The sequence below is a fragment of the Helicobacter muridarum genome, from assembly GCF_000765805.2.
GTDB lineage: Bacteria > Campylobacterota > Campylobacteria > Campylobacterales > Helicobacteraceae > Helicobacter_A > Helicobacter_A muridarum.
Genome location: NZ_JRPD02000009.1, coordinates 1 through 57,671 on the forward strand (window position 1 = coordinate 1; position 57,671 = coordinate 57,671).

The 57,671-nt window shown below is 32.7% G+C and carries 49 protein-coding genes, 1 tRNA gene and 3 pseudogenes (1 of these 53 running past the window's edge); 25 read left to right on the forward strand and 28 right to left on the reverse strand.

From position 1 onward, the window contains the following. Positions 1–433: 433 nt before the first annotated feature. The 3 genes from LS73_RS05115 to LS73_RS05125 form a co-directional block, all read right to left on the reverse strand. Entirely contained in the window at positions 434–1,306 is an 873-nt protein-coding gene (locus LS73_RS05115) for a hypothetical protein (RefSeq protein ID WP_034557650.1), read from the reverse strand. A gap of 40 nt (positions 1,307–1,346) precedes the next feature. Further along, positions 1,347–1,970 (reverse strand): NUDIX hydrolase, encoded by a 624-nt coding sequence (locus tag LS73_RS05120; protein WP_052089556.1) that lies wholly within the window; start codon positions 1,968–1,970, stop codon positions 1,347–1,349. A gap of 125 nt (positions 1,971–2,095) precedes the next feature. Beyond that, positions 2,096–3,025, reverse strand: a complete 930-nt coding sequence (locus tag LS73_RS05125; protein ID WP_034557648.1) for a methylenetetrahydrofolate reductase — start codon at positions 3,023–3,025, stop codon at positions 2,096–2,098. A 114-nt stretch (positions 3,026–3,139) separates the two neighbouring features. Between LS73_RS05125 and LS73_RS05130 the strand changes: the two genes are divergently transcribed. From LS73_RS05130 to LS73_RS10525, 11 genes and pseudogenes are all read left to right on the forward strand, one after another. Continuing rightward, the gene (locus LS73_RS05130; protein ID WP_138069993.1) at positions 3,140–6,172 is read left to right on the forward strand and encodes a valine--tRNA ligase; all 3,033 of its coding nucleotides are present in this window, start codon (positions 3,140–3,142) and stop codon (positions 6,170–6,172) included. Positions 6,173–6,191: 19 nt separating this feature from the next. After that, positions 6,192–7,133, forward strand: a complete 942-nt coding sequence (gene era, locus LS73_RS05135; RefSeq protein WP_034558102.1) for a GTPase Era — start codon at positions 6,192–6,194, stop codon at positions 7,131–7,133. Positions 7,134–7,178: 45 nt separating this feature from the next. Further along, positions 7,179–8,582: a D-glycero-beta-D-manno-heptose-7-phosphate kinase gene (gene rfaE1 / locus LS73_RS05140; protein WP_034557644.1), complete on the forward strand. Its 1,404-nt coding sequence runs from the start codon at positions 7,179–7,181 to the stop codon at positions 8,580–8,582. Between the two features lie 81 nt (positions 8,583–8,663). Beyond that, a complete protein-coding gene (locus tag LS73_RS05145) occupies positions 8,664–9,425 on the forward strand; it encodes a MotE family protein (protein ID WP_052089555.1) in 762 nt (253 codons plus the stop codon). Between the two features lie 30 nt (positions 9,426–9,455). Further along, a complete protein-coding gene (locus LS73_RS05150; protein WP_034557643.1) occupies positions 9,456–10,304 on the forward strand; it encodes a 4-hydroxy-3-methylbut-2-enyl diphosphate reductase in 849 nt (282 codons plus the stop codon). A 370-nt stretch (positions 10,305–10,674) separates the two neighbouring features. Next, complete coding sequence (locus tag LS73_RS05155) at positions 10,675–10,857, forward strand: hypothetical protein (protein WP_034557642.1); 183 nt, start codon at positions 10,675–10,677, stop codon at positions 10,855–10,857. Positions 10,858–10,867: 10 nt separating this feature from the next. Then, a pseudogene (locus LS73_RS10610) lies at positions 10,868–11,110 on the forward strand (TonB-dependent receptor plug domain-containing protein); the annotation flags it as partial. A gap of 162 nt (positions 11,111–11,272) precedes the next feature. After that, positions 11,273–12,466 carry a TonB-dependent receptor domain-containing protein gene (locus LS73_RS05160; RefSeq protein ID WP_407918749.1) on the forward strand — a complete coding sequence of 398 codons (1,194 nt, stop codon included), beginning with the start codon at positions 11,273–11,275 and terminating at the stop codon, positions 12,464–12,466. Further along, positions 12,444–12,626: a hypothetical protein gene (locus LS73_RS05165; RefSeq protein WP_034557640.1), complete on the forward strand. Its 183-nt coding sequence runs from the start codon at positions 12,444–12,446 to the stop codon at positions 12,624–12,626. Before LS73_RS05160 ends, LS73_RS05165 begins: the two co-directional genes overlap by 23 nt. A gap of 31 nt (positions 12,627–12,657) precedes the next feature. Next, positions 12,658–12,795, forward strand: a pseudogene (locus LS73_RS10615) (hypothetical protein); the annotation flags it as partial. A 42-nt stretch (positions 12,796–12,837) separates the two neighbouring features. Next, positions 12,838–12,981: a hypothetical protein gene (locus LS73_RS10525; protein WP_324736952.1), complete on the forward strand. Its 144-nt coding sequence runs from the start codon at positions 12,838–12,840 to the stop codon at positions 12,979–12,981. 161 nt (positions 12,982–13,142) lie between these two features. On the opposite strand, the gene LS73_RS05175 is transcribed toward LS73_RS10525, so the two are convergent. The 3 genes from LS73_RS05175 to LS73_RS05185 all read right to left on the reverse strand — a co-directional run bounded on the left by LS73_RS05175 (position 13,143) and on the right by LS73_RS05185 (position 20,590). Beyond that, on the reverse strand, positions 13,143–15,038 hold the full coding sequence (locus tag LS73_RS05175) for a TRAP transporter permease (RefSeq protein ID WP_052089554.1): 1,896 nt from the start codon (positions 15,036–15,038) through the stop codon (positions 13,143–13,145). Positions 15,039–15,057: 19 nt separating this feature from the next. Beyond that, entirely contained in the window at positions 15,058–16,035 is a 978-nt protein-coding gene (locus tag LS73_RS05180) for a TAXI family TRAP transporter solute-binding subunit (RefSeq protein WP_034557639.1), read from the reverse strand. A gap of 475 nt (positions 16,036–16,510) precedes the next feature. Next, complete coding sequence (locus LS73_RS05185; protein WP_052089553.1) at positions 16,511–20,590, reverse strand: DNA translocase FtsK; 4,080 nt, start codon at positions 20,588–20,590, stop codon at positions 16,511–16,513. An 84-nt stretch (positions 20,591–20,674) separates the two neighbouring features. Between LS73_RS05185 and LS73_RS05190 the strand changes: the two genes are divergently transcribed. Further along, a complete protein-coding gene (locus LS73_RS05190) occupies positions 20,675–22,144 on the forward strand; it encodes a hypothetical protein (RefSeq protein WP_034557636.1) in 1,470 nt (489 codons plus the stop codon). Positions 22,145–22,185: 41 nt separating this feature from the next. Here LS73_RS05190 and LS73_RS05195 read toward each other — a convergent pair whose 3' ends face one another. After that, positions 22,186–23,346 carry a UDP-N-acetylglucosamine--N-acetylmuramyl-(pentapeptide) pyrophosphoryl-undecaprenol N-acetylglucosamine transferase gene (locus LS73_RS05195; RefSeq protein ID WP_034557635.1) on the reverse strand — a complete coding sequence of 387 codons (1,161 nt, stop codon included), beginning with the start codon at positions 23,344–23,346 and terminating at the stop codon, positions 22,186–22,188. A gap of 176 nt (positions 23,347–23,522) precedes the next feature. On the opposite strand from LS73_RS05195, the gene LS73_RS05200 reads away from it, so the two are divergent. From LS73_RS05200 to LS73_RS05225, 6 genes are all read left to right on the forward strand, one after another. Then, positions 23,523–25,220 (forward strand): S1 RNA-binding domain-containing protein, encoded by a 1,698-nt coding sequence (locus LS73_RS05200; protein WP_034557634.1) that lies wholly within the window; start codon positions 23,523–23,525, stop codon positions 25,218–25,220. A 22-nt stretch (positions 25,221–25,242) separates the two neighbouring features. Beyond that, on the forward strand, positions 25,243–25,743 hold the full coding sequence (locus LS73_RS05205; RefSeq protein WP_034557632.1) for a hypothetical protein: 501 nt from the start codon (positions 25,243–25,245) through the stop codon (positions 25,741–25,743). A gap of 59 nt (positions 25,744–25,802) precedes the next feature. Then, positions 25,803–26,237, forward strand: a complete 435-nt coding sequence (locus LS73_RS05210) for a CoA-binding protein (RefSeq protein WP_034557630.1) — start codon at positions 25,803–25,805, stop codon at positions 26,235–26,237. Between the two features lie 542 nt (positions 26,238–26,779). Further along, the gene (locus LS73_RS05215; RefSeq protein WP_138069994.1) at positions 26,780–27,223 is read left to right on the forward strand and encodes a TonB-dependent receptor plug domain-containing protein; all 444 of its coding nucleotides are present in this window, start codon (positions 26,780–26,782) and stop codon (positions 27,221–27,223) included. Then, positions 27,168–27,827 (forward strand): TonB-dependent receptor, encoded by a 660-nt coding sequence (locus tag LS73_RS05220; protein ID WP_138069995.1) that lies wholly within the window; start codon positions 27,168–27,170, stop codon positions 27,825–27,827. Before LS73_RS05215 ends, LS73_RS05220 begins: the two co-directional genes overlap by 56 nt. Next, positions 27,805–28,854, forward strand: a complete 1,050-nt coding sequence (locus tag LS73_RS05225) for a TonB-dependent receptor domain-containing protein (RefSeq protein ID WP_034557629.1) — start codon at positions 27,805–27,807, stop codon at positions 28,852–28,854. Before LS73_RS05220 ends, LS73_RS05225 begins: the two co-directional genes overlap by 23 nt. A 348-nt stretch (positions 28,855–29,202) precedes the next feature. On the opposite strand, the gene LS73_RS05230 is transcribed toward LS73_RS05225, so the two are convergent. The 10 genes and pseudogenes from LS73_RS05230 to LS73_RS05275 form a co-directional block, all read right to left on the reverse strand. Further along, positions 29,203–29,682: an outer membrane beta-barrel protein gene (locus tag LS73_RS05230; protein ID WP_158654941.1), complete on the reverse strand. Its 480-nt coding sequence runs from the start codon at positions 29,680–29,682 to the stop codon at positions 29,203–29,205. A 311-nt stretch (positions 29,683–29,993) separates the two neighbouring features. After that, a pseudogene (locus LS73_RS05235) lies at positions 29,994–31,182 on the reverse strand (multidrug effflux MFS transporter). Between the two features lie 406 nt (positions 31,183–31,588). Next, positions 31,589–31,665 (reverse strand) — tRNA-Pro (locus LS73_RS05240). 97 nt (positions 31,666–31,762) lie between these two features. Next, the gene (locus LS73_RS09925; RefSeq protein WP_034557624.1) at positions 31,763–31,972 is read right to left on the reverse strand and encodes a hypothetical protein; all 210 of its coding nucleotides are present in this window, start codon (positions 31,970–31,972) and stop codon (positions 31,763–31,765) included. A 12-nt stretch (positions 31,973–31,984) separates the two neighbouring features. Further along, on the reverse strand, positions 31,985–32,851 hold the full coding sequence (gene lgt, locus LS73_RS05250) for a prolipoprotein diacylglyceryl transferase (protein WP_034557622.1): 867 nt from the start codon (positions 32,849–32,851) through the stop codon (positions 31,985–31,987). Between the two features lie 109 nt (positions 32,852–32,960). Continuing rightward, the gene (locus LS73_RS05255) at positions 32,961–34,016 is read right to left on the reverse strand and encodes an AI-2E family transporter (protein ID WP_034557619.1); all 1,056 of its coding nucleotides are present in this window, start codon (positions 34,014–34,016) and stop codon (positions 32,961–32,963) included. 362 nt (positions 34,017–34,378) lie between these two features. After that, complete coding sequence (gene ftsH / locus LS73_RS05260) at positions 34,379–36,280, reverse strand: ATP-dependent zinc metalloprotease FtsH (protein WP_034557617.1); 1,902 nt, start codon at positions 36,278–36,280, stop codon at positions 34,379–34,381. Positions 36,281–36,319: 39 nt separating this feature from the next. Continuing rightward, positions 36,320–37,534, reverse strand: coding sequence for a 50S ribosomal protein L11 methyltransferase (locus LS73_RS05265; RefSeq protein ID WP_052089550.1), 1,215 nt, complete (start codon positions 37,532–37,534; stop codon positions 36,320–36,322). Between the two features lie 9 nt (positions 37,535–37,543). Beyond that, entirely contained in the window at positions 37,544–38,065 is a 522-nt protein-coding gene (locus LS73_RS05270; protein ID WP_034557615.1) for a type II secretion system protein, read from the reverse strand. Between the two features lie 4 nt (positions 38,066–38,069). Next, positions 38,070–38,978, reverse strand: coding sequence for a hypothetical protein (locus LS73_RS05275; RefSeq protein WP_052089549.1), 909 nt, complete (start codon positions 38,976–38,978; stop codon positions 38,070–38,072). 67 nt (positions 38,979–39,045) lie between these two features. Here LS73_RS05275 and LS73_RS05280 point away from each other — a divergent pair, with 67 nt between their 5' ends. Continuing rightward, a complete protein-coding gene (locus LS73_RS05280) occupies positions 39,046–39,978 on the forward strand; it encodes a thiamine-phosphate kinase (RefSeq protein WP_034557613.1) in 933 nt (310 codons plus the stop codon). A 32-nt stretch (positions 39,979–40,010) separates the two neighbouring features. After that, positions 40,011–41,522 (forward strand): peptidase U32 family protein, encoded by a 1,512-nt coding sequence (locus LS73_RS05285; protein WP_034557610.1) that lies wholly within the window; start codon positions 40,011–40,013, stop codon positions 41,520–41,522. A gap of 136 nt (positions 41,523–41,658) precedes the next feature. On the opposite strand, the gene LS73_RS05290 is transcribed toward LS73_RS05285, so the two are convergent. From LS73_RS05290 to LS73_RS05315, 6 genes are all read right to left on the reverse strand, one after another. Beyond that, on the reverse strand, positions 41,659–42,072 hold the full coding sequence (locus LS73_RS05290) for an RrF2 family transcriptional regulator (protein WP_034557607.1): 414 nt from the start codon (positions 42,070–42,072) through the stop codon (positions 41,659–41,661). Between the two features lie 12 nt (positions 42,073–42,084). Further along, positions 42,085–42,720, reverse strand: a complete 636-nt coding sequence (locus LS73_RS05295; RefSeq protein WP_034557605.1) for an NYN domain-containing protein — start codon at positions 42,718–42,720, stop codon at positions 42,085–42,087. An 8-nt stretch (positions 42,721–42,728) separates the two neighbouring features. After that, a complete protein-coding gene (locus LS73_RS05300) occupies positions 42,729–43,544 on the reverse strand; it encodes an outer membrane beta-barrel protein (protein ID WP_052089548.1) in 816 nt (271 codons plus the stop codon). Continuing rightward, on the reverse strand, positions 43,541–45,154 hold the full coding sequence (locus tag LS73_RS05305) for a GspE/PulE family protein (protein ID WP_034557604.1): 1,614 nt from the start codon (positions 45,152–45,154) through the stop codon (positions 43,541–43,543). The genes LS73_RS05300 and LS73_RS05305 overlap by 4 nt, the downstream gene beginning before the upstream one ends. Positions 45,155–45,345: 191 nt before the next feature. Next, entirely contained in the window at positions 45,346–46,323 is a 978-nt protein-coding gene (locus LS73_RS05310; RefSeq protein WP_034557602.1) for a hypothetical protein, read from the reverse strand. After that, entirely contained in the window at positions 46,320–46,919 is a 600-nt protein-coding gene (locus tag LS73_RS05315) for a hypothetical protein (protein WP_104692207.1), read from the reverse strand. Before LS73_RS05315 ends, LS73_RS05310 begins: the two co-directional genes overlap by 4 nt. 136 nt (positions 46,920–47,055) lie before the next feature. Here LS73_RS05315 and dapB point away from each other — a divergent pair, with 136 nt between their 5' ends. The 5 genes from dapB (at position 47,056) to LS73_RS05340 (ending at position 53,409) form a co-directional block, all read left to right on the forward strand. After that, entirely contained in the window at positions 47,056–47,835 is a 780-nt protein-coding gene (gene dapB / locus LS73_RS05320; RefSeq protein WP_034558000.1) for a 4-hydroxy-tetrahydrodipicolinate reductase, read from the forward strand. A 22-nt stretch (positions 47,836–47,857) separates the two neighbouring features. Beyond that, a complete protein-coding gene (locus LS73_RS05325; RefSeq protein WP_034558001.1) occupies positions 47,858–48,337 on the forward strand; it encodes a hypothetical protein in 480 nt (159 codons plus the stop codon). 5 nt (positions 48,338–48,342) lie between these two features. Beyond that, on the forward strand, positions 48,343–51,579 hold the full coding sequence (locus LS73_RS05330) for an efflux RND transporter permease subunit (protein WP_104692206.1): 3,237 nt from the start codon (positions 48,343–48,345) through the stop codon (positions 51,577–51,579). Between the two features lie 144 nt (positions 51,580–51,723). Further along, positions 51,724–52,497 (forward strand): ABC transporter permease, encoded by a 774-nt coding sequence (locus tag LS73_RS05335; RefSeq protein WP_104692205.1) that lies wholly within the window; start codon positions 51,724–51,726, stop codon positions 52,495–52,497. Positions 52,498–52,506: 9 nt separating this feature from the next. Beyond that, positions 52,507–53,409, forward strand: a complete 903-nt coding sequence (locus tag LS73_RS05340; RefSeq protein WP_052089590.1) for an ABC transporter ATP-binding protein — start codon at positions 52,507–52,509, stop codon at positions 53,407–53,409. Positions 53,410–53,431: 22 nt separating this feature from the next. On the opposite strand, the gene LS73_RS05345 is transcribed toward LS73_RS05340, so the two are convergent. From LS73_RS05345 to LS73_RS05365, 5 genes are all read right to left on the reverse strand, one after another. Next, positions 53,432–54,145 carry a carbonic anhydrase family protein gene (locus tag LS73_RS05345; protein ID WP_034558166.1) on the reverse strand — a complete coding sequence of 238 codons (714 nt, stop codon included), beginning with the start codon at positions 54,143–54,145 and terminating at the stop codon, positions 53,432–53,434. 103 nt (positions 54,146–54,248) lie between these two features. Beyond that, entirely contained in the window at positions 54,249–55,229 is a 981-nt protein-coding gene (locus LS73_RS05350) for an NAD(P)H-dependent glycerol-3-phosphate dehydrogenase (RefSeq protein WP_034557886.1), read from the reverse strand. A 1-nt stretch (position 55,230) separates the two neighbouring features. Next, positions 55,231–55,659: a hypothetical protein gene (locus tag LS73_RS05355; protein WP_052089589.1), complete on the reverse strand. Its 429-nt coding sequence runs from the start codon at positions 55,657–55,659 to the stop codon at positions 55,231–55,233. A 508-nt stretch (positions 55,660–56,167) separates the two neighbouring features. Next, positions 56,168–56,608, reverse strand: a complete 441-nt coding sequence (locus tag LS73_RS05360) for a Dps family protein (RefSeq protein ID WP_034557885.1) — start codon at positions 56,606–56,608, stop codon at positions 56,168–56,170. A gap of 34 nt (positions 56,609–56,642) precedes the next feature. Continuing rightward, a protein-coding gene (locus tag LS73_RS05365) for a 1-deoxy-D-xylulose-5-phosphate reductoisomerase (RefSeq protein WP_034557883.1) crosses the window boundary here: on the reverse strand, positions 56,643–57,671 show its 3' portion. It continues 204 nt past the right edge of the window; only the last 1,029 of its 1,233 coding nucleotides appear in the window; its start codon lies beyond the right edge, outside the window — the gene reads right to left on this strand; the stop codon is at positions 56,643–56,645.

A 57,671-nucleotide genomic window follows, 5' to 3' on the forward strand; every position in this document is an offset into this window, starting at 1 on the left:
AAATTTCTTTGTAAAACATTATAACCCTCTTGGACCAAAACCAACTATCCTAATCCTTAGCATTATCTTCCTTTTATTTTGTGATACAACCTAGTCTATACACTGCCTATCTTAATGTTATTTTCTTGCACTTTAATAAATATTATATATCAAATTAAATTTTGTTCTATTGGCGTAATATTATTTACTATGACTTTTAACCAATGTGAAAATAATGTTTAAATGTGTTGAAATAAAACAGCTTCGTTTGGTAATTTGGTAGTTTTGTGTTATTGCGAGGCTGTTGAAATTTAAGTGTTTTTGCCTTTTTTCATACCATTGCTTTTTACTAAGGTTATTATCTTGTGAATTTTTACATGATTATCATAGCTTACGTATAATATAGCACTTTTATGATTCTTAAAATTCAATGAATTTTATTGTTAGATTCTAGTCATTTTAAATAGGCTTCCATTTTTTCTACTGTATCTTGTAGATAGTCATTAATATAGTTTTCTTGCTGTAAGTTTGATTTTGATCGTATAGCAGATAGCTTTATACATAAATTTTCTCCTATATCTTTAGTATTATGAATTGTTTGCAATAGCTCGCTAGAGCGAGATAGAATTTCTTCTTTAGCCCCAATATTTAGATTATCAAATATTTCCAAGAATGGTGTTAAAAATTCATGTAAAGATTCTGTATTGCGGTTTATGGAATCCTCTATATTCTTGATTAATGATTTAGTCATATTGTATGATAGCTCATCTGGCTTAAAGCATGCTGCCATCATTTCTTTACACTGCTTAGTAAGTTTATTAGATTCTGCATTTAGGACATTTGCCTTTTGCATGATATCTACAATTTGCTTTGATTTCATATTTATATTTGTGTAACTTTTTTCATACATATTGCTTTTTGTGTAAAAAGTATCATTTGTATTTTGATATGTGGTAGATTTTGTATTAGATTCTATTTTGTTTCTAGCATATATATTTGGCTCTTGGTTAGATTTCACTCTTTTTATTTTTTCCTGTGTAGAATCTTGTGTCAAATTACCCAAGTCTTTTGCTAGATTTGGCTTATATGTTCTCTTATATTCATTCTTGCGTTGTTGTGTGTTGTTATATTCTTGGGCGGGTTTTAATATAATGCTTTTTTGCAAGAAACTTATGCCATTTTTTCGCATAATGCGGTGTGCTTGGGCAGATATTGGAATGCTGTTTAGGTGATTATAAAATGCACTGCGAATTACTTCTTTTTCATAATTACTAGTTTTTAATGAATCTATCTTTGCTAGGTTCATATCTATTTTTTTGGAATTCATACGCATTCCTTACTTTAAGATAGTAAAAATTATAGCAAAACTAAAACTTTTTGCCCTTACTCCAAAGTATCCCATAACAAAGAGATGGCGTCTTTGGGCAATTTAGATCATCTATGAATTCATCAATTAATGCTCGCGGCACAAAAATTAATTCTATATTCTCAAGTTCGCTAGCTACTCCACCTCCTGCTGATTTTTTATCTTTTGATTTTATCTCGGCATAGAATAAGTATTGTTTAGCCCCGCTCATACCTACGTTGCCATAGAGTTGTGTGATAAGCTCTATCCTATCTTTTGATATGAAATATCCACATTCTTCTTGAATCTCTTCGATTGCGATTTGTGTTGTATCGATATTTTTGTCATATAGTCCGGCACATAGCTCATACATATAGCCATGTTTATTATTTTGTAGGAATACTCCCACTCTAAATTGACGCACAAAAATAAAGCCATCTCTCTCCCTATGATATAGCACAATTGCTACACTATCATGTGATTTGGTTATATCCCAAGTTTTGTTAATCCCTTGCTCGTTAAATGTAACCCTTTGTAGGGATAGATATTTTGATTCTTCAATAGGGCTTATGTCTATTATGGTTGGCGGATTTGGAGTTGGCATAGTGATATGCCTACCTTGATAAATTATCATATTTTCTTCCATGTATGCTTCCTTTAAGCTTCTAAATAATACCTCTGAATTATTTATGCAATTATCATTTAATCAATCTGTATTATAAATTAAAGTTTGAGATATTTAAAGTTTAATGTTAAGTTGATAAACAAAGCTTATCTCACATGCTCTAATATGCGTTTGGCACTATTTGGTGCATTATGATTCATAAAGTGGATTTTAGGACTATATTCATATAGCCTGCTAAATAGCTCACTACTCATCTCTAGTCCTTTTTGTTTCTCATAATCTACACCCCTCAAAGATGCTTTTTGCATTGTTTCAAGCCATAATTCTGGTATAAATACGCCGGGCAACTTTTCATATAGAAATAATGCACGCCTAAAGCTTGTAATAGGAAAGAACCCTTGCATAATTACACATTGTTTATTGTGCCTAGCGTTTAGCTCCTCTAGCCACTCATGTAATATTTTTGATACTTCTATGTCGTAGATTGGTTGAGTAAAAAGGGCTAGGGCGTTAGAGCAGATTTTTGATTCCATCTTGTTTTTTAGAATGTTCACTTTCTTTGAGTATGAATTTAGCACGCTAAAGCCATATATTTGTTTTGGATATGATTTTAAGGCATTATTAACCAAATCTAGCCCAGAGTTTAGCTTCTCAATTAGTTCTAAAATTCTATGGCTATTTCCTTCAAATACCGCTTTTGCCTGTGGCTGGTCTCCTAACTTTAGTGGGTCTCCGCTTAGTGCTAGGAAGATTCTAATATCAAACTCGTTAAGTCCTAATAGCTCAGCACTTAAGGCTAAAGAGTTACGATCTCTCATACTAATTGTACAAATCACAGGTTTTTGTAATTCTTGTTGAATCTTTATGCTAGCCATTCCGCTATGCATTTTTAGCTTAGCAAGTGGCGAATCTGTGCAAACAAAGCCATCTATTATATCCTCGTGTAGTTTAGCTAGTTTTATCTTGGAAATGATTGGCATAATTGATGGAGATTTATCTGGGCAGATCTCATAAGTAAGGCATTTTTTATTTCGAATTTTATTAATAAAATCTTCTACTAAATGATGATTTTCCATAATTATCTCCAAGATAGTATTGAGTTTTTATGTGGTAATTAATATTATTACGAGATTCACAAACATGTTATAATACTAGCTTTTTAAGCTTTTTATCAAGGATTTATGCAAAATATGGGCAACAAGTTATTATTTACTCAAGATTGGGAATCTCTTATCTACAATGAATGTGAAAAACGGGGTTACTTTGAAATAGACGGCAATGCAAAATTACAAAAGCAAAGAGCAAGTCAAGTCAAAATGAACCAAAACAAGCATTTAAAGACAAAGATTTTAGATACTGCTTCCAAAGAAACTAAATCTGATATGTCGGATTCCAAAACAAGGTCGTTACTTAATTATAAATATCAAGATTCCGATTTTTGCCTAATGATGCCACCGCCAAATGTAACAGGCGTTTTGCATATAGGGCATGCACTAACTTTTACATTGCAAGACATAATAACGCGTTACAAAAGAATGCAAGGCTTTTGCACGCTTTGGCAGCCAGGGCTTGATCACGCAGGTATTGCTACACAAAATGTGGTAGAAAAACAGCTTTTAGCACAAGGCATAAAGAAAGAGGACATAGGTAGAGAGGCTTTTGTAAAAAAAGTATGGGAGTGGAAGGAGCAAAGTGGGGGTAAGATTCTAGAGCAAATGCGCATTATGGGCTTTTCGCCGGCATTTAAAAGGACTCGCTTTACTATGGATAAGGGGCTTGCAAATGCCGTTAAAGAAAGCTTTAAATCATGGTATGAAAAAGGCTACATTTATCGCGGAGAGCGCATGATAAATTGGTGCACTCATGATGGCGCACTAAGTGATATTGAAGTGGATTATCATGAAAATGAGGGCAAGCTTTATTACTTGCGATACTATCTAAGTGATAATTTAAAATCATGCAAACAAGCACCAAATATAGAATCTTTTGCTAGCAATTTAACGCTAGATTCTAAAGTAAATCCTAATTTGCAAAATGATAACCCTAATGCGACATCAAATATAGAATCTACTATGCAATCGCCTCAAAAAAATGACATAGATTCTAACGAAAGCACACAAAATGCAGAATTAGTCCCACATGATAAGCCCTACATTATAGTGGCTACAACGCGCCCTGAGACATTCTTTGGCGATAGCGCACTTATGGTAAATCCAAATGATTTAAGATATAAGCATTTGATAGGTAAAACTATCACTTTGCCATTAATTGGCAGGGTTATTCCAATAATTGCAGATTCTATTGTAGATACTGAGTTTGGAAGTGGCGCAGTTAAGGTAACGCCTGCGCATGATATTAATGACTATGAAGTAGGCATTAGGCATAATTTAGATCGCATTGTAATCTTTAATGAAGCTGGAATCCTAAATGAGCATTGCGATAGTTTTAGCGGATTAGAAAGGCTAGAGGCTAGAGAAAAAATAGTAGAGGCTTTGCAAAAGGCAGGATTTGTTGAGAAAATAGAGCCTTATAAAAATAAGGTTGGCAAGTGCTATCGTTGTGGCAATGTCATAGAGCCTTATATCTCAAAGCAGTGGTTTGTAAAAGCAGACATTGCAAGGGGAGCGATTGAGCGCGTAGCAAACAATGAGGCTAGATTCTATCCATCTCAATGGAGGAATAACTATGATGCGTGGATGAGGGATTTACGCGATTGGTGCATTAGTCGTCAATTATGGTGGGGACATAGAATCCCTGTGTTTTATTGTGATTGTGGACATGAGTTTGTAAGTAAAGAGGATAATCCTTTATGTCCAAAATGTGGCAATCAAACTAAGCAAGATAGCGATGTGCTTGATACTTGGTTTAGCTCTGGATTATGGACGCATAGCGCGCTTGGCTTTGGAAATGGTGATTTTGGTAAAGGTGAGCTATGGAATGAGGGAGATTTAGAGAGATTCCACCCAAATTCATTATTAATCACTGGATTTGATATTTTATTTTTTTGGGTAGCTAGAATGCTCCTTAGCTCTGATATTAACTGCAATGAGATAGCTTTTAAAGATATTTATTTGCATGCCTTAGTGCTTGATGAGAAAGGGCAGAAAATGAGCAAATCAAAGGGCAATGTAATAGATCCGCTTGAGTTATGTAACAAATATAGCCCTGATATTGTGAGATTTAGCCTTGCATATTTGTGCATACAAGGGAGAGATATAAGATTATCTACAAAGCAGTTAGAAATCACTAGAAATTTCACTAATAAAATTGCAAATGCTATGAAATTTTTACAACTATATGCCAGTCAACTAGATCCTAATTATTCATTTGAGTGTCTTGATTCTATAAATAGCTATAAAACGCCACTTGGAATATATATGAAATCAAGACTAAATCTAGCCATATTAGAATCTAGAAATGCGCTAGATTCCTATCGCTTTGATTTATATGCTAGCACTATATATCGCTTTTTGTGGAATGAATTTTGTGATATTGGAATAGAATATGCAAAGGCAGATAAGCAAAGCGTATTTGAGCTTGCTAGCGTGTTTATAGAATCTATGAAATTACTTCACCCATTAATGCCATTCTTAAGTGAATATGTGTTTCAGAGTCTATTAGGACGAGATATTGAGAGCGGATTAGGAAAGCATGATTCTATAATGATAGAATCTTTTCCAAGCGATATTTCAAGGAAGATAGGTTATGAGGAAGCTTTTGAGATGATTGGAGATTGCATTATTACTATTAGACGTATGCGTGCAACATTTGGAATTGCTAATCAAGAAATAGGATATGCTTTTATTCAACCACATAATCCAGACTTTGCAGCACTTAATAAATCACTTGGCAAGGGTTTGCTTGCTGATGAAATCTCATTACAAGAGTTAGGCTTGCGTTTTATTACTAAGATTGGTAGGATTAAAAGGTTATTTTTGGTTAATTCTAAGCCTGATAAATGCGTAGGAGATATTGGAAACTATGCGCAGATATTTATTGGTTCTAAAAATCTAGATATTGATGGAATTTTATCTAGGCTAACTAATCAAGAAGCTAAGCTAAAAAAAGAAATGACAAAACTGCAAGGTATGTTAAATAATCCAAACTTTCTAAGCCATGCCCCAAAAGATATTATAGATAACAATCAAAAGGCATTGCAAGATCTAGAGCAAAAGCTAAATGCTACTTCACAAGAGAAAGATTTCCTATTACAACAAATATAATAGGGTTTTAAGAAAAATTATGAATGGATTAGAACTAAGACAGACAAGCGGATTTGTATCAGTCATTGGCAAGCCAAATGCAGGAAAATCAACATTGCTTAATACTCTCTCACACTCTACTCTAGCACTTGTTTCACGTAAAGCAAATGCTACTAGAAAACGTATGAATTTCATTGTGCCTTTTTGTGAGGAAGGACTAGACTCTCAAATCGTATTCACAGATACCCCAGGAATATCAAGAATAGATGTAATTAATGACTTAAATACAGAATCTAAGCTTAATATGTATATGATGAATGAGGCATTTGGAGCTATTGGTGATTGTGATATTTGTTTATTTGTTGTTGCTGCAAATGCCAATGATATTGGATTTTATAAACAGTTTTTAGAGAGATGCAAAAAGCCACATGTAATTGTGCTAAATAAGATTGATAGGCTAAGTCAGAACTCATTACTAGCATGCTTAAAAAGCTATCAAGATTTTCAAAAACACTACTTAGCTCTAATACCACTTAGCGCGCAAAGCCTACAAGATAGACAAAGATTTAATTTATTGTCTACTATAGCGCGCTATTTGCCAAATTCTCCACATTTGTATGATAATTCCATAGCTAGCACGACTCTTATGCGTGATATATTTAAGGAGGCAATACGAGAGTCAATATTTGAGCGGATGAGCGATGAAATACCTTATCAAAGTGATGTAAGAATTCTAAAAGTAATAGAGAAGATAGATATTATTCATATAATAGCAGAAATTATTACTAATAGAGATTCTCAAAAGTCTATGTTAATTGGAAAAAAAGGAAAAACCATAAAATCATTGGGTACATTAGCTAGGCTAAAGTGTGAATGTATTGCAGAAAAAAAGGTCTTTTTATCTTTGCAAGTAAAGACTGTGCGAGGTTGGAGCAATGATTCTAATATGCTAGTCAAAATGGGCTATAAGGATATTGGCTAGACTAAGATTATAAAGCTTACTTCAAATCAAGAATAAGGAGAATGTATGTTGCCACAAAAACAAATAAGAGTGTTGGTAATAGGGGACTTAATGCTAGATAAATATATTTGGGGTAGTTCTAATCGGCTTTCTCCTGAAGCTCCTGTGGCTGTTGTAAGTGTTGATAAAGAGAGTTTTACACTTGGTGGTGCTTGCAATGTGGCAAATAATCTTATTGCTATGAATGCAAAAGTAACAATATATGGCGCAATAGGGCATGATGCAGAGGGTGATTTATTGCAAGATTTTCTAATAAACAAAGGCATACAAGCTAATTGCTATAAATCTAATAGACCTACTACAACAAAAACTCGTGTAATGGCTAGCAAACATCAAATGCTTCGTATAGATAGGGAGAATTCTAGCAATTTAGAAACATCATTATATGATGAGATGTATGAAGACTTGCGGCGACATATTTCACAATATGATTGTATGATTCTTAGTGATTATCAAAAAGGAGTTTTAAGCCATGAATTCGCACAAAAACTAATAGCTCTAGCAAATAGCGTAAAGATTCCTGTATTGTGCGATCCAAAAGGAGATGATTATAGCAAGTATAGGCATGCTACACTTATCACACCAAATAAAAAGGAAGCCCAGATTGCTACAAAGATTACAATTCATAATGACGCTTCTTTAAAAGATGCTCTATTAAAATTACAAGATATAAGCCAAGTAACCTATCCTCTAATAACATTAAGCGAAGATGGTATAGGATTTTTGGAGAACGGATTTTTACACAAAAAGCCAACAATAGCTAGAGAGGTATATGATGTAAGTGGAGCGGGTGATACTGTAATAGCAGCCCTAGCTATTGCCTTAGCTCATAATCTAAGTTTGGATTATGCAACAACATTTGCAAATGCAGCCGCCGCCGTTGTAATTGCAAAACTAGGTAGCGCGGTAGCTAGTCTAGCCGAAATTAAGGATTTTTTAGCACCGCGCAGAATAATTAAACCAGCTGAATCTAAAATCATCACTGATATAGATAATTTAAAAAATGATCTGAAGAATAAAAAGATAGTATTTACTAATGGTTGCTTTGATATATTGCACGCTGGGCATGTGTCATATTTGCAGAAAGCACGTAAACTAGGCGATGTTCTTATTGTTGGATTAAATAGCGATGATTCTGTTAGAAAGCTAAAGGGAAAAGATAGGCCTATTAATCCACAAGAAGATAGAGCATTGCTTTTGGCTAGCCTTGCTTGTGTTAGTTATGTAATTATATTCAATGAGGATACTCCACTAAATCTAATAGCCCAAATTATGCCAGATGTTCTAGTCAAAGGTGCGGACTATGAGAATAAGGAAATAGTTGGCTCAAATTATGCCAAGGAAGTTAAGCTTATAGATTTTTTGCAGAATCGCAGCACAACTAATATTATCAATAAAATTAAGCATTAGCGCATTTTAATAGTATCGCCGTAATATAAAATATTTATTGTAAAATTGCGTATTGACCACACAAGTAAATAAAGGAGTTTCATGAAGCAACTCTTATATGTAGCTATCATAGCATGCAGCACACTTTATAGTTTAGCCGCGGATTCAAATCAAAGCCATTCTACAAAAGAACCATTAAATAGTGGCAAGATAAACTATGATCCAGAAGCAGCCCAAGCTCTAGCAAAACAATGCACTGCTATTTTTGAAGCAAGAAAAGATGAAATTGCCTTTCATCTATCAAAGCTTCAGCAACAGCAAAGCACATTGCAGATTTTAACAGAGGAAAATACCAAATTACTTAAAGAAAAGGAGGAGCAAATCAAGCTAAAGGAGCAGGCTTTGCAACAAATGTATGGCGATATGAAGAAAGAGCAATCCCAAAAACAATCTGAAAGTGATGCAAAGCTTGCAGAGGCAAAAGCCTTGCTTGCCAAGAATGAAGAGATTCTAAAGCAAATTAATGGAATCAAAGAGAATAAGCTAGCTGAAAGCTATGCAAAAATGAAGGATAATAAGGCTGCTCCAATCATTGCTGCTATGCCAAATGAAGATGCCATTTTGATATTGCTAAGCTTAAAGCCAAATCAAATGGGAAGTATTTTAGCTCAAATGCAGCCAGATAAGGCAGCAGAGCTAAGCAAGTTGATACGTCTATATCCGGGTATAGATCAAAATGCAAGCAATCAGATTCAACCTGAAGCACCAACGCAAGCTCAAGGAGTAAATGTAGATAATATTGCTCCAAATGCCAATATAACTCAACAACCAAGTAGTTACACTCGTGGCACTACAATTTACTAATTACTGCTCAAGCTAATATTAAGGAATAATATGCAAGTTCTTTTAGCAGATAAATATGGCTTTTGCTTTGGTGTTAAACGTGCAATAAGAATTACAGAGAAAATAGCCAAATACAATCCACATACATTAACTATAGGACCTCTTATTCATAATCCATTAGAGATACAAAGGTTGCAAAAAGACTTTGATGTTCATGTGCAAGAGGACATTAATAATCTAGGGCAGAGCAAAAGTGTGGTTATCCGCACGCATGGAATTACAAAACAAAATCTTATAGAGTTGCAAAAAAAGGGTGTAGAGATAACAGATGCTACATGTCCATTTGTTACAAAGCCTCAGAAAATCGTTGAGGAAATGAGCAAAGAAGGATATAAGATTGTGATTTTTGGTGACTCTAGCCACCCTGAAGTTCGTAGTGTTATGAGCTATAGCACGGATATACCAATAGTTGTTGGGAATTTAGATGAAGTCAAGGCTATTAAGAGGATTCCAAAAAAGATAGCTATTATCTCGCAAACGACTAAACAGATTGAAAAATTCCTAGAAATTGTGCAGTATTTAATTGCTAATTCTTTGGAGGTACGTGTTTTTAATACGATTTGTAATGCTACTTTTGAGAATCAAGAGGCAACTAGAAACCTAAGTCAGAAAGCAGATATTATGATTATTGTAGGTGGGAAAACATCATCAAATACTAAGCAACTTTTCTTAATTGCAAAGGCTCATTGTGAAGATAGTTACCTAGTTGAAGATGAAAAAGACATTCAAAATGATTGGTTTATTGGAAAGAAAATATGTGGAATCACAGCTGGGGCTAGCACTCCGAATTGGGTAATAAAAAATGTAGAAAAAGCTATTGAAGCATTAAATATTGATTAAAAGTCAAGTATAAAAATTATGAGCAACTTAATAAAGATTAATTTAATCAAATGTAAGTCTGCAACGTTGCCAATCTTTAACAAATATAAAAAATAATGATATACAAAATATATTAGATAATTATTAATAATAACTATTACTTAAAAATCAATTGTAAGCTAGAGTTTCTAAATCTTAGATAATTTCTAGTTATGGCTTCTTCCTATAGCTAAAATAATGAGCAAATCAAAGCAAATAAGCCTAAAAATATAAATATAAAACCTTTGTATTTCGTAAATTTATTTATAAGGAATAATTATGAATAATATTAGATGTCTTACTTCTAAATTTTTATGCTTAAGTATTTTTACATTGTTGGCTATATATGGAGATGAAACAAGTAGCACATATTAACACTAATCCCCAAGATATAAGCGATACTAATAGCATTAAACTAGAAAAAATTGTAACTACAGCTAGTGGTTTTGATCAAGTTTTAAGCATCGCTCCAGCTTCTATTAGCGTTGTTTCACCACAAGAAATTTTAACCCGTCCTACGCGTGATTTAGGCTAAAGCACTCCAAAATGTCCCGGGTGTTAGCATTGATACAGGCGTTACAAAGACTGGTGGATATGGAATCTCAATTAGAGGTATGGGGACATCTTATACACTTATCCTTATTGATGGCAAGAGGATTAATGCAGATAATAGTGTTTTTCCAAATAGTTTTGGCGATTCTGTAACCTCATTCATGCCACCCCTTTCAGCAATAGAACGGATAGAAGTAATAAGGGGTCCAGCCTCTACGCTTTATGGAAGTGATGCTATAGGCGGTGTGATAAATATCATCACAAAGAAAAATTTTCAAGAATTGGGGACAAATATCAGCTATGATTATACCTTTCAAGAATCTAAGCCTTTTGGAAATTCACAAAGCCTTAGCGTCTTTACTGCTGGTCCTCTAAATAGTGCCAAGAATATGGGCTTAATGCTTAGAGGTAGAATATATACTAGAGATGGAGTATCTAATTCTGATTTAGCAGTAGCACCAAATCATACGGGAACTATTCCAAATAATGGCTCTAATCTTTCTAATACAAGTCTTACATCAGGACAAGTAGTAGGTTCTGCACCTGGTAGAATCTCTACCTTAGGCGGTAGGTTTATATGGAATAGTATAGATACAATAGGAGCTAAGAATCTACCAATTAATAGCATTTATTTTGATGTAGACTATGGAGAACAAAGATATGATAACTCTATGCGTTTGGTGTTAAGCAATAGGAGAACTTGCAATGTTTCAGCTAGTGATCTCGATTTTCAAAAATTAAGTGGTTATTCTAAGAAATACAATATTTATCGAGGTAATGTAGTTCTATCACATACTGGCAATTATATCTCTAATATAGATTCTATATTTTCATCTCTAAGGACTGATACTTCGCTAACATATAATATTACTAGCAATGCAGGACGTAATGTTACAACTACTGCAGCAAGTGGACTTAGTAACGGTGCAGTAAATGGTGTGAATGCGGGTGATAATAGAGAGCTTATCAATCAAGATTTAATTTTGGACCATAAGAGCATTATGTTCTTTCAGCTTGCTAGCTTTTTTGGAATGAATGTAAGCGTGGGAGCTAGGTATTGGTATAATAATTTTAATGATAAACTTTTACAAGTTTCTACATCTAGCTCTAATAAAGATCAGCATATTGATTCTCTTTTTGGTGAGATTGAGTTTAGCTTATGGGATAGTCTTTTTATAACTACAGGTGTAAGAGGGAATTTTAATTCCATCTTTGGTGCAAATGCTAGTCCTAGAATCTATGTCGCATATAATGTTTTTGATGAATGGCTAACCATCAAGGGAGGAATCTCTACTGGATACAAGAGTCCAGCTCTAAATCAGCTAATCCTTGATATTGTTAGCTTCTCTGGTTCTGGCACTAATCCCACTTATGGCAATCCCAATCTAAAGCCAGAATCTAGTATAAACTATGAGTTATCAATCTTAAGTGATAATAACTATTTCTCTGCCTCTTTAACTGGATTTTTTATACAGTTTAAGGATAAAATCAATCAAACGGGCGGCTTAGCTGGAAGTATATCTAACGGACAGATTATCCCTGGTTTAGGTGTTACCTGTGTAGCTACTAGTGGCAATTGTTCCTTTTTATAGCAATGTAGGTGAGGCTATAAGTTATGGCTTAGAGCTTTTTGGCACGCTTAAACCTATTGATATAGGTTATGGTTCTATAAGTCTTACTTCTGCATATACATATAATTATACAGAGATTACAAAGAGCAATACTGCTGTGATATATAGGTACACCGTTTAATAATGTCCCATTACATAGCTTCAATGTTTCTATAAATTATGATTTTGGTAAGTTTGGCGGTTATATTAGAGAGGAGATAAAAGCTGGTATTTATCGCGGTAATCCAAATGTCCCAAATTCTGCTACTAAAGCTAGAGGCGAGCTCTATGATCCTTATTATCTTACGCATATAGGTGGCTACTATCAAGTCAATGATAATTTGCGGCTAAATATGGCAGTGTATAACTTGTTTAATTTTAACTTTATAGACTTTATGCCTTATACAGGTAGCAATAATATGACTGCTTATGCTAATGTATTTAATTATATTAGAGAAAGTAGGAGATATTACTTGTCTGTAGTAATGGATTTTTAGTTCTGTATATTTATAGCATTGTAGTTTTTTATTATATTTTGTATAGTTTTGCTTAAGTCAAAACAAGCCAGATTATTTAAACAGAACTTAAAGTTTTTATATATCTAAAAATTTTTGCAAATATTGCTTTATGCTAATAGCAATCTAAATATAAAGCATAGTCAATGTTGTAACTTGTTCTTAAATATAAATTGCAAGGTAAAAACAAGCCCTACTGCATTAGCACCTAATATATCTGAATATAGCCCTGGTATTAAAAAGCAAAATCCACCAAAGCCTAGTAAGATTCTTTGCCAAATTGCCAAGTCTCCAAATAAATAAGCCTCTATAGCACCACAAAGGGCTAAAACGCCTATAATTGAGGTCAAACTCACCATTAGTATAGTTTGCAAATTGGCAAAGCTATCTGAATTGGCACTAAAATCAAGCATTAATAATTCTGGGTTGTAAATAAAAATAAAAGGTATGACAAATCCTACTAAAGAAAGCCTTAAGGCATAAAAACTTGTTTTCATAGGATCGCTTTTAGCTATACCGGCAGCTGCGAAAGAAGCTAGAGCCACAGGAGGAGTTATATTAGCAAAAATTCCAAAGTAAAATACGAAAATATGCGCCAATATAGCGGGTATATTAAAACTAGCTAGAGCTGGAGCTGCCATTGTAGCTGTGATTATGTAAGCTGGTATTGAAGGCAATCCCATGCCCAAAATTATAGAGGCTAGCATGGTTAGAATCAAAGATAAAAACAAATAGCCTTGTCCTAGTGAGACTATAGAGGAGCTAACGACATTGCCAAAGCTAGTAAGGCTTGTAACTCCTATGATAATGCCTACCACTCCACAAGCAATTACTACAGATAAAGAATTCTTAGCACCGTCTTCTAATGCACCCATTATATCCTTTAAATTCATACGAGTTTCTTTTCTAACCTGTGAGATAATAACAGTAAAAAATATAGTATAAATAGCTGCATAAGCCACAGCCATAGAGTTAGCCAAAAGCACTATTAATAAAATCATTGGTAAAAGCATGTGCCCTTTTTGCTTAAGGACTATTTTTAATGATGGTATGGAATCTTTGCTCATACCTTTGAGATTATGCTTTTTTGCATAAAAATGCACTCCTGCTAAAACACTTAAAAAATATAATAAGGCTGGAAGTGTTGCTGCTATGGCTATGGTAGAGTAGGTAGTGCCCAATGTTTCAGCCATAATAAATGCAGAAGCCCCCATAATTGGGGGAAGTATTTGTCCTCCTATGGAAGCACTAGCCTCCACAGCGGCGGCAAAATTTTTATCATAGCCTATTTTTTTCATTAATGGTATGGTAAAGCTTCCTGTGCTAACGACATTTGCCACAGCAGCACCATTAATGCTACCCATAAGGCCGCTTGAAATTACTGCTACCTTAGCTGGACCTCCTTGTCCCATGCCAGCTAGAGCTAGAGATAAATCATTAAAGAGCGAACTCATACCAGAGCGGGATAGAAAAGCCCCAAATAGAATAAATAAAAAAATAAAATTTGAACTAGCACCTATAGCAGAGGAAAAAAGCCCTTCAGTTTTAAGATATAGCTGTCCAAAAATATCACCCAAATCATATTCGCGCGTAATCAAAAGTGGGGGCATAAAATCAAAATGGCTAATAAAAGGATATATTAAAAATAAACATGTTAAACATGGCAAGATAAGCCCTGTAACCCTCCTTGCTGCTTCTAAAACTAGTATGGTAGTAAGAATAGCAAATATAATATCTGTGTTATTTGGTAAGCCTCCTCTAGTACTTACTATATTTTCGAATTCGTAAAAAATATAGACAAAGCCTAAAATTGAAGAGAAGAATAAAATATAATCCCAAAGTAAAAATTTAGATTGTCTAAAAAGCAGGAAGATTAAAGCCATTCCGCCGCATAAGTGCACACTTCTTAGTAAAAGCTCAGGAAGTGGATAAAAAGTAATATAAAGATGAAACAAAGAGTAGGCTATCAACACAGCCTTGATAAGAGCACACTCATAGCCACCAGGTTCTCTCATAGCCCTTTCTTCTAAATTATTCAAATCTTAATTCCATTACAAGCTATCTTGATTCAAGAGCTTTTAAGGCTCCATTGTGAATAGGAGCTACCATTCCATTATCTTTATTGGGGCTTGGTATGTCTTTAACAGCCCTATGAGAAAGCTCAAGCTTGTCTAAGTTATCAAAAAATGTTTTTGTGAGTTTCCTTACGTCTTCTTCGCTTAAATCTTTTCTTACTACAAGGGCATTGCGTATAGCTATAGTGGGCACTGGTTCTTCATTACCATAGGTATGGGCTGGAATTTCTAATGCTACGAAATAATCTTTAATTGAAGCAATTTCATTTGCCCTTTGAGTTGGAATGCTTACAAGAGCTAAATCAAAACTTTTTTCAAGTTGCAATATTGAGGCATTAGGTAATCCACTTGTTAAAAAAGCCGCATCAATTCTACCGTTTTGCAAAGCATCAGCGGCGGCTGCATATCCAAGGTAATCAGGTTTAATATCATCATAGTTTATACCAAATTCACTAAGCAAGAATCTAGCATTATTTTCTACCCCAGAGCCCCTATCGCCTACCGCAACCCTTTTGCCTTTTAAATCTTCTATACTTTTGATGCCACTTTTCTTTGAAGTGATGATTTGTATGAAATTAGGGTATAAAACTGCTATTTGAGAGATATTTTCAAGAGGTTTAGGAAAAGCCCCTATTCCATTTATGGCATCATTTAGGGCATCGGACATAACAAAAGCCATTTCTACTTTTTTTTGCTCTAATAAATTGAGATTTTCTATAGAGGCTCCTGTAGTTTGTGTTTTGGAATTAATGCCTAATTCTTTACTATATAGCTCAGCTAGGCTCGTTCCTATAATATTATAGGGACCTGCTGCTCCACCTGTAGCTATGGTAACAAGCTTAGTATCAAGAGTTTTTTCTTTATCTAAAGATTGCTTATTCTTGCTTTTATCTTCAGAGCAAGAAAGAAAAAAACTAATGAAAAATATTATAAACACAGATTTGTATAATTTATTTAGCATACATTGCTCCTTTGTTTATGTTTAGCTTTTGCTTAAAGTATCAAAAAATGCCTTAAAAAATACTTTTTAATGATTGTAAAAATTTGCAATACATTGAAAATAAATGTAACTCTTAAGCTATAGATTCTAAAAAGATTTAAGATTGCAAATCTAGTTCAGTATCTGCTACAACAAGTTTTACACTTAAGTTTTATTAGTGCTATTGTTTAATCAAATGGGATTTTAGACATTTTTCTACTGATTGCTTGTTTATTGTAGTTATTTTTTTGCATATGCAATTTAGAGTTATATGAAAGCCTATTTTATTCATCATGATATGGTTATATAAATTATCAAGTTTACTTTGATTTGCAAGTTAAGAATCTCTTTTGTAACAAGCTATTAATCCATAAAAAACCTCTAAATTAATTATTTTTTGCCTTCGCACCTCTGCTTAAATATTATTTGATGATCCTTTATAAATAAGGCTAAAAGACTAAGAGCTAAGAATGCTTCGTTCTCCTTTTGTATTTGGAGCAGATACAAAACCCTCTGCTTGCAATGCTTCTATAAGTGTTGCTGCCTTATTGTATCCTATGCTTAGGCGTCTTTGTAGATTGCTAATTGATGCTTTATTGTCCCTTAGAATAATGGCTTTTGCTTCTTCAAGAAGCCCCGAATCTGCAGATATTTTATCTATGAATCCTGCGTTATTTTGTTTTTGCTCGCTTAGGAAATTAGCATCATATTGCACTGGTCTTTGCTGTTTAATAAAATACACAATACTCTCAATTTCTTGTTCGCTTACCCAAGGAGCATGTATTCTTTTTAGGGAATCCACAGATTTAAATAATCCATCTCCATTACCTAGTAATCTCTCTGCACCAAATTCATCAAGTATAACTTTAGAATCTGTTTTATTCCCAACGCGATAACTTATTCTTGATGGTAGATTTGTTTTTATAAGCCCTGTTACAACATCTACGCTGCTTCTTTGTGTAGCTACAATTAGATGCATACCAGCGGCGCGTCCCATTTGCGCTATGCGAGTGATTGAGGCTTCTGCGTCTTTACCACCTGTCATAATCAAATCTGCTAATTCGTCAATCACAATTACAAAGAATGGCATACTAGATTCTGACTTCTCATTATATGAGTGTATGTTTTTCATTTTTGCATCAGATAGAATCTTGTAGCGTTTATCCATTTCTACAGTGGCAGCGTAAAGGGCTTGCACCGCCTTATCTGGTGCATTAATAATTGGGGTAATCAAATGAGGTAAGTCTTCATATGGTGCAAACTCAACTTGTTTAGGATCTATCATCATTAGCTTTAAGTCATCTGGACTATTGCGATATAGCAATGAAAGTATAAGCGCATTTACCCCTACTGACTTACCACTACCTGTTGTGCCTGCCACAAGTAAATGAGGCAATTTTGCTAAGTTCTCTATAACAATATTGCCCATAATGTCCTTACCAAGAGTTATACTAAGTGGATTTGCAGAGTGTAAAAATGCACTTGATTCAAGCACATCTCTAAGGTATATTGTTTGTGCATTACCATTTGGAATCTCAATTCCAATTACATCTTTACCGGGTATTGGAGCTTGTATTCTAATGCTTTTTGCTTTGAGTGCCATGGCCAAGTCATCTTGCAAGCTTTGCACTTTGTTTACCTTTACATCTGGTTCTGGACGAAACTCAAATGTAGTAACTACAGGACCAGTAAACACTCTGACTATATCGCCCCTTATCTTAAATACATGTAGTTTGTTTAATAAATTAGCTATTTTGCTATCAATCTCTATGTCCTGAATTTCCTCTTGATGTTTTGGTAACTGCAAAAGTGATAGAGGTGGGAATTTATACTCTTGCATACCATCATATTTTTGTGTTTTATCTTGTTGAATTTGATTATGTTCTGCATTGTTATGCTTTATATTGTCATATACTTGCGTATTTGAAATATTGGGCTCTTTGTTATTATTTATGTAATCATTTTGTGCTAAATCATAATTTAGTATATCTTGCTCCATACTCTTGTTTGCTTTGATATTTTTATTAGAATTATGATGCTGCTTCGTATATACTTCTGCATATTGATTTGTGGTATTGTCTATTTGATGTTCTTTTGTTTCTTTACTTTGTTCTGTTGTATATGCTGGGATTGGTGCAATGGCTAGATTACTATTCATTGATTTAAGATCAATGCTTGGCATTGTTTGATTTGATATATAGTTTTTTGTTATTTCATTATTTGGTAGGAACTGTTTAGCAATTTCTTGTATGCCTTGTTGTGGTGTAATAATTGGTGTGATCTGTATATTTGAATTTCCATGCTCGCTTATATTTAATTTGTCATTGTTTTCACTCAAACTTTGGGTATATGTTAGATTTGGTTTATTGTCGTTGTTTGTCTCATTCTTTTTATATGTTTCATAATTATTAGAATCTGCACTTGTATTTTGAGCATTATCGTGATTTTTGTTTATATTTTCTTCTGTAACTAATGGTTTGTTATAGAGTTTTTTTTTAGTATCGTCGCTAATTTGTATATCTAATTTGCTGTTATCTACATCTTTAGTATCTTTTAGATTTATTGACTCTTCTTGTTTGTGCATATCTTGATTTATGCTTTGTATAGCTTCTTTGTTATTTATATCTTTTAAGTAATCTAGTGTGTTAGATTCTTGTGTTTGGCTGTCTTTTGAGTTTAACTCTTTAATATTTTTATCTATTGGCTTTATTTCTTCGTTTTCATTTTGGTTGTAGCTATGGTTTGCAAGAATCTCAATTGGAGATGATGTTGATTCTATATATATTGGGCAAGATTCATTGTTAGTTGAATTATGACCATCAAGTAATAAATCTTCATCGGATAGATCTGTAAAACTATCGCCTATGTCATTAGCTGTAGTTTGTTTCACATCATTTTTGTTTGTTTCACTGGATATTGGGCTAGTATATGTGTGAATGTAAGGTTTTCTTAGTGACTTTGTTTTGTTCTGCTCATTTGTGGTGAAGATGGAGTTTGATCTTTGATTTGCTTGTGTATATATGATGCTTGGTTTTGTAATGTTTTGAACATTGGAATCTATTCTTGTTTGGTTTGCTGATTCTAGGTTGTGTCCTATTTTAGATTCCATTTTTGGTTGTATCTTTGTGGCAGAGTATTTTATTTGATTAGATATTGCTTGCTCATCATGGGATTTATTTATAGTTTTTGGAGATTCTTCTATGTTTTGTTTTATGCTTAATTCTATATTGGGTAATATTTTTGGATTTATTGTTGTATTATCTTGTTTTAGCTTTACTTGTTTTTTTATAGATGAAATATTTGTTCCCTCACTATATAAAACTTCAACCGTCTTTGGTTGTGGTTGCAAATTCTTGGAATCAAGTTTCATTTCTACAGGTTTTGAAAAGCTCTTTATTGTAGATTCTTCTATGGCTGGTTTTACATATTTAGCTGATATATCCATTTGTTCATCTATTGGCATTATTGGAATGTTATCTTTGTTTGTTGATAGTTTATGAAATCTTTTTAGCAAATCATCTGCTTTTGTGTAGATGTCTTGTGTTCTTGGTAGATAGTCCTTTGTTAGAGTGTCGACTTTTTGTTCCATGCTGCTTATATTATAATGCGGGGTGCTCATTGTTTTATTTGAATCTTTTTTTGGATTGAATAAGATCTTACTCATAGCATTGTCATATTTTATATTATTCGCATCTTGGGCTTGTTTTGTATTCGATTCTGGACTTATTTTATTGTTTGCTTCGGTCATAGATGATTGATTATTTGCTTCTTGCACCTTAGCCTTTATGTTATTTTGAACTAAAGGTATTTTTGCATTATCGTACCATATATCATGAGAATTATATTCTATTTCTCTATGATTTAAATCTAATGGTGTCATTTCATCTAATGGCTTTTCAATAAGAGGTTCTTTAAAAGCATATTTGTTATTTGTGGTCGTTTGCCTCTCGCTATATTCTGAGCTAAATGTCTTTTTGCTTCTTTTTTGTATGTAATTTAGCTTAATTTTTTTTAATGTCGTTTGTATTTTTATAATAGATGATTTCCAAGAATCAATACTCATACCAATCCTAGCACTAAGATATTTTTGCATAAATGATATACTTCGTCTCCATGTCATAAAAAAAGTCGCGCACATTAAAAGCAATACAAGAATAACTACTCCTATAGTGCCAATATATGGCATTAGCATATTGCATATTCCATTGCCCAAGATTCCAACACCAAAGATTAAAGATTGCAAAATGAGTAGCGATAAAAAAAACAATAGCGTAGCAAATGTTAGTTGTATCTTTCGAAATGAATATTCTGTGTTGTCATATAGTTTATAAAGCGGAAATAACAACAATGGTAAATATATATAAGCTATATAGCCAAATGCTTGGACGTTAAATATTGCAAATTTATTACCAAAACCATCAATTTTAAAGAACTTATTTTGGACTTGAGTGCCCTGCAAACCTATGTTTGGGTCTGTGTAGCCTAGTATTATTGTTATCCACAAAAATAAAATCAAACAGCTAATAAAAGCAAACATATATATTTTTTTTATTGTGAAATCCTCTTAGTTTTTGTGTAAAATTATAGCACAACATATCTTATAAGGCATAGGGAGTCTATAATGCACGGGAAGATTACGCGCTATACAGCAACTACTGGCTCTGGAGTCATTATGAATGCCTCAAAGAAAATATTTGAGCTTAAGAAGGAGAGTTGGCATGATGGTAGAAATAGGCCTGCTGTTGGAATGTACGTGGAATTTAGAACGGGTGATAATGGAATCCAAGTAACTGATGCTAGAGCCTCTAAGTATCAGGAGTTTCCACCCGATGCTCTAATTCGTGAGATAGACTTTTGGAAGAGCAATACAGATGAAGAGCTTAAAAATAAAGAGGCAGAGCTAAGGGCTAGGGAAATTCAAAAGATTTTCGCGCAGACAAATTACCTTAAAATTCAAGAAATAGAGCTTGATAGAAGTGTTCAAGATTGCATTAAGGAGTATTTTGCATTAGAGCTAAAAAGCGTTGAGTTTTTGCAAGAGTTAGATATTGCTTCATTAGCTCCTATTATAGATTTTTCTATATGTAAGAGGTTTTTAAACAAAGCATTGGATCATTTAATATTTTCAGATAGGAAGTTAAATATAGATATGTTTGCCGAGTTTCATGGTAGGCTAGGGACATTGGAATATTCTCATACTTTCTTTAGTAAAAATGATGTTAATCCACAAAGAGTTTTTGAAGAAGCATTTTTAGAGTATCAGCTTCATTATAAGGGTGCAATACGCGCATCAAGTGGAATTAAAGAGCGCATTATGCAGTTGCAAAATAAAATACGAACTACTGCTCATGATATTAAGGTTATATACAAGAGGATAGAAGCGAAGAAAGGTGACGAAAACGAGTTAAAAGAAAAAATGGCTAGAATGAGGGCTAATTCAGATAAGGCTCATGAGGAAGTCAAAACTCTTACAAGCGCATCAGAAAATCTAGATAATTTGTGCAAGGCTTTTTCAGAAAAGAATTTAAAGATATTTGAAGCTGTTTTCCGCAAAACCATGAATATGCTACGAGAAAAGACTGAAGAAGCTCTAAACGTAACCGCTACACAGCTAGATAATCAAATCTGGGAGCTTGGTATGAAGTCTGTATCAATTCGTAATGTTTTTTTCAAACATAATATTAATGAGCCGTATTGTATGATGACATTCTTGGGTCAGACTATAAAGAAGCTTGATAAAGGCAAAATTACAGCAGCAAACGAGCAAGCAATGTATCGCTATTATACCAGTCATCAGTTAAAATATGTTAAGAGATTTCTTATACTCACCAATCAGGCAAAGGTGGAAATAAGTGTTAAGATTGACATTATGAGTCAAAGCAAGAATAATAATGTAGTAATAGCTAAAAAAGATTCTGAATTCTTTAGAGAAATTAATAAAACAAAATTTCAAGAGATACTAATAGATCCAACAGGGCTTGATAAAAATGCTATTAGCCGATTGCTAGCCGACACGAAAGAATCAAAACACAACCAAGATTCAAACATTATTTTGCTAACAAAGGAACAAATCTCTCAAATGAAAGAATAGCAAATAGTGCTTCTAGCTTTATAGATTTTGTATTATCAGGCTCAATTGTTTATGTCTTGTATTACTCTGTTTATTATTTCTTTTGCTCCATCTCTTTTTGCATGATTTATTAGATTTTTTGAGCATTGTTCAAGTGGATAAGATATAATCTCTTCTAGTAGCTTTTGTGTTAAGTCATTATTCCGGTAACATTCTTTAATTTGCTCTTCAACATATAGTATAGCTAAGTCTTTATCACTTAAAAACTTTGCATTGAAGTATTGATGATTTTTTGCTGCGTATGGATATGGTATAAATAATGTGGGAAGTCCATTGCTTGTTAGCTCCCAAAGGCTTGATGCTCCAGCCCTGCTTATACAAAAGTCGCTAATAGATATTATATTTGCTAGCTCACTACTAAAGTCAAATAATATTACTTCTTTTTTTAACTTAGTTTCATTGTTGGCTTTTGATATATAATCTTGCATTTTAGATTCTTTACTGCTATTTTGATTTAGTTCTATATCTGGCATTTTTGTGCTAAATCCTAGTTTTTGATATTCTGTTTGGACTCTTTTATAATCAGCTTTTCCTGTTTGATGTATAATCTTTATACCCTTCTCATGGCATGAAATAGCTAATGCTAATGCTAAATCATTAATCGCTTTAGCTCCTTGTGAGCCACCTAAAAATAGTATAAAATTCAGGTTTTTCCTCACTCTTTGTTTGTCAAAAAAGATTTCGTTTACAGGATATGGAGTTATTATTGAATTGTTGAATGTGAAACTAGAGAAAAATAAATTGCAAAATGGTTTTAGCAATTTATTAAGAGAGCCTATGAAAGCATTTTGTTCGTGTATAAATAATGGAATTCCACCAATCAAAGAGCCAAACCCCCCACTAGCAGCGCAAAATCCTCCGACGCTAATGCAAGCACTAGTGTTTAGATCTTGCATGATTTTTTTTGCTTTTTTTGCTTGGATTATATTTTTGCCAAGAGCTTTAAATTTATTTAGTCCTCTTTGATTCACAACTGGAACAGAATCTAGGAAGAACATGTTATCAAATATATTGCCTCCATAAAACCATTCTTTATCTTGACCTCTTGTCCCACCTATATATAATGTATTAATGCCTTGTGCTTTGCAAGCTATGCCTAATGCCTTAGCTATGGATAGATGACCACCTGTCCCGCCTCCCGTAATTGCTATAGTATGTTGCATATACATCCTTAAGAAAAATTAATTGAATAGTCAATACTTTTATGGCAGAATAAAGATATGCATCTTAATTGCATAAATGCACATTAACTTAACAATATAAATTACATGCTTTTTATGCAACTTCAAAAGAAAATTATACTAAAATATATAAACTATTATAATATTAAGGGTAACTGATGTTAGTGAGACCAGAGAAAATTGATGAAATGTATCCGAATGTGGGAAAGGATTTTGCAGAAGTATACCATTATTCTGAAAAAGAAGATGATTTGAATATTTTAAGGGAAGGTAAGATTGTTAGGATTGATGAAGATTCAGTGATGGTAGATGTCCAAGAGAAAAAAGAAGGACGCATGGACATTAGAGAGATAAAAGATTCTGAAGGCAATCTATTATTTAAAGTTGGTGATACTATCTTAGTTCATATTTCAAAGAGAGGTAGCTTGCGAGTCTCGCATAAGAAGGCTTTGCAGTTTCAAAAAACTAGCGAAGAAATAAAGGCATTAGGAGATGATTATAAGGATAAAATTGTAGAAGGAGTTATAATTAAGAAAAATAAAGGCGGTTTTGTTGTTAGCTCTGCTAGCGGTGTCGAGTATTTTATGCCGCGTTATTATGCTGGGCTAAAAGATGATGTTAAACATGAGGGCAAAACCATCAAAGCATGTATTATAGATGTTAATCCAGAAATATGCTCTATTACTATTTCTAGAAGGAAGTATTTGGGTATCCATTCTGATATTCAAAAAGAGCATGCAAAGAAGCTTATTGAAAGTGGATTAGCTTATGAAGGAGTTGTTAAAAGTATTCAAAAATTTGGTGTATTTGTAGATGTTGGTTGTGTTGAGGGATTGGTTCATGTTACAGAGATTAGCCATAAGGGTCCTGTAAGCCCATTTAAGATTTATAAGGTTGGTGATATAGTTCAGGTTAAACCTGTATCATTTGATGAAGAGAGAAATAGGCTTTCATTATCAATTCGTGCCTTATCAGAGGATCCTTGGAAAGATATTGATAACGAGATTAAAGTTGGGTATGTTATTCGTGTTACGGTTAGCAATATAGAGTCTTATGGTGCATTTGTTGATTTGGGTAATGATATTGAAGGGTTTTTGCATGTTTCAGAGATGTCTTGGGAGAAAAATATAAAAGAGCCCAGGGATTATTTGAATGTTGGAGACGAGATTGATGTTGAGGTAATTGAGATTGATCCGGTTAATAAGAAATTACGCGTTAGCCTTAAAAAATTACAAGATAAGCCTTTTGACGCGTTTGTTAAGAGTCATAAAGTTGGTGATATATTAAAAGGAAAAGTAGCTACGCTTACTGATTTTGGTATGTTTGTTAGTGTGGGTGAGGTAGATGGGTTGGTTCATAATGAGTATGCCTTTTGGAATAAGTCTAAAAAATGCAGAGATGTGTTTCATGAGGAAGATGAAGTAGAAGTTAAGATTCAAAAAATAGATAGAGTAAATGAAAAAATTTCTCTTAATATGCGTGATTTAGAACAGTCTCCTATTAGTAAGTTTGCTCAAAAATATAAAATAGGAGATGATATTAGTGGTAATGTTATTAGCATTAAGCCATTTGGAGTTTTTATTAGTATTGATGGCGAAGATGTAGATGGCGTAATTCGCAATGAAGACTTAGGTAGTAATATTGATAAAGAAAATATGAAGATTGGTGATAAAATTGACGGTGTTTTGGTTCATATTGACAAGAAAGCTAATAGGATTCGTGTTTCTGTGCGTAAGTTGTTAAAGAAAAAAGAACAACAAGAATTAAGAGAATATAATTCTTATGAAAAAGTTGTATTAGGTGATGTATTAGGTGATCTTAAAGAACAATTACAAAATAAAGATAATCAATCTTAAGTAAATGTAATAGGCTTAACGCATGATTAAGGGTATTATTATAGCTTTAGGTTTTGTTGTTGTTATAGCTGGTTCATATAGTGTTTATGCTTTTTATAAAAAATTGCAAAATAACGATGTTATGATAGAAGAGTCGCCTGTGATTATCCCTTCAAATGAGGGATTTATTACACCTCCTAGAATTCAGATTTCTAACAATAAGGAGTGGATTCAGAATACAGAAAAGGTTTCAAAAATTTCTACTTTTCAATTTCCCGCAAATGTTCTTGACATTTCTATAGATGTAAAGAAAGAAGTGGATATAAAGATAGATCCAACTAAAATAGTAGTTAAAAACCTTGATGATTATAAATTCTTTTGTCTAAATGAGATATTGCGGCAGAAACGTGTTGATTTTTCATATTTTAAGAATGAAAATTCATTACATTTATTGCTTTTTATTCCTGATGAGACAAAACGAAAACTATTATTGAAGGATTTTGAATATTATGATATAGAATATGAGGTTGGTGTTAAGGCATAGTTATTCTGCATGAATTTCACCGATACGATAATATAGCTTTATTAGAGGATAATTAATTAATGCTAAATAATTCACAATCAAAGACGATAGTCGATATTATAAAAAAATGTAAGAATATAGCAGTTGTTGGACTAAGCCCAAATCAGAACAAACCTAGCTATGAGGTTAGTAAATATTTACAAGAAAGGGGATATGAGATTTTTCCAGTTTATCCTAAAAAATGTGTAATTTTGGGGAAAGAATCAGTTTCAAGCATTAGAAAAATAAACGAAAATGTTGATTTAGTGCTTATGTTCCGCAAAGGTGAATTTGCTACTGAGCTTATAGATGATATAAGTGCTAAGGGAATAAAGAATTTTTGGTTGCAACTTGGTATTACAAATGATAATGTTCGTCTTTTATGCGAAGAGCTTGGTATTAATTTTGTCCAAGATGCATGTATCAAAATAGAGATTAATAAAATGGAAATTGATAAACAAACCGCAAATCAATAATCTATTAGCCTTGTAATTTACTCTAAATTTATCAAATCAATCTAATGACACTTTTTTAACTCTCTTTTTGTTTAATATGTCTGTCTTTATTTGCTGAAGTAAATTTACCTTTTTATGAATTTAGTTTCTAGAATTTTTTATACCAATTTCACATAATTTAGCTTTTGATTATTACATTCATTTTATTGATATGATGATATTTTTTTACTGCATTTATTATTTTTATAGTAAATAGATTTTATTCTTTAGCCATTAATCCTAAAAGTATTTAAGTTAATTTTAATCTAAAGTGTGTTGCTAAACCTAATAATTAAATTATACAAACAATTATTAATATTTAAATTATAAACTATTTATTTTTATTCTTAAGATTATTATTATTTTTTTATGATTATAATTTTGAAATAGTTTTTATGAAAATCTAATTATAGTGAGGAGTTTATAATCATGTATGTATGTAGTAGAAATATACATAAGTTAAAAGTATTTAGTTTTTGTTCCTTGTTTATTATTGCTCAATCTTAGCAGATGACGATATTGGGATGGACAAATCTCAACTCCAAAATTCTAACAAAGATGATAATCAAGTTAAATATCGCTTAGATTCTGTTGTTACAACTGCTACTGGTTTCGCACAAGACAAAAAGGATGCCCCCGCATCTATTACGGTAATTCCACAAGAGGAAATTATTACGCGGCCTATTAATGATTTAGGTGATGCAATACAAGATGTTCCTGGCGTTTTTGTTGAGGCTACAAAAACAGGTCAAAATCAAATTACCATGCGTGGTTTGGGTGCGGCATATACTTTGATTCTAATTGATGGTAAGCGTCAAAATGTCAATGGTAGCTTTGATGCCAATGGCTTTGGCGGAGCATTCTCTAGCTTTATGCCTCCTGTATCTATGATAGATAGGATAGAGGTTATTCGTGGTCCGGCATCTGTGGTATATGGTGCTGATGCTATGGGGGGGGGGGGTAGTTAATATTATTACAAAGAAGAATCCTCAAAATCTCACAGGTAGTGTTATGTTAGAGGCAAATATCCAAGAGCAAAGGGAAAACTGGGGAGATAGTTATGGAACTAATACTTATGTAGCAGTACCGATCATTAAGGATAAATTATCATTTAACGTGCGTGGGGGATATAAATATCATTTTGCCAATGAGTTTAAGACACCAACTGTAACAAATAATGCAGGCAACCCATTCTTTGGTCATGCTCCTGGTAGGTGGTATAGCTGGAATGCTGGTGCTAGGATTGATTGGATTATTAATCCAGAGAATACTATATTCTTTGATGGTGAATACTATCACATTACCAATACAACTCTAAATACTTCTGCACAATCAGTTTCTGCTACTAATGATTTTAATAAGGCAAATACAAGCGTGAATCATGAGGGTGCATATAGTTGGGGTAAGACAAATAGCTATGTTCAATTTTCTGACACACAAAGGATCCCGCATATCACCACTGGTTTTGGCAATGTAAGCGGTCTGCTTAATTATAACTCTATGCGGAGAAATCAAGCCATAGCACTTAGCTCTATGTTTAATCAGGATTATGACTTTAGTAGTTGGGGGTGATTTAGGTGTTACAGCTGGTGTTTATTATTACTGGGAAAGGTTGCAAGTCGCGGCTAATAAGGTGGATAGAAATATGCATCAATTTGCAATCTTTGCCGAAGGACAGTGGTTCTTGACAGATCAATTTTCTACCACACTAGGATTAAGATATAATTATGCAAATCTTTATTCCACTATACCTAATCCTAGATTCTATCTAAATTATAATCCAACTAGTTGGCTAACGTTAAAGGGCGGTATAGCAGGTGGTATGCAAATACCTGGCTTAAATGAGAGCTTTGATGGTGTGGATATATCTGTAGGGCGCAGCACCGTTTATGCATTTGGAAATCCAAAACTAAAAGCTGAAAAATCTTGGAATACTGAATTCTCTGCTATTTTTGATACCGATCCTGTGTATGTAGTTGGCACTGTATTTTTCACATATTTTTTAGATCAAATCCAAAGTATTAGCGTAACAGGTGGGCAAAACGTATTTGTGCCAATAGTAAATCAAAATTGCCCAGATAGTGCTACTTGCACCGTTTTCAATAATGTAGATAAATCTTTTATGGCTGGGGTAGAGTTCTCCTTGCAGACTAAGAGTTATTATGGTTTTAGCCTTGATGCCTCTTATGGCTTTATATGGACAGAGCAGTTATCTGGCTCTTTAAAGGGAGAGCCAGTAAATAGCATTCCTAGACATAAACTAGTTGGCAAGGTCAACTATAAGTGGGAGAATCTGCATGCTTATCTAAGATTAACAGGTAATTATCAAACACCAACTCTAGCGAATGCGGGGAATGCAAGAAGCAATGTGCGAAATATTGTAGGCTATTTTTATAAGGATTATACATTGGTTGATTTGGCTGTTAGCTACAAGTTGTTTAAGCTTTATATGTTAACCTTTGCAATCAATAATCTATTAAATCTTAATTTTATAGATTTCTCTAAATTTACTAATAATAACACAACTACTTATCAGAACAATTATCAGAGATTTTTACCCGGTAGGAATTATTGGTTTAGTTTGAAAGTAGATTTCTAGGATTATATTATCTATGCCATTTTAGCTATTTTTATTATAAAGCCTTTTTTCTATTACATAGATTTGCTTAATGTTATTAGGAAAATAACTTAAATCTTTGTAATGTTAAAGTCCAAAATTAACTAAGATAAAGAAAGCTCTCTGTGTAGACTCTGGGTAATCTAAAATATATATTTTATACTTCTTTTAACCTTTTATGAATTTATCTTGATGCTCTTATGGGGCATCAATATATTAAATTTGTATTGGTAATTGAATAAGGTTATGATATAGGCACTTTAATCCATTTAGATTAATTTTTACTTTCATTGCTCTATCATAAATATAGAATCTTATATCATCTAACCTTTAAAAATAACCAGTAAAACGTAGATAAAATTGTCTTGAAACAATATTCATTTTTGCATTAGGATCGATATATGTTATCTGATTAGAAGTAGGAAGTTTAACGCCAATCTCTGCTGCAAGTCTGCTTTTTGTATAAATAAGTCGATAGGCAATATTAAATACAGCAGATACCTTTAATGTGCTGTCTTCTAAAAATGTTATTTTTTTATTCCAAAAAACAAATTGAGGTCCTACTCCTAATGCAATTCCATGTGAAAAATTTGTTAGATTTATAAAATTCCACAATAAATCTATATTTATTGCGACATCATTGAAGCTATTTGTCCACTCTGTTTCACATTTTGTTAATTTACAATGTTCTATACCGGAAAAATTAAAATTAGAATCTACGTAAGCTCTTAATCCTATATTACCGTTAAAGAAGAACTTATATCCAACTAAAAATCCAGCACCTATAGCAGCAAAATTATTTTTTTTCACCGGTAATAAACCCCTCAGTAGTCCTATTTATACTTGCTACAGACAATGTTAATCCAACCAAAAAGCCATTTCTTCAGTTCCGCTACTATATTGTCCCTCCGTCTCGGCTCCTATTACTGTGTTGATTAAGGACATAAGAGCAATGCCCAAAATTATTTTTTTCATCTAATTCTCTCCTCTAAATAAATTATTTTATTATTTTTACTAAAAATTATGGTTTTTGTTAAATTTTTTTTCATAATTTTGAAACTATTTCGTTTATCATGCTTATTTATGATGTGAAATATATTTTATGATTTAAGCCTTAGTGGTTACTTTTTCAAACTAAAAAATACTGCGCTACCAAATAGTATTGCGCCAAACATCATGATTGCTAGTAACAGCGGTGTATTTGCTCCAAATACCCCAACTAGGAAAGATATGATTCCAGCTAGGCTAAATTGTGTTGTCCCAAGGATTGCCGATGCCATACCTGAACATTGCTTAAATCTTGCCATAGCAAGAGTGGTTAAATTTGGCAATAGGAATCCAAGCATGGATATTGTTGTAAAAAGCATAAGTTCAAATGCGATTAAATATATATTATTAGAGCTTAAGAACAGCGAGTAATGCCATATTATTCCTACCAAAACAAGCAATGCAGCAAATATACACATAGCAATAAAGGCATTCTTTGATATGGTTGCAGGACTTGATTTAAAGACTATTTTAGCATTAATGCTAGAACATATTACAAAGCCAAAAGCATTAATTGCAAAAATAATTCCATATGCGTTTCTACTCAAGTCAAAGACATTAATAAATACAAATGATGATCCTGTTATGTAGGCAAACATAGCTGACATAGCAAGAGCACCCCCTATTACATAGCTCATAAAAACCCTATCAAGTAGAATCATCTTATAGTTACTTAGTATTAGGAATATTTTCCTCAAGTAAAAAAATAATTGATAAAAAGATTCCAATACCAAACAGAAATAATATAAAAAATATGCTTTTCCAAGAGAAGAATTCAAGCAATATTGCCCCAATGGATGGCGCAAGCATAGGTGCTAAAGATGATACCACCATCATAAGAGCAAATACTCCTGCTGCTTCTTGTAAGTTGAATTTATCATTTACAATAGCCCTTGCTATTACAACTCCTGCACAACCACCTAGTGCTTGGAAAAATCGCAGCACAATAAAAGCATATATAGAATCTATAATCATGCAACCAAAGCTAGATACAATAAATAGCATTATGCCAATGTATAGCGGTTTCTTGCATCCAAATATATCGCTTAATGGACCATAGATTAATTGCCCTAGCGCAAATGCTACAAAGAAGCTTGCAAGTGATAGCTGTGCGTAAAAATCATCGACTTCAAAACTCTTGCTAACATTGGGTAATGCTGGTAGATACATATCTGTAGCAAGTGGAGCAACGCTTGACATGAACGCTAACATGGATATTAGCTTTACCTTTTCCGTGCCTTTAATAGTGGCTATATTTGACATACATGTCCTTATATGCTTGTTTATATCGCAGAGATTATAAAAAATATTTGTTAAAACTTAATCTTAGCATCTGCATATGTTTTGCTATGTAGTTGAGTTTACTATATATTTATATTTGATTTATTTTTTACTAGGATTCAATGTATAAGTTTGTATAGCTTAAATTAACTATTTTATAAAAATGTTAATATTTAGTTTAATCTATAATTATATTTTGTAATTCTAACACAAATTTTTGTGCTATGTTATATCAAAAATATATTTTAAGCAATAGGTTTTATATTACCAATGAAAGATATTACATTATTTTTAAGATTGAAATATGAATATTTTTAGAAATAAATATAGTGCTAAAGTAGAAAATTTAGAATCTATTTTATTAAATATGATTTAGAAGAGTTTACGATGGTCGGAGTAGCGGGATTCAAACCCACGACCTCACCCACCCCAAGGGTGCGCGCTATCAGACTGCGCCATACTCCGAGTTAATAAAGTATTTTATCATAATGTCTATTGCTTTGGCAATATTTCGTATATTGCGAAACTTTATTTAAATAAGCTTTGTATATATTTATGCATATTATTTTTTCTTATAGCTTTTTCCTTTATTAAATAAGTATAAAAATATACATAGAGATAAGCCAAGCACTAATATAATTGTGCTAAATGCCTCAAAATATGAGAATGGTGCACTTAAGTCAAAGACCTTAAAGCCAAATATATTAAATCCATTACATTTAAAATTATTGAATGCATATATAATGAATATTAACATTGAAGTATATGTCATCAGTATTCCTTATTATTTATTTGTCTTATTATTCATGGTATTGACTTTTTTGCTTGGATATATATACCACCAAAGCAAAATTGCAAATATCATCATAATAATGCTTAATATCTGCCCCATACTAAGATGTAAGAAGTAATATCCCATTTGAGAATCTGCCTCTCTTGAATACTCTGCTAAGAATCTTGCAGCAGCATAACTAAGCGCATAAATTACCATTAGCATTCCTTTCGTTTTTGCTTTATACAAGAAGAAATATACTATCAAGAATACCACAATCCCCTCTAAGAAAGCTTCAATAAGTTGACTTGGATAACGCAGCGCACCGTCTACATAAATGCCAATACCCTTAAGCCATTCTTGTTCTATCTCCCTGCCGTATAGCTCTTTATTTAAAAAGTTTCCTATACGTCCAAAGACATAACCAAGCGGCATGCTAATTGCGGCTAAATCCAATAATTCGCATGCAGTAGTCTTTGATAGTTTCTTGAATCTATAAAATAAAAATGAGGCAATCAAGAATCCCAACACAGCTCCATGGAAGCTCATTCCAGCTATGCCTACAAATTCTCCATTTACATATGGATTGAAAGCTTGCCATGGTTTGATTATATAATATATGAAATCATCTGTATATATGAATAGATAGCCAAATCTCGCTCCTAATACAATTCCTACTTCAATCCATATAAAATAACTATCAAGTAGATTAGAGCTAATATTTTTAAATCTCTGATTTGTATTAGCAAAATACTTTGCTATGCCAAACCCAAGTAATAAGGCAGTAATGTAAGCTAAGCCATACCAATGTATACTAAATCCAAATATCTCAAATGCTATTGGGCTAAAATGTGAGTATATATTATTCCAAGTATTCATAATATGCCTTTTTTATTACTACAAGTTAAAGTATTTGTTTGCTTGTATGTAAAATTCTGATATTTAGTTTTTGTGATAAATAATATATTTAGATTCCGTTTTGGTTTTATCATTTTTCAATCCTAAATAAGAAATCTCGTTCATATACTCTTAGTAAGGCTATAAATAGAGCGTTGATTGCTGGTCCTATGATTATTCCCCAAAATCCAAATGAGCCTATACCTGCTAGAATTGCGAAGAATATAAGAAATTCGCTGATTTGCAATGGTTTTTCTAATAACTTGGCATTAACAATTCCTATAATCCAAGGTTTAAGAAGATTATCAATAATAAATCCAATAAATATAGCACTATATAATACTAGTATTATTGCTTCCTTTGTATCTCCATTTAGATATAATATTATACTTATAGGTAACCATACAATTACACCTCCAATAATTGGTATAAGAGAGCAAATTCCATAAATAATCCCAAGTATTACGCCATGAAAACCAAACATATATGTAATAATGCCAAATGCGCTTCCTTGCAAGACTACATTAAAAATCGTAGATAGAAATACTATTCTTAATGTGCCGCTTACTTCATGTGAAACTTGGTTTATTTGTTCTGCGCTAAATGGAAGTAGCTTTGTTATATATGAATAAGCCATTTGTCCCCAGTGTAGAAAAATGAATACGAAAATTATGATGACAAACCCATCTAATATAATATTAAAACTACCTTGTCCTAGGGCTGTTGTATATTTTAGAATCATTGCGGAAATTTTTGCTGGTGAGAACTCACTTATATATGATGCTATATCTTCTAATGGCAATCTTTCTTGTAGCTCGGGTATAGATTGAAATACATTAATTATATGTTCTTTAGCTATGTAGAATAGATTTGGTAAATTATTCCAATCTGTATCTCTTATTATAACTACTGTGTAGGAGAGTATAAATCCAAGAGGTATAAATATAAAGCATATTATAAAAACAATGATTGATAATGACGCTAGGATATCGTATTTTAGAAGCTTTTTTAATGGGGCTTTAATCCAAAATATACTTATGCAAAGTAATAATGCAATGATCATATCGGGTATATAGGCGTAATATAACGTTCCTATTGCGCATAAACACATGGTAAATATGATTGTAAAAAATATCTTAGTTTGCATGAATAGACCTTAATAGGTTTTATGCGATAATTAATTATAATTGACTGCTATCTACTTAAGGAATTTAGCTTTTTACTAATTCTCCATTTGTAACATTTTAGTATAGCTTGCTTTTATTATCTGAATCTATATTGCTTGTTACATAATTTTATGGTTAAAATATTCTGTTTTTAAGACTTATTAGTTATTGAATGTCTTAATACTAATCCAAATATGAATTATTAATTCGCATTTTTGTATTAAGTATGTATTGAAATTTCCAAACTCATAAGCGATATTTCACATCTTTATAATTTAGATTATTAAACATTAATAAGATAATCCAAAATCCTATCAAATCTATGAATTTTTGTATAAAGTTATTATCCTTCCTCTAGCGGTATTAATCTAGTGTCTAAGTTATTTTCTTTTTCATAGTTGGCAATGATTTCTCTTACTCTTTCGCCTTCTATGACTTCTTTCTCTAATAATTCGTTTGCCATAGATTCTATAGCACCTTTATAGTGGATTAGAGTTTGCTTTACATGCGCATAATGTTCTTCTAGTTGTTTTTGAATATATTCGTCTATTTTTTGTGCGGTTTCATTGCTATACTCCCTAGTATTACTGCCTCCCCCTAAGAATCTATTTCTTGCTGTAAAATCCTCTAATACCATCAGTCCAGAAACATCAGTCATACCATAATACACTATCATATTTTTAAGGATTCCAGTAGCCCGTCTCAAATCATCAGACGCTCCATTAGATATTTCATCTAAGAAAACATCCTCTGCGCCTCTACCACCTAAAAGCACATCAATAGTGGCTAACATCTCGTGTTTTTGCTCTAAGTGCCTGTTTTCCTCCGGTGTGTGCAATGTATATCCTAAAGCTCCCATTCCTCTTGGGATAATGGAAACTTTGTTTACTCTATGTGCTCCCTTTGTAACTTCGCCCATAAGCGCATGTCCGCTTTCGTGGTATGCGACAATCTTTTTTTCTTTAGGTGATAATCTGCGAGATTTCTTTTCTAATCCTATCATGGTCCTTTCCATAGCCTCTTTGAAATGTCTATGTGAAACTTCTTTTTGGTTTTCTCTACCTGCTAGTAATGCTGCTTCATTTATGATGTTTGCTAAATCAGCACCAGCTAGCCCAGCAGTAAATTTTGCGACTTCAGTTAAATCTACATCTTTAGATAACTTTACTCCTTTAATATGCACTTTAAGAATATCAATTCGACCTTTGAAATCAGGTGCATCTACAAGTACTTGTCTATCAAATCTACCAGGTCTAAGTAGTGCAGGGTCTAGAACTTCAGGTCTGTTTGTAGCTGCTAATACTATTACTGGTGCGTTGCTGCCAAAGCCGTCCATTTCTGCTAAAAGTTGGTTTAGTGTTTGTTCTCTTTCATCATTTCCTCCAACCATTGAGCCAGCTGCACGACTTTTACCTATAGCATCAATCTCATCTATAAAGATAATGCTTGGAGCTTCTTTTTTTGCTTTCTCAAATAAATCTCTCACACGACTAGCACCAAGCCCTACAAACATTTCAATAAAACTGCTACCACTCATTGAAAAAAATGGCACATTAGCCTCACCAGCTACTGCTTTTGCAAGTAATGTTTTACCTGTGCCAGGAGGTCCAACTAGTAAAACGCCTTTTGGAATCTTAGCTCCTACAGCCGCATATCGATCTGGGTGTTTAAGGAAATCAACAACTTCTACAACTTCTTCTTTTGCTTCCTTATTCCCAGCCATATCATCAAATCTAACATTAGGTCTTTCGGCATTAATTAGCTTGCTTGCGTTTCCTAGTCCAAACATTCCTCCACTCATGTTTTTTTGCATACGGCTAGTCATAAACATCCATATAGCAACGATTATAAATATAGGCATAAGCCAACCTAGCATGTCTGTAAAGAAATTTTGCTCACTAAAGCCACTATACTTAATTTTATATTCATCAAGTAGTGGTATTAATGTCATATCCTGAACTTTTTTTGTTGTGTAGTAAATTGTAGGATGTGCATTTACACTTATAGCTTTAATTACTGTTTGACCGATTGATACACTTTGTATTTGTCTACTTTTTATTAATTCCTTAAATTCCGAATACTCGATTGTTTGACTTATACTATTGCCTCCCAAACGTCCAAATAGGCTTGCATCGTCAGGGGAGAAAAATTTAAAAATACCGAATGCTAAGATACCCAAAACTATAAAAATAAGAATAGAGTTCTTATTGTTTGGTTTTTTGTTGTTCATGTCATTACCCGCCATATCTTCTCTCTTAATTTACAATAAAACCTAATAATTATATTACCCTTTTATAAACTTTAAGGATACCCATTCGTCAATTTGCTGTTTTTCTATAAGCCTTAAAGGTTTAAATGCGTTAATAATTTTATCCTTAGAATCATCAAGAATCCCAGATAATATCATAGTCCCTCTAGGCTTTAGACATTCTATTAACTTCTGCCTTAGTAGCAACAAAACAGAGCTTACAATATTGGCACATATGCAGTCATATTCGTTTGGCAATGTGATGTCTTTTTTCTTTATATTGGAACTTTTGCTTATGTTTTGTATGTCTGCTTTGTGGTATGGTGTAGCTATTTTTCTACCTATGGATTCTAGGCTTCCTTGCCATATTGCTTCGTATGTTGAGTTATTTTTATAGAAATTTTGACTTGATTGCGCGCATGCATATGAGTCTGTATCACAAGCATATACTTTTGCCCCCAACTTTGCGCCTATAATGGATAATATGCCACTTCCACAACCTACATCAAGCATAATTTTTCCTTCTAGTTTAGTCTTACTTAAAAACATAATGCACATGCGAGTTGTTGCATGATGTCCGCTACCAAAGCTAAGAGATGGCTCAATTATTATTGTTTGAAATAAGTCTGGATTTGGTTTATATTCTTCTTTTATATTGGCTATAAATTGTGCTTTTTTATCTTTATGCCAGCTTGGTGATATATAAAATTGTCCGCATATAATAGGCTGTATGCTGTTTTTATATTCCTTTATCCAATCTTTATTTGGCACTTTGAATATATGCACTCTTACTTGTTCTTCTTTTGATATATCATAGAATCTTAGTTGTCGATTTTGCCTTGATTCTATAATTTTTGTTCTTGTGATTATATTTTTAGCTCTTGTGGTTGTCCTTATTATGTAATCTTGATTTATAAACGGGTTATTTCTTTTTTGCAGTAGTTTTAGTCCAATTTTAGAATCTAGGCTATTTATAGCTTTTGTTTCAGTTGGAATAATGAGCTTTTTTACTGTGTAAAAGCTTGGTCTATATTCTTTATGTATAAACTTTATTGTTGTTTGTTTGTTATCAGACATATTTAGGATATTTGAATATGCTTGTTGTATCTCTTTTAGTATGTTTAGTATTTCATCAAGAGGTTTGTTGCTGCGCCAAAGTATATTTGATTTTGATATGGATATTTTATTATTATCAAGTTTTTCTCCAGATAATTTATGTGCTAATACATGCAAGTTTCTTGATTTTTTCATAATTTTTCCTTATTTGTAAAAAATTTCTATGTTATCTAAAAGCAAATGCTCGTCTATACATTTATTGTTCTTGCTTGTATCCTTTATGCAAAGCCTGTAAGATAAGATTATTTCATCTTGCGCATTTTTATTGGTGCTTGCTAGAAATGTCTCTACTCCTTTTAATAGTAGCTTATCATTGAAATATAATTCGCTATTTATTAGTTTTATTGTTTGAGGTGTGGTTTTCATAGAAATATCCATGAAGTTGGCATTTTTTGCTGGTAAGAATAGGGCATTATAGGCATCATATTGCAGCGTATTACCTGAAATAATAATTGAATCTATCTTTGCTAGATATAGATGCTTATTGATGAATAGTTGTGTTTCAAATAGCGAGCTTTGTTTTAGTAGGAATTTATGTAGTGCTTTGTTTTGTGATTGCAAAGATTGTATATTTCTTAATAAAGCTGTGCTTATTAGCCCTATTATTAGAATTACAAACAGCATTTCAATAATGCTAAAAGCTTCTTTATATAGTGCTTCTCTCATATCCTTAAAGCTCTTGTGGTTCTAACATTTCTAGCTCTAACATTTTTTTTTGCAGTCTTGCATTTTCTAGTCGTCTATCTTCAACCTCTTTGGCAATTCTTTCCTCATCCTTTTTTAGATTCCATAGCACATTAAGCGAAGTTGCACCAAAAAACAAATATCCGATATATAATCCAGTAAAGCATGCAAGCATCCCCACACCAATGAATATTCTTTTAGAATATAAAATATAATCAATTGATTTGCTTTGATAATTTGCCTTGATAGTTGACACTAAATCTAAATCATTTGCATCTAGTATTTCATCTATTTTAGAATTCATACCAGAGTCTTTGACTTTAGAATCCTTAAGATATTTAGTAGAGTTTTGTTCTAAATCTTCTTCCTTTTCCATAGAAGTAGATTCTTTTGGAGAATCTTTTTCTATATAATCTTCATTTAAGTCTTTATCTAAATCATCTTTTATAGGATCATGGCTACTAGTAAAATCTTTGCCTATTTCTTTATCATCTTTTTTATTTTCCTCATACTCTAATTCTTCTTGCTCTTCTTGCTGTGTTAAACTAGATTCTAAGTCATTGCTAAAATCTTGATTAATATTTTGTGTGATTTGCCCATTTTGTGCAAATACCTTTGATTCTTGATTGGAATCTTCAACTTCTATTAAGTCTAAGGTTTTGCTTTGTATTAAAAAAGGACTTTCATCATAATTTGAATTGTTTAGCTTATTATTTTGATGTTCTAGTTGATTATATTCTTCTATATTTGTTGTGCTATTTGGTATTATTGATTGTGATGATTCTTTGTTAGTTTTTTTTCTAGCGTCTATAATTGTGGTTTCATCGTTTGTATTTATTGTTTGTGGTTTTTGTGTGGTTGATTGTATAGAATTGTCATCTCTTTGGATTGACATTTTCCTTTTCCTTAATTCTATTTTTATAATTATAACACATTGGAATCTAACCATAAGGAGAACATAGATGGATATAGAATCATTTTTCCTAAATACATTGCGCCAAAGCAAAATAATAGGCAACTTAGATGATGATTGTGCATTATTAAGGACGAAGCCAATAACAAAAAAGGGTAATCTAATTATAGCTACGGATAGCTTTATAGAGGGCTCTCATTTTTTATTATATGCAGTTAAAACACAGTGGATAAGTTATAAAAATTTGGCAAGGAAAGCCTTTTTAATCACCATATCAGACATTATTAGTTCTGGTGCAAAACCATGCTTTGCTCTTTTAGCGATTACATTGCCTAGTTACATTAATAAAGCTAATATAAAAGAAATTATAGATGGCTTGCAAGAGATTTGCCTTGAATATCAAATTATGCTTATAGGTGGAGATACTATTAAAGGAAGTGGACTTGGATTCCATGTAACAATTATGGGTGAGCTACAAGGTAGGTATTTAAGCAGAAGAGATGTTTTATGTGGTGATTTGCTAGCTTATACTAGCATTCGCAAAGGAAATTTGGGTAGGAGCTTACAATGCTTAAGAAAACTTTTACGCTATGAAGTTGAGCTTTCTAGTGTTAATAACTCTGTTATAGAATCTTCTAGCATTCAGGCAAGGTTTATTAATCCAGTTTTACGTGCTAAATTTCTTTTTAGGGCGCAAAAGTATATTCACGCTTGTATGGATATTAGTGATGGTTTAGGTATGGAGATACATAGATTGCAACATATAAACAATCTAGGGCTATGCCTTTCAAAGGATTTTAAGGCTAAATCTTCAAGTAATGTTTACCAAAGTGGAGAGGAATATGAGCTGCTTTTTAGCTTCTCTCCTAAAGATTTGTTATGTATAAAACGTATTGCAAAACTTTGTCGCATAGATTTACATATTGTTGGAAGATTTGCTAGGCTTAGTAAGCAGAGATTTCATATTATTACATGGCACTAATACAATCCCAAAAAGCAAAATAAAGGAAAATTATGAGTTTGGGCTTTACTACACAACAAAAAGCATATAAAAAAGCACAACTACTTTCACCAGCAGGCAATCTTAGCAAGATGAAAATAGCCTTGCATTATGGTGCGGATGCTGTATATGGTGGAGTTAGTCATTTTTCTTTGAGAAATAGAGCTAGTAAGAATTTTAGTTATGAGGATTTTAGGCTAGGAATTGAATATGCGCATGGACTAGGGAAGAAGGTCTATGTAACGATCAATGGATTCCCGTTTAATTCACAAATTGATAGCCTTAAGAATCATATTGCAAAAATGCGCGATTTATCACCAGATGCATTTATTATTGCAGCACCCGGTGTTGTAAGATTGGCGCGCAAGATTGCACCAAATATTCCTATTCATCTATCAACACAGGCAAATGTGCTAAATGTTCTTGATGCTAGTGTATATTTTGATATGGGTGTTAAGCGAATTGTTGCTGCTAGAGAGATTAGTCTTAATGATTGCATAGAGATTAAGAAGGTTTTGCCAGATTTAGAGATTGAGATATTTGTGCATGGTAGTATGTGCTTTGCTTTTTCTGGTCGCTGTTTAATTTCTGCTTTGCAACATGGTAGAGTGCCAAATAGGGGAAGCTGTGCTAATGATTGCAGATTTGATTATGAATATTTTATAAGAGATAAGAAAAATCAGAATCTAGTTGAGTTTAACCCACAAGAGCTTTATGTAAGGAATCCAGATAACAATATGCTTATGCGATTAGAACAAGAAGAGGGCATAGGCACGCATATTTTCAATTCTAAAGATTTGAATCTAGCGAGTCATATTCATGATATTTTAGAATCAAATGCCATTGATGCTCTAAAAATTGAGGGGCGCACTAAGAGTAGCTACTATGCTGCTATAACTGCTCGCACATATAAGCTTGCAATGCAAGACTATTATGAAAACACTAAACGTGAGAATCTTTATCAATACGAATTGCACACATTAAAGAATAGGGGCTTTAGCGATGGATATATTGTGCATAGACCATTTCAAAGGTTTGATACTCAAAATTTCCTTAGTGCTATTAGTGATGGTAGTTATCAAGTTTGTGCAGAAGTAGATGAGAGTGGAAAATTTTTCCTTTGCAAGCATACTATTAGAAAAAATGATTGGTTAGAGATTATTTCCCCTTTAGAGTGTTATGCTGGCTCAAATTTTAGCCTTAGTTTTCCATCTAAATCTATGCTTGATTCATATAGCAATAAAGAAGATTACATTAAGGAATCTTTGCTAAAGGACAATGTGCATAATACGACAACTAATACATCTAATAATGTGGATTTTATGAAAGAAGAATTTTGTCATTTAGGTGAAATAAAAAATGACATAGGTCAGATTATTTGCATTGAGGATAGATTCTATCTTAAGCTATTTAAAATTTTGACTGCAAGCGGAAGAGAATTAGAATCAATTCATAGTGGTAACACTAATGCTATTGTGCTGCCTACTCGTCTTCCCGCTTTTAGTTTTTTACGCGTAAAGATATAATTTTGTAGTTTTAATGATTCTTATATTTTTATTGTAGGTATATTGTCAACTAGTCTATTATCTACCAATGGCTATTTATGATTCTAAATCATATACATTTTAGCAATACTAGTTAATGCTTTGCTATCGAATTTACCTAATGTTTATTTGTGGTTAGCAAGTCTGATAAATGATATTTGCTAAATTCCTGAATGAACGCATCACGAGCATTTTTTACTACAACTTTCAAGTTACAATCAGCATGATATGGACATAACTCGCCTATATCTTGTTTTAGGCAATCCACTATATGAATATTATTTTCTGTGTATAATAGGACTGATTCTAGATTGATTTCTTTTGGCTGTTTGGCAAGCTTTATGCCGCCCTCTCTACCCTTAAATGATTCTATGAAATGCCCTCTTGATAGCTTATGAATAATCTTTTTTAGGTGATTTTGTGATATTTGTAGCTCTTTTGCCATTTGCTCTACAGTGTTTAATCTATCATTATTTTCTGCAAGATATATAAGGGCGCGAAACGCATAATCACTAAACTTTGATAACTGCATAATATTCCTTATCTAGTCATTTTTACCTTGCAAATGGAGAGCACTTTGGACATATTCTATGATCTCATCACAGCTCCTAGAACGTAATAAATCTGAATGTTTAATTAAACTGTGGTTAATTTCAAAGCCATTCTTAAGGTTTGCTAAAATGGTTGTCATGCCATTTGTTCTTGCGCATTTCATCGCTGGAATGAGATCAATATCTTTAGAAAAGATCATAATTCTATCAGCTAGTTTGTTGTATACAATATGGGCTATATCTAGTCCTATTAGCATATCAACTTGCTTTTGAATGATTATTGGATGGCCATGTGAATCTATTCCACGAAACTTAGACACCCCAAGCCTTGTCGCGACAAATGGCAGTCTTACAATATCATCTAAGAATTGTGTGATTTGAGCAACTTTTTTGTTGTGTTCTTCTTTATTTTTTTCCAAGAGTTTTTCTTCTAGCGGCTTTGCTGTGTAGAAGAAAATCTTCTTAAGCCGCTCTTCTTTTAGCAGGAATGAATGAATGAGGGCTATGACATGATATGCATTATTGTAATCCATGGTAACTTCATTGAATGAGGTATATTGTTGATCTCTGTGAATCTTTTTAATTTCATGTCGTAAATTTTCCCAATCTACAAAAATTACTGTGTCCATATTATTCCTTAAAACTTATAGCTATATGCTATGTATGGGCTAAAATCAATTAGCACTCCATTGTTGTCTATTGTTAGGCTTTGAGTGGGTAGTAATTTTATACCAATCTCGAACTTATTCTTATGGGTTATTGTTATTGTTGCGCCACCTTGCACAGTTACATTTGCACCCCATGCATATTTTGATATGGTTCCATTTGATAATATCATAGGTGTTTTGTTGTCAAAATATACAAGAACACCAGCTCCTACTCCAATGAAGAATCCAAATGTATTTCTATATGTTTTATCCATAAAGAAATCAATCAAAATATCAATACCTAGCGAGGCTAAAATCATTGTTCCGGAATATTTGGGAATATTTTGTATTCTTTGTAGTTCACCTTTATTAAGAGTTGCTATGGCTAGATTATCATTTGTAAAGTCAAGTCCAAAATATCCTCTAATGCCAATATAACTATCAAGATAACTTATCATGCCTCCCCTAATTCCAAACCCAGAGCTTATGATATTTACTTGCGGGCTGTTTTCATTTGAGCGATTTATTGAGGCTATGTTGTAAGATACTAGTATATAGTAACCATCGCGTTTAATACTTTCTTGTTTTAGAAGTTGATTTTGGGTTTTATTCTTTGCAATTTTTGGCTTATTTAGCACAGGCTGCAATAACTTAACTTGTTCTTGTGTATAGCTTTTTTTATTTAGTAATCCATTATCATTATCTTGAAAATCTATTGCATTTGCATGTAGCCATATAGAACATAGCAATGCAGAGTATATTAGCAAGTAATTTTTAATTGGTATCTTGCACATAGATATTATCATATTAGACTTTCTTCATAACAGATCTTTCCTTGCTCAAACAATTCTTTTGCTTGTTGTTTTAGGCTAATAAATCCATGCTTAGAATCTTGATGTAAAAGATTTCCTCTTAAGAAATCTTGCATAATTTCGGAATCTATGATTTCTTGAATTAGGATTCTCTTTCCAAATCCTTGATAATAGCAATGCATACAACCCTTAGATATGGATTTTCCCTCTACCTTGCACTTTTGGCAAAATGTTTTAAGAAGCCTTTGCGAAATAATACAGCTTATTGTTGATTCTAGTAAATACTGTTTTGCGCCTAAATCCTTTAACCTAGCTATACTTGATAGGCAGTCATGGGAATGTATGCTAGCTAGCACTAAATGCCCAGTCAATGCGGCTCTAAGCGCGCTATCCATGGTAGCACTATCTCGTATTTCACCTATCATAATCACATCTGGATCTTGTCTTAAAATATGCTTTAAAGCCATTGAAAAACTTAAATTTTCGCTAACTTGACATTGAGTAATGCCCTTGATGTGTTGCTCTACTGGATCTTCTATAGTTATAATTTTTCTTGTCCCATCGTTAAGGAATCTTATGCAGTTGTATAGTAAAGTGCTTTTACCGCTACCAGTAGTACCACTTACAAGAATGAGACCGCTCTTCGTAATCAAATGCTTTTTTAGCGATTCTGTTATGTGTTGTTGTAAATTTAGGGAATCTAAACTAAGAAATCTTTGCGAATAATTGGGAATCCTAAGCACTACGCTTTCGCCATCTAATGCTGGGAAGCATGAGACCCTAATATCGCAATTTTTTTGATGAGGAAACAATATATTAGAGGAATCTTCTATACATTTGTAAAGGTTTTTAAATAATTCTGTATTAAATAGCCCTTGAATGCTAAAGTGCCCATCTTGTGGTATTTTCTTTTCTGTTATATCTAAGTGGCAAAGTAATTTTATCTTTTGAGTAAGTTTATAAAATAGATTTTCATTGAGGTTTATGATGTGTAACAAATTTCCTTCAATACGTAAGCAAAGTGAGCCAATTTTTTCTTGTAGGGTAATGTGAATATCGCTTACATTATATATAACGCATAGTGAAATCAGATTCACAATCAAATCTTCGTGTAAGTCTCCTTTATCTAATTGGTGTTTAATTGTTAAGCAAAAGTTGATTTCATGCAAGAATTTTTGTGTGCATATGTACAATGAGACACCACATTTAGGATAATGTCTATTTATTTTCTCTTGTAATTCAGTTTGATTAGATATATCAAGAGGCTCTTGCAATATCACACAAATATTTTTAAGATTATCGCTAAAAAATATAATGTGTGGAAGCAGAATCTGCTTTGCTTTCATAATAGAAAATATATGCCCTCTATTTCTTTTTAATAATGCTATCCCACGAGATTGTATATGGTTAGCTAGGAATGTAGATTCTATATATCCATGTGCCTCCATAAATTTATGAAAGATTAGGTTTTTATCCCATATCATATTGCATAAAAAATTTATCAATTCTACTCTCTGAGAAGAATCTAATGTTTCATATATGTAATGTGTAGGCATGTATGGATTTTTTATAATTTGTGCTTGGAGTGATTGAATGCTATTCATTGTAGACTTTCTTTTAAGCTATGGAATCAATATTTATTTTAGGATTGTGCTTTTGGCTTGTATTATAACAAATTGTTTACCTAGTTAAGTTTTAAATTTCTTAAATATTCCTAGCTTTATATTATGCTATATTGGCTAGCTTAGAATACATTATGCATTGTATGACTTTCAATTTCCTATATACTTAACCCTTAATGCCAAAATATTTTTTTCCCAATAAACTTTGTTGCAATCTTATTAATCAATCTTAGCACATATTGCTGTCTGCCATTAAATACGCCTTCAAATATTGCTTTATCAATTTTCTCATCAACGCTTATTTGACTAGGTGCTACAAGAGGAAATTTTAGCTCGTAGTTTGGTAGGGTAGCAAAAATGGATTCATCTTTAGTATGTGTAGCATCATCTCTATTAAACCCTATATTGCGAATCATAGAGTTTTTAGGCTGTATGCTTATCATATTGTATTTCCAGCTAGTATATGTAAGTGGATAATCCCAAGTATCAATTTCGTTTGCGATATATTTGCTAAAGATTCTATACCAGTATTTTCTTTCTCTATGATTACAAAACCTCATCTTTTGGAAATATAGCTCAAAGTCCTTAATCTCGCGTTCATATCTAGCCCATCTATTTGCCCAGCTAGCCCAGCCCCAAATATGCGCATATTTTGAGAAAAAGTAATCCTCTTTCATTCTGTGTTTTGTTTTTGGAAGTATATCTAGCCCACTCCAGCCTGCTATTAATAATATATTTTTCATTTCTTTGTATGTTTCTAATAGCTCATCGCAAAATCTAAAGAAACTAAGATTTGGCAGACAATCATCTTCTATAATAATACCTTGTTCTTCGTTATCAAAAAACCACGAAATAGCAGAGCTAACGCCCATTTTACAACCATGATTAGAATCTAAAAAGCGAGTTTTTACTTCGCATTGGTTATTGATTGTATGAAGCATATATTCTCTTACTCTTGCTACCTTATCGCTTTCTAATTCATTATTGGAATCTTTTTTACCTACTCTTGCTCCATCGCTTGCTAGATATATCCTAGATGGATTTGTTTTTAGGATTTGTGGTAGAGTTTGTTTTACTGTGTCAAGTCTATTAAATGTTAGAAAGAGTATCGGAGATTTGCATTGATAGCCTTTTTTTGACACTTCATTCATACAGACTCCTTTTTGGGAGTGCTATATGCTTTTCTTTTAAAAAATGAGTGTAAATATATACTGTTGTGGATTCTATGATATGAGCTGTTATTGATATAGACAGTATTATTTGATTGGTTTGCTCTCCCCATTATGTAGCGAATCACACGCTTATTTATACTATTTCCAAGTTTTTTTGGAAGTTTTGCAATGCTTTTTGCTAATGTCTTTTGTCTTATTTCTAGTTCAAATTTTCTAATTCTATTAAAGGCTAAATTTGATTCTATTATCTCATATGGATAGCCTAGTGGCAAGGAGTTATTTATAGTTTTTGAATTATAGATATTTCCATACTCATCACAATGTGTTCTGCTTGAATCAAATCCTATCTGTTCGATTAGCGAATGCGATGACAGTAAATTTAAATCCCTATGATTAGCACCACATGGGTTAATATAGTCTATATCTTCTTTTGAAACATTCTTCTTAGATCCGTCTGAATATATGAACAGTTTGCTTTGTTTGCTTAGGATATTGTTTGATAGTGCTTGCAGGGTTTGTATAGTATGATTAAGGCGATTGTAGGTGAATAGTAAAATAGGGGCTAACTCTTTCATTTTGCTCCTTGAAAATTATTGATTACTTGATGTTAAATTATAGCTTATTATACGAATTCTAATACAGCAGGTCGCATTTAATGATATTTAGTTTGTGATATAATTAAGCTAGATAATAATTCAATAAGGAGAGGCAATGTTAGATGTGGGAATCTTTGGTGCGACAGGCAGAGTAGGCAAACTATTGATAAATGAAATTATCCTAGATAAAAAGTCTCATCTATCAAGCGTTTATGTTCGCAATGAATTGCAGTATGACATTCCATCAAATACATTTATAACAAGTGATATGTCATCTTTTGTAAAGACTAGTCGAGTTATTATTGATTTTTCAAGTGCAGAGGCTACACAATTACTATTAGAATCTATATTAGAGGTGCATTCAAATAATGAAAATGTTCCAGCATTAGTTATTGGTACAACGGGGTTAAGTTCCAATCAACAAGATTTGCTTTCTAAAGTAAGTAAAATTGTGCCTATCCTTTACTCAAGTAATATGAGTTTTGGTGCAGCTTTGTTGAATAGAATTGTAGCCTTGCTAAGCAATAAGTGGCGTGATTGCGAAATAGAAATTACAGAAATTCATCATAGATATAAAAAAGACGCACCATCAGGGACTGCACTAAGCCTTGCTAATAGCGCGCTTAAAGAGCGCAACTTGGATTCTAGTCATTTGAAATTTGGTAGAGAAGGTATAGCCTTAAGAAGCAAAGATGAGATTGGGATTTTAAGTCTTAGAGGGGGAGATTTAGTTGGTAGACACACAGTTGGATTTTATGGTGATGGAGAATGCTTAGAGCTTACTCATACTGCTACTTCTAGGTTAACATTTGCTAAGGGGGCACTTAAAGCAGCGTTTTGGATTGTTGATAAACCAAGTGATTTGTATAGTATGTCCGATATGTTTGAATTGTGAAGTATGCTTATCGGGAGGAAAAATGTATAAGGAATATTTTGGAGATATTTTAGTTAGACATGCCAAAGAGATAATAGAGCATTTATTAGAATTTAGAATACATTTTTATTTGCAATGCAATGTAGATAAAGTAAGCTTTGAGCCATCATTACCAGAAGAGATTGTAGCTAGCTTTCAGCCACTAATTGACTTTGTGCTAGCAGGTTATACATTTGATAGTATTGAGATTTGGGATAATCAAATATGCTTTGAAGCAGGTTTTGGTAAAGAAAACTTTGGAAGCATTGTTAGCGTGCCATTCTCTGCAATAGTTCAGATTATTATCCCTACTCAAGATAGAATAGTGCGCGATATATGTGTTTTTATTAATACTGTAAGCCTATTAGAGCTTGATATGAAAACCGATAAAATAAATGAGGAAACAAACCAAGAAGATGAGCTGCTAGCTAGCTCTAAGAACGCAATACTATCTAATCCAAATAACAAGTTCTTAAAGCATTAATTGCTATGAAGATTGTTGAATACAGCGTTAAGAATCCAGTCGTTGTTTTAGTTGGAGTGATTTTTCTCCTACTATTTGGTTATCTAGCATTAAGGCAAATGCCCTACTCCTTAACACCCAATATCACAAGACCAACTGTTAGCATCATAACTACTTGGAGTGGAGCTACCCCTTATGAGATAGAAAAAGAAATTGTGCAAAGACAAGAGAAATTCCTAAAGAATCTCCATAACTTAATTGCTATAACTTCTACTAGTAGAGAAGGTGTAGCTGTAGTGAATCTTGAATTTCAAATTGACACAGATATGAAAAAAGTGTTGTTAGATATAAATGCCAAGCTTTCTGAAGTGCGAGGTTATCCATCTAACATTGACAATCCTGTAGTCAAATCTACAGGGGAAAATATCGCTCCTGTTGCATATCTTTTCATCAAATCACGCACGAAGCAGTCCGTGAAGCAATTCTATACATATATAAGCGAGGATATAGTAAAGCTTTATGAAAGACTTGATGGCGTAGGTGCTGTTGATATTGTAGGAGGCGTAGCAAAGCAAGTTCAAGTTATACTAAATACTAAACAATTAGCATTTTATAATATCACTATAGAAGATGTAATGATGGCTATTCAAAGTCATAATATAGACGTCTCTGCTGGTAGTTTAGATTATGGTCAAAGAGCATATAGGGTGCGCACTATTGGTTTATATAAGGATATCCAAGATATATATAACACCATAGTAAAAACTAGCGATACACAAGTTGTATATCTTCGAGATATTGCTTCTGTTATTGAATCCTATGAATTATCTACAGTGCCAAATATGCACAATAATAATGAGACTATGTCCTTACAAGTGCGTCCAAGTGCTGATGCAAATGTATTAGACTTGATTGAACGTGTAAGAAATTTAACTATAAAATTAAATGAAGCCGAGTTAAGGGAGCATAATTTATATATAGACTGGGGTAGAGATAGTGCTGGTTTTATTAAAGATGCTATAGCTCTTGTTAAGCATGATATATTGCTTGGCATTATTCTAGCGGCTTTGGTGTTGTATGTGTTTTTGCGGAGTTTTTCTAGCGTTTTTGTTGTTAGTGTGATTATTCCTATTTCTATCCTTAGTTCATTTATTATCTTAAACTTCATCGATAGAAGCTTAAATGTTATATTACTAGCTGGCGTTAGTTTTGCTGTAAGTATGATTATAGATTCTAGCATTGTTGTGGTGGAGAATATCTATCGTCACTATGGTATGGGCAAGCGAATGTTTGAATCTTGCATAGATGGGACTAGGGAAGTGCTAGGAGCACTATTTGCTAGCACTATTACTACTGTGGCAATCTTTATTCCCATTATTGGATTAAAAGATGATGTAGGACAACTTTTTTCTGATATTGCACTAGCCTCTAGCTCTGCGCTTATATTGTCATTTATTATTTGCGTGATAGTTGTGCCTAGCTTGTATTATAGCCTTGCAAAATTCTTACATATAACTTATAAGCCTGATTCTAGCTCGCCACAGTCTGCCATATTAGTTAAACTAACTCAAATAATAAAAAGCATTTTATCTACGATTTTCCCAAAAAAAATATTTTCACCTAGATTAATTGTTAGGATAATGCACCCAAAGATTACTTTTGATTTATTGTTGCTTAGGATAGGGCAATTTCTGTTTAGAATCATAACCAAGCTTGTAGATCTCTGTCTTAGAAATGTATGGATGCGTATGATGTGTGTAGTATTTTTTATGGTTTTTAGCGTGTTTATTGTTATAGTATTTTTTCCTAAACTAGACTATTTGCCAAAGGGTAGCCAGAATTTCATAATTGCTTATGTCCAAACTCCAAATGGACTTAGCTATCAAGAAAGACTAGATATATTGCAAGAAATTTACAATTACCATGCTCCATATATGCTTAATAATGGTTTTAATGGAGATTCTAAATATCCAGCAATTAGAGATTTTTATGTTTCTGCAGGGACTACTAGCACATACTTTTATGTCATATCTGATGATACTAAGCGATATAAGGAATTAATCCCGCTTATGCGCAATAGCATAGATTCTATTCCTAATATTAGAGGCTCTGTTGTGGAGCAAGGAATATTTAGTAGTAGCGGGATTTCTGAAAATGTTGAAGTTAATATAGTAGGCTTTGATATGGATTCTATGCTTCATAGTGCTATGGTGTTTATGCAGTTAGCCAAAGAGCACTTACCCGGGGCTAGGATTCGCGTTTTTCCATCGCTTGATCTAGGCAATAGAGAAATTAATCTTTATCCAGATATGCGCGCTTTAGCTGTGAATGGACTAAATGTAAAAAGCTTTGGAAATATTGTTGATGTGGTTATTGGTGGGAAGAAAGTAAGCGATTTTCGCGATGAGCAAGGACGTATAATAGATCTAGTTTTGCAATCAGATAATATGACCCAAAGCCCAGAAGATATATTGTATTCACAGATTTATGCCCCATCAGGACGTATTATTCCGCTTAGTAGTTTGGCTGATATTCGTCAAGATATAGGGCTATCCCAGATTCGACATTTTGAGCAAAATAGAAATATTTTGTTATACATTAACCCACAATCCTCTATTCCGCTCCAAGATGTAATAGCAACTATAGATAATATAATCAAGCCTCAAATGCAAGCACAAAATGCATTAGGAGATAATAGAATTGTGCTTAGTGGCAATGCCAATAAGCTGCACAAGTTAGCCAAACATCTAAGTGGAGGGTTTATATTGGCATTGGTAATTACTTATTTACTTCTTGCTGCCTTGTATAGTAATTTTCTGTATCCAATCATCATTATTGTAACTGTGCCATTTGCTCTTGCAGGAGGCTTTATTGGGCTAAAATTTGTTGATACATATATTGCTAATCAGAATCTTGATGTGCTTACTATGCTAGGATTCATAATACTTGTTGGTTCTGTAGTAAATAATGCTATATTGATCGTGTATCAAAGCTTAATCAATTTGCGTGATGGTGGTATGAATGTGTATGATAGTGTATACAATGCGACCATTTCACGCATTCGTCCAATATATATGAGCATGCTTACAAGCCTCTTAGCACTCTCTCCTTTAGTTTTCTCAAGTGGAGCAGGCAGTGAGATATATCGCGGACTTGGAGCTGTGATTGGAGGAGGAATATTGGTTTCTACGGTTATTAGTGTATTTGTAATCCCATCTTTATTGCTTTTTACATTAAAGACTCCTAAGAACATTATTGTATAGCTTTATATAGTCTATATTATAGTGTATAAAGTTATAATATATGTAGCTTTATATTATTCATAACTAACTTAATATTTATTTATAACAATTAATAAATTAATATTAAAATGCTATTTGTTTAGTAGTTAATATCAAAGGAGCTTTATGGATTTCATTAAAGCTAGATTCTATAATGTCGTTGTCTTAGTTATTGTATTTTGGATATGGGATTTTTGTAGCACAGGAAATTTGTTTGGTATATCATTTTTTCAAAGCAATCATATTGTTCCAAGTCCAATTGAAGTTTTTTTGTATTTAAGTGAACTTGTTTCTACCAATATGCTTTTTTTACATATACAAGCAAGTCTATATAGATATGTATTGGGATTTGGAATTGGTGCAACTTTAGGCATTATTTGTGGTTTTGTATTATCGTTTTTCCCACGCTTCCTTAATGCCATAGAGCCTCTTATACAGATTTTGCGCCCTATCTCACCTATTGCATGGTTTCCTCTTATTGTGATTATTTTTGGGATAGGTGATAAGCCAGCTATATATATTATTTCTTATGCTGTTTTTTTTCCTATGTTGCTTTTAACATTAGTAAGTATTAAACAAATAGATCCAATCTACTACCAATCTATGGAAAACTTAGGTGCAAATAGAAAGGACATCTTTTTTCATGTAACACTTCCAGCTAGTTTTGTTGGAATCTCATCTGCATTAAAGCTTGGAGCAAGTCTTGCTTGGATTAATCTAGTTGTAGGAGAAATGGTTGGAGCACAAAATGGTCTTGGTTATATGATTATTGATTCTAGGAATTTGTTACAGACAGAGGGCATTATAGCGGCTATGCTTTGTATTGGCTGCATTGGATATATTATTAGCCTATGCTTTGAATGGTTTGATAAATTTATACAAAATAAATTAGGAAAATAAGGATACTTCATGAATATGGGTAATGAAATTGTCGTTTCGAATCTTACAAAGTATTATCAAGGTCATAAAGTGCTAGATTCTATTAACTTGTCAATTAAGAAAGGAGAATTTATCATGCTTCTAGGTAGGAGTGGCTGCGGCAAAACTACTTTACTTGATATTTTAGGTGGATTTGAGCCATTTCACTCTGGTTTTGTGCAGGTGCAAGGGCACCATGCAGGCAAGAGAGATGATATACTTAGTTTAGATTCCAATTCTGCTTTAAATAAGGCTAATGATTTGGAATTTAAACAGATAGGATTGCAATATTATGCTAAGCATTTGAAAGCAAAATTTAGATTTAAAAAGTTTCATCAAAGTTCTATATATCAAATTAAACCAAATAAAAAATGTATCAAGATTTTTCAAGAATATGCTCTTTTGCCATGGAAAAGCGCGCTTGATAATATACGTTTTGTTTTAAAGGCAAATAAAATTATTAATGAAGATTCTATAGCTATGAAATATCTCAAGATAGTAGGTTTAGATGAGCATGCTAATAAGTTTCCAAGTGCTCTAAGTGGTGGGCAAAAGCAAAGAGTAGCCATTGCTAGAGCAATGTGTCTAAAGCCAGATATTTTACTTCTTGATGAGCCTTTTTCTGCTCTTGATTATTTTATTAGAGAAAATTTACAAAAGCTTGTATTACATCTTTCAAGAAGTCTTAATATGACTGTTGTATTTGTAACTCATGATATTGATGAGGCGATTTTACTAGGCGATAGAATCATTGTCTTAAATAAAGGTAAGATTGTGCGTGAATTTGATAATACTAATAAGCCAATAAAAGATAGCAGAGATTTCTATCATTTAAAGGATAGTATAGCATTTGAATTACAAGGATTCGAAGAAATGGTAGAATATAATATTTAGTATAAGATTTGTTTGTATGTTTTTATTCTATGATCAATCGATCATTAATTTCTTGCGCATTTCTTGCATTTGATTTTGTAATACGCCGCATAGCGTCCACATGTGATTTTGTTACAGGCATAGTTTGCTTTAGCACAATCCATCTAACTCCTTGCGTGCATGGTGGGACTGTTAGAGAACCATCAAATTGGTAAGATGAAAGATCTTTTGGAAGAAGAGCGTTTACATCTATATTGCTTAGGAAATATGCCTTACCGGGCTCATTTGGAAGGTTTCTTACTAATGTAGTAAGCATGGAGCTAGAGAGACCCTCCGTAAAAAATATGGACATGATTAATATATCGCCGTTGGAATCTTTATGGAAGAGTTGGGCTTCCATGATTTCGCGATTTGAGTTAATCATATTTTCCGCTGGTGTCTTAAAGCGAATTAATTCTAATTGATATTTCTTATTATTTATTTCTAATATGCTGCCCCTTGGGTAGCTTATTTGAAAACTGTGCTGCTCAATACTAATATTTACTCCCTTAGCCATGACATATTGCGTTGTGAATTTTGTTGCTTCTGATTGTTGAGCTTGCCTTGGAGATATATTGATTGGAGATTGTTGATTGCCTAGCTTACATCCTAAATAGAGCGGATTATTTTGCCATTTATCTTGTGGTAACTTTCTGCCCTCATAGCTCCAATCTGTATCCTTTGCAAAGCAAAATGATGTTAATAAACAATAAAACATAAATCCATAAAATATATAGCAATTAGGAAAACTAAACTTGATGTGAATCAAATTTTTAGATTCAGTCTTTTTTTGTTTAATTACCAATGTAGAAAGACAATTATTAAAGCTGATCATTTTCACAACCTTGACTTTGCAGTAGCTTTCTTAGACTCATTTGGACATCTCCCCCATCTAGTATCATTTGCACTTCATTTGCTATTGGAGTGTGTATATTATTTCTATGGCTAATTTGCGTAATTGATTTTGCGCTATATACTCCCTCTGCGACCTCTCCTAGTTCATCTAAAATATCCTTTAACTTCTTGCCTTTTGCTAGTCCAAACCCTACTCTATAATTGCGAGACATTGTAGAACTTGATGTAAGAAATAAATCTCCGCTACCAGATAATCCTATGAATGTCTCCTCTTTTGCATTAAAAAACAAACCAAAGCGAGTCATCTCCACAAGCCCTCGTGATATTAGCGATGCTTTTGCATTATTGCCTAACTGCAATCCATCGCAAATTCCGCTAGCAATAGCAATAACATTTTTATATGCTCCTGCAATTTCTGCACCTATAACATCATTTCGTATGTATATCTTCATAAAGTCTGGAAAGCAATCTGCATAATCCTTTGCAAGAGAGGCATTTGTAGAATGAATTACTAACGCGCATGGTAACCCATCCTTAACCTCATTAGCAAAGCTTGGTCCAGCTAGGTAACATAAATTATCTTTTGAAAAATATTCTTCTAGTATATTGCTAACAAATGCCCCGCTTTCTCTCTCTATGCCTTTGCTAGCAGCTAAGATTTTTACATCATTCTTGATTTTTTGTAAGCCTTGATTCTTGCGTAGAAATTCTCGCAAGAACGCGCTAGCAATAGCGATTAAGCATAATGGCTGTATAGATTTGTTGTATACATCTATAAAGTTTTCATAGTTTAGCTGAACTGCTTTAGTGTTATATATTTGGTTAGTGCCGTATTGATTCATGTCTAAACTTCTGCGAGATAGAACAAAGACATTGTTATTCAATGATAGGCATGATGTTAAAGCCATTCCCCACGCACCACCGCCAAATATAAATATATCCTTCATATTAATAACCTAATTCCATAAGTAGATGTTTGTTTTTAATTGATTCTATATTGCGATTTAATCTTTGTTTTTCCTCAAGCAAGAGCTCCTTTTCTGCTTGAAGTTTAGCAATACTACGACTTATGTAATATATATTGTTAGACACATATATCTTTGGTAAAAAGATGCTTAAAATTAATCCTAGTAATAGAAACGCAATTAGCAAATTAAACTTGCCTAGCCCATCGCCTTTAGGAATAGATATTTTTACTAGTTCTTCTTTTTCGTCATTCGATATTCTAGTAGCATAGTTAGCATTTTGTGTATTGGGCATATTTAAATCTGTTGCATTAGAATTCTTAATATCAAAGTCCCTAATATTAGACGATATGTTGGAAATTCCAATATCCGTATTTAGTGTGTTGTTATTTGTGATAAGAGCTTTTTGCATATTATTCCTTAAATCTAATCTACAACAATTATTCTAAGTTTGTATTGCTATAAACCTTAACTAGCTTAGCATTGTATCATACTCACACAGTAAATCCTAGCAAAATTCAAAGCTATCACTTGTCAAACGAATGATATAGGATTGATAAATTTATAAATAGGTAATGATTTTAGTGATGTCTATGTTTTTATATTTGATTTATTCTAATTTTAATTAAAATAGAAATTACTTTTTGATATTGCAAAAACTTTTATAAAATCTTACATTATTTTAATTTGATTAGATTTGAAAATTATAAGATATATAGTGTTTGTTGTAATATGGTCTATGAAGTCATTGTAAATAAAAATACTAAATCTATTTACTTAAGTTTTTAAATGTTTAATCTAAAATTTATGTATATCAAAGGCTTAAGCATTCAACTTAGTAGTTCTTACTTAAGTTAAGAAATCTTAAGTCCTTTTATTGTTATCCATAATATTATCTATGTCGTGTGCAAAAACTTAAATTAAGCTAGCTGTGATTCTAACATCCATATTGCTTTTTCTAGGAATGCAATTTGAGAATCAGCATAACCTTGTGTAGCTACATCATCTTGCCCAGAAGCAACCTTTGATAGCTCTTTGAACGTTTTTAGGAAATATCTATAATCTTCTAACACAGCCCTTAAGATTGTTTCAGACTTAAAGTTAGTGCTAGAATCTTCCTTAATCTTAGCAACTTTAACAACATCAGCTAATGTTACATAGGGAGTAGAACCTAATTGAATGATTCTTTCTGCTAAATCATCAAATATGTCAGAAAATGTATCATATATTTCCTCTGTTGCCTTATGAACTTGTGGAAAATCCCTACCTTTTACATTCCAGTGAAAATTATGTAATTTCATAAAGAAGACTAATGAATCTGCTTGCAATTGTTTCAGAATTTCAACTTGGTTATTATTCATAATAATGCCTTTAATTAAATTTGGTTAGGAAATATTAACATGTTTTATTTATATTATTGGTTTTTAATAAAAAATATGCAAGTTTGCCGGCTTCTTTATGTAACTCTAGTATATCCTCTAGCCTTTTTATACTAAGATATTGTTTCATAAAATGCTCTAGAATTTGTGCTAAAACCTCACTAAATGCTCCAAATGCGATTTTGCCCTCTAAGAATAGATTTTGTAAGATTTCGTTACCTGCGTTTAGAACTATTCCTAATTGTGGAGTTGCAAGCAATGCGTCTTTATAAGCCCATAATGGATAGCGATTTATATCGATTTCTTGGAAGCAAATGCGAGCAAAGTCTTGTAATTTTAGTGTTTGCATATCAAATCTCTTTTTAGCTTTCTCTAGATTCATGCTATATGCTAGTGGTATTCTCATATCATTTGGGCTAAGTAGTGCTGATATGATTCCATTTGGATATTCTACTAATGCATGCACAAGTGAGCTTCTCTCAATTATTGCATCAATATCAGTTGTATTAAATAACCAATAAGATTCAATGATTTCATATAGTTTATTAACAAATGTTGCTGAATCTATGGTGATTTTTTGCCCCATGCTCCATGTTGGATGTTTTAGGACATCTTGCAATGAAGCGTGTTTTATCTTATGTATTGGCATATCGCGAAGTGCTCCCCCTGAGGCTGTTATAATTAGTTTATCTGGTTTTGTTTGATTAGGGTTGCTATGTAGCAAATACCATAGACTAAAGTGCTCACTATCCACAGGGAAAATACTATAACTAGTTGCTTTTAGATTTGGCACTTCATCTAGCTTATCTAACTTAGAATCTAGGGAATCCAATGGCTTTATTTGATTTATTTCTTGCGTTTTTTGAATGACATTATCTATTAGTGCTCCAGCAATGACTAGGGATTCTTTGTTGGCTAAGATTAGCTTTTTGTTTAGTTTTAGTGTCTCAAGGCTAAATGGTAATCCTGCAAAGCCAATAACAGAATTTAATATATGTTTTGATTGACATTTGTGAATCATGTTACAAATTTCCTTGCTTCCTAC

Coding starts and splice junctions, on each gene's coding strand:
- LS73_RS05115 (WP_034557650.1), bottom strand. CDS start 1,306: ATGAATTCCAAAAAAATAGATATGAACCTAGCAAAGATAGATTCATTA.
- LS73_RS05120 (WP_052089556.1), bottom strand. CDS start 1,970: ATGGAAGAAAATATGATAATTTATCAAGGTAGGCATATCACTATGCCA.
- LS73_RS05125 (WP_034557648.1), bottom strand. CDS start 3,025: ATGGAAAATCATCATTTAGTAGAAGATTTTATTAATAAAATTCGAAAT.
- LS73_RS05130 (WP_138069993.1), top strand. CDS start 3,140: ATGGGCAACAAGTTATTATTTACTCAAGATTGGGAATCTCTTATCTAC.
- era (WP_034558102.1), top strand. CDS start 6,192: ATGAATGGATTAGAACTAAGACAGACAAGCGGATTTGTATCAGTCATT.
- rfaE1 (WP_034557644.1), top strand. CDS start 7,179: ATGTTGCCACAAAAACAAATAAGAGTGTTGGTAATAGGGGACTTAATG.
- LS73_RS05145 (WP_052089555.1), top strand. CDS start 8,664: ATGAAGCAACTCTTATATGTAGCTATCATAGCATGCAGCACACTTTAT.
- LS73_RS05150 (WP_034557643.1), top strand. CDS start 9,456: ATGCAAGTTCTTTTAGCAGATAAATATGGCTTTTGCTTTGGTGTTAAA.
- LS73_RS05155 (WP_034557642.1), top strand. CDS start 10,675: ATGAAACAAGTAGCACATATTAACACTAATCCCCAAGATATAAGCGAT.
- LS73_RS05160 (WP_407918749.1), top strand. CDS start 11,273: ATGCTTAGAGGTAGAATATATACTAGAGATGGAGTATCTAATTCTGAT.
- LS73_RS10525 (WP_324736952.1), top strand. CDS start 12,838: ATGGCAGTGTATAACTTGTTTAATTTTAACTTTATAGACTTTATGCCT.
- LS73_RS05180 (WP_034557639.1), bottom strand. CDS start 16,035: ATGCTAAATAAATTATACAAATCTGTGTTTATAATATTTTTCATTAGT.
- LS73_RS05185 (WP_052089553.1), bottom strand. CDS start 20,590: ATGTTTGCTTTTATTAGCTGTTTGATTTTATTTTTGTGGATAACAATA.
- LS73_RS05190 (WP_034557636.1), top strand. CDS start 20,675: ATGCACGGGAAGATTACGCGCTATACAGCAACTACTGGCTCTGGAGTC.
- LS73_RS05195 (WP_034557635.1), bottom strand. CDS start 23,346: ATGCAACATACTATAGCAATTACGGGAGGCGGGACAGGTGGTCATCTA.
- LS73_RS05200 (WP_034557634.1), top strand. CDS start 23,523: ATGTTAGTGAGACCAGAGAAAATTGATGAAATGTATCCGAATGTGGGA.
- LS73_RS05205 (WP_034557632.1), top strand. CDS start 25,243: ATGATTAAGGGTATTATTATAGCTTTAGGTTTTGTTGTTGTTATAGCT.
- LS73_RS05210 (WP_034557630.1), top strand. CDS start 25,803: ATGCTAAATAATTCACAATCAAAGACGATAGTCGATATTATAAAAAAA.
- LS73_RS05215 (WP_138069994.1), top strand. CDS start 26,780: ATGGACAAATCTCAACTCCAAAATTCTAACAAAGATGATAATCAAGTT.
- LS73_RS05225 (WP_034557629.1), top strand. CDS start 27,805: ATGACTTTAGTAGTTGGGGGTGATTTAGGTGTTACAGCTGGTGTTTAT.
- LS73_RS09925 (WP_034557624.1), bottom strand. CDS start 31,972: ATGACATATACTTCAATGTTAATATTCATTATATATGCATTCAATAAT.
- lgt (WP_034557622.1), bottom strand. CDS start 32,851: ATGAATACTTGGAATAATATATACTCACATTTTAGCCCAATAGCATTT.
- LS73_RS05255 (WP_034557619.1), bottom strand. CDS start 34,016: ATGCAAACTAAGATATTTTTTACAATCATATTTACCATGTGTTTATGC.
- ftsH (WP_034557617.1), bottom strand. CDS start 36,280: ATGGCGGGTAATGACATGAACAACAAAAAACCAAACAATAAGAACTCT.
- LS73_RS05265 (WP_052089550.1), bottom strand. CDS start 37,534: ATGAAAAAATCAAGAAACTTGCATGTATTAGCACATAAATTATCTGGA.
- LS73_RS05270 (WP_034557615.1), bottom strand. CDS start 38,065: ATGAGAGAAGCACTATATAAAGAAGCTTTTAGCATTATTGAAATGCTG.
- LS73_RS05275 (WP_052089549.1), bottom strand. CDS start 38,978: ATGTCAATCCAAAGAGATGACAATTCTATACAATCAACCACACAAAAA.
- LS73_RS05280 (WP_034557613.1), top strand. CDS start 39,046: ATGGATATAGAATCATTTTTCCTAAATACATTGCGCCAAAGCAAAATA.
- LS73_RS05285 (WP_034557610.1), top strand. CDS start 40,011: ATGAGTTTGGGCTTTACTACACAACAAAAAGCATATAAAAAAGCACAA.
- LS73_RS05290 (WP_034557607.1), bottom strand. CDS start 42,072: ATGCAGTTATCAAAGTTTAGTGATTATGCGTTTCGCGCCCTTATATAT.
- LS73_RS05295 (WP_034557605.1), bottom strand. CDS start 42,720: ATGGACACAGTAATTTTTGTAGATTGGGAAAATTTACGACATGAAATT.
- LS73_RS05300 (WP_052089548.1), bottom strand. CDS start 43,544: ATGATAATATCTATGTGCAAGATACCAATTAAAAATTACTTGCTAATA.
- LS73_RS05305 (WP_034557604.1), bottom strand. CDS start 45,154: ATGAATAGCATTCAATCACTCCAAGCACAAATTATAAAAAATCCATAC.
- LS73_RS05310 (WP_034557602.1), bottom strand. CDS start 46,323: ATGAATGAAGTGTCAAAAAAAGGCTATCAATGCAAATCTCCGATACTC.
- LS73_RS05315 (WP_104692207.1), bottom strand. CDS start 46,919: ATGAAAGAGTTAGCCCCTATTTTACTATTCACCTACAATCGCCTTAAT.
- dapB (WP_034558000.1), top strand. CDS start 47,056: ATGTTAGATGTGGGAATCTTTGGTGCGACAGGCAGAGTAGGCAAACTA.
- LS73_RS05325 (WP_034558001.1), top strand. CDS start 47,858: ATGTATAAGGAATATTTTGGAGATATTTTAGTTAGACATGCCAAAGAG.
- LS73_RS05330 (WP_104692206.1), top strand. CDS start 48,343: ATGAAGATTGTTGAATACAGCGTTAAGAATCCAGTCGTTGTTTTAGTT.
- LS73_RS05335 (WP_104692205.1), top strand. CDS start 51,724: ATGGATTTCATTAAAGCTAGATTCTATAATGTCGTTGTCTTAGTTATT.
- LS73_RS05340 (WP_052089590.1), top strand. CDS start 52,507: ATGAATATGGGTAATGAAATTGTCGTTTCGAATCTTACAAAGTATTAT.
- LS73_RS05345 (WP_034558166.1), bottom strand. CDS start 54,145: ATGTTTTATTGTTTATTAACATCATTTTGCTTTGCAAAGGATACAGAT.
- LS73_RS05350 (WP_034557886.1), bottom strand. CDS start 55,229: ATGAAGGATATATTTATATTTGGCGGTGGTGCGTGGGGAATGGCTTTA.
- LS73_RS05355 (WP_052089589.1), bottom strand. CDS start 55,659: ATGCAAAAAGCTCTTATCACAAATAACAACACACTAAATACGGATATT.
- LS73_RS05360 (WP_034557885.1), bottom strand. CDS start 56,608: ATGAATAATAACCAAGTTGAAATTCTGAAACAATTGCAAGCAGATTCA.